General features: G+C 69.2%; 56 protein-coding genes and 1 pseudogene (2 of these 57 cut by a window edge). 30 read left to right on the top strand and 27 right to left on the bottom strand.

Annotated elements, in window-relative coordinates; genetic code table 11:
- The 10 genes from KZ829_RS31830 to KZ829_RS31785 all read left to right on the top strand — a co-directional run.
- Window positions 1-1132: the 3' portion of a DUF885 domain-containing protein gene (locus KZ829_RS31830; RefSeq protein ID WP_220147547.1), read on the top strand. The gene continues 539 nt to the left of window position 1, outside the view; 1132 of the gene's 1671 nt are visible here — the last part of the coding sequence; the start codon falls outside the window, past its left edge; its stop codon occupies window positions 1130-1132.
- Between the two features lie 514 nt (window positions 1133-1646).
- A complete protein-coding gene (locus tag KZ829_RS31825; RefSeq protein WP_308285743.1) occupies window positions 1647-2711 on the top strand; it encodes a hypothetical protein in 1065 nt (354 codons plus the stop codon).
- Entirely contained in the window at window positions 2698-5649 is a 2952-nt protein-coding gene (locus tag KZ829_RS31820; RefSeq protein ID WP_220147545.1) for an ATP-binding protein, read from the top strand. The genes KZ829_RS31825 and KZ829_RS31820 overlap by 14 nt, the downstream gene beginning before the upstream one ends.
- A complete protein-coding gene (locus KZ829_RS31815; RefSeq protein ID WP_183224225.1) occupies window positions 5646-6092 on the top strand; it encodes a roadblock/LC7 domain-containing protein in 447 nt (148 codons plus the stop codon). The genes KZ829_RS31820 and KZ829_RS31815 overlap by 4 nt, the downstream gene beginning before the upstream one ends.
- Window positions 6089-6550: a DUF742 domain-containing protein gene (locus KZ829_RS31810; RefSeq protein ID WP_220147544.1), complete on the top strand. Its 462-nt coding sequence runs from the start codon at window positions 6089-6091 to the stop codon at window positions 6548-6550. Before KZ829_RS31815 ends, KZ829_RS31810 begins: the two co-directional genes overlap by 4 nt.
- Window positions 6528-7154 carry a GTP-binding protein gene (locus tag KZ829_RS31805; RefSeq protein ID WP_220147543.1) on the top strand — a complete coding sequence of 209 codons (627 nt, stop codon included), beginning with the start codon at window positions 6528-6530 and terminating at the stop codon, window positions 7152-7154. The genes KZ829_RS31810 and KZ829_RS31805 overlap by 23 nt, the downstream gene beginning before the upstream one ends.
- Before the next feature lie 122 nt (window positions 7155-7276).
- A complete protein-coding gene (locus KZ829_RS31800) occupies window positions 7277-8050 on the top strand; it encodes a hypothetical protein (protein ID WP_220147542.1) in 774 nt (257 codons plus the stop codon).
- Between the two features lie 291 nt (window positions 8051-8341).
- On the top strand, window positions 8342-9505 hold the full coding sequence (wecB, locus tag KZ829_RS31795; RefSeq protein WP_220147541.1) for a non-hydrolyzing UDP-N-acetylglucosamine 2-epimerase: 1164 nt from the start codon (window positions 8342-8344) through the stop codon (window positions 9503-9505).
- A gap of 5 nt (window positions 9506-9510) precedes the next feature.
- Window positions 9511-9861: a hypothetical protein gene (locus KZ829_RS31790; RefSeq protein WP_220147540.1), complete on the top strand. Its 351-nt coding sequence runs from the start codon at window positions 9511-9513 to the stop codon at window positions 9859-9861.
- A gap of 38 nt (window positions 9862-9899) precedes the next feature.
- Window positions 9900-10322 carry a VOC family protein gene (locus KZ829_RS31785; protein ID WP_220147539.1) on the top strand — a complete coding sequence of 141 codons (423 nt, stop codon included), beginning with the start codon at window positions 9900-9902 and terminating at the stop codon, window positions 10320-10322.
- On the opposite strand, the gene KZ829_RS31780 is transcribed toward KZ829_RS31785, so the two are convergent.
- Window positions 10315-11070, bottom strand: a complete 756-nt coding sequence (locus KZ829_RS31780) for a dienelactone hydrolase family protein (RefSeq protein ID WP_220147538.1) — start codon at window positions 11068-11070, stop codon at window positions 10315-10317. The two genes, KZ829_RS31785 and KZ829_RS31780, sit on opposite strands and share 8 nt — an antisense overlap.
- Before the next feature lie 58 nt (window positions 11071-11128).
- Here KZ829_RS31780 and KZ829_RS31775 point away from each other — a divergent pair, with 58 nt between their 5' ends.
- The gene (locus KZ829_RS31775; RefSeq protein ID WP_220147537.1) at window positions 11129-11692 is read left to right on the top strand and encodes a TetR/AcrR family transcriptional regulator; all 564 of its coding nucleotides are present in this window, start codon (window positions 11129-11131) and stop codon (window positions 11690-11692) included.
- A 5-nt stretch (window positions 11693-11697) separates the two neighbouring features.
- On the opposite strand, the gene KZ829_RS31770 is transcribed toward KZ829_RS31775, so the two are convergent.
- Window positions 11698-12297, bottom strand: coding sequence for a TetR/AcrR family transcriptional regulator (locus KZ829_RS31770; protein WP_220147536.1), 600 nt, complete (start codon window positions 12295-12297; stop codon window positions 11698-11700).
- Between the two features lie 110 nt (window positions 12298-12407).
- Here KZ829_RS31770 and KZ829_RS31765 point away from each other — a divergent pair, with 110 nt between their 5' ends.
- The 3 genes from KZ829_RS31765 to KZ829_RS31755 all read left to right on the top strand — a co-directional run bounded on the left by KZ829_RS31765 (window position 12408) and on the right by KZ829_RS31755 (window position 16582).
- Window positions 12408-13979 carry an MDR family MFS transporter gene (locus tag KZ829_RS31765; RefSeq protein WP_220147535.1) on the top strand — a complete coding sequence of 524 codons (1572 nt, stop codon included), beginning with the start codon at window positions 12408-12410 and terminating at the stop codon, window positions 13977-13979.
- A gap of 116 nt (window positions 13980-14095) precedes the next feature.
- Window positions 14096-15670, top strand: coding sequence for a GGDEF domain-containing protein (locus KZ829_RS31760; RefSeq protein ID WP_220147534.1), 1575 nt, complete (start codon window positions 14096-14098; stop codon window positions 15668-15670).
- Window positions 15671-15760: 90 nt separating this feature from the next.
- The gene (locus KZ829_RS31755) at window positions 15761-16582 is read left to right on the top strand and encodes an SAM-dependent methyltransferase (RefSeq protein WP_220147533.1); all 822 of its coding nucleotides are present in this window, start codon (window positions 15761-15763) and stop codon (window positions 16580-16582) included.
- A 475-nt stretch (window positions 16583-17057) separates the two neighbouring features.
- Here the strand turns inward: KZ829_RS31755 and KZ829_RS31750 are convergent, their stop codons facing one another.
- Together KZ829_RS31750 and KZ829_RS31745 are read right to left on the bottom strand one after the other, a co-directional pair.
- Window positions 17058-17417 (bottom strand): hypothetical protein, encoded by a 360-nt coding sequence (locus KZ829_RS31750; protein ID WP_308285742.1) that lies wholly within the window; start codon window positions 17415-17417, stop codon window positions 17058-17060.
- Window positions 17410-17643: a hypothetical protein gene (locus KZ829_RS31745; RefSeq protein ID WP_220147532.1), complete on the bottom strand. Its 234-nt coding sequence runs from the start codon at window positions 17641-17643 to the stop codon at window positions 17410-17412. Before KZ829_RS31745 ends, KZ829_RS31750 begins: the two co-directional genes overlap by 8 nt.
- A gap of 261 nt (window positions 17644-17904) precedes the next feature.
- Between KZ829_RS31745 and KZ829_RS31740 the strand changes: the two genes are divergently transcribed.
- Complete coding sequence (locus KZ829_RS31740; RefSeq protein WP_183224197.1) at window positions 17905-18141, top strand: DUF397 domain-containing protein; 237 nt, start codon at window positions 17905-17907, stop codon at window positions 18139-18141.
- A gap of 59 nt (window positions 18142-18200) precedes the next feature.
- On the opposite strand, the pseudogene KZ829_RS31735 reads toward KZ829_RS31740, so the two are convergent.
- Window positions 18201-19036, bottom strand: a pseudogene (locus KZ829_RS31735) (Sco1979 family transcriptional regulator).
- A 335-nt stretch (window positions 19037-19371) separates the two neighbouring features.
- Between KZ829_RS31735 and KZ829_RS31730 the strand changes: the two are divergent.
- From KZ829_RS31730 to KZ829_RS31715, 4 genes are all read left to right on the top strand, one after another.
- On the top strand, window positions 19372-19674 hold the full coding sequence (locus KZ829_RS31730; RefSeq protein WP_220147531.1) for a hypothetical protein: 303 nt from the start codon (window positions 19372-19374) through the stop codon (window positions 19672-19674).
- Complete coding sequence (locus tag KZ829_RS31725; protein WP_220147530.1) at window positions 19671-19865, top strand: hypothetical protein; 195 nt, start codon at window positions 19671-19673, stop codon at window positions 19863-19865. The genes KZ829_RS31730 and KZ829_RS31725 overlap by 4 nt, the downstream gene beginning before the upstream one ends.
- A gap of 10 nt (window positions 19866-19875) precedes the next feature.
- Complete coding sequence (locus KZ829_RS31720) at window positions 19876-20214, top strand: winged helix-turn-helix transcriptional regulator (protein WP_220147529.1); 339 nt, start codon at window positions 19876-19878, stop codon at window positions 20212-20214.
- Between the two features lie 197 nt (window positions 20215-20411).
- A complete protein-coding gene (locus KZ829_RS31715; RefSeq protein WP_220147528.1) occupies window positions 20412-21017 on the top strand; it encodes a malonic semialdehyde reductase in 606 nt (201 codons plus the stop codon).
- A gap of 44 nt (window positions 21018-21061) precedes the next feature.
- Here KZ829_RS31715 and KZ829_RS31710 read toward each other — a convergent pair whose 3' ends face one another.
- The 4 genes from KZ829_RS31710 to KZ829_RS31695 all read right to left on the bottom strand — a co-directional run bounded on the left by KZ829_RS31710 (window position 21062) and on the right by KZ829_RS31695 (window position 25930).
- On the bottom strand, window positions 21062-21898 hold the full coding sequence (locus KZ829_RS31710) for a phosphoribosylaminoimidazolesuccinocarboxamide synthase (protein ID WP_220147527.1): 837 nt from the start codon (window positions 21896-21898) through the stop codon (window positions 21062-21064).
- Between the two features lie 85 nt (window positions 21899-21983).
- The gene (locus KZ829_RS31705; RefSeq protein WP_220147526.1) at window positions 21984-23810 is read right to left on the bottom strand and encodes a DEAD/DEAH box helicase; all 1827 of its coding nucleotides are present in this window, start codon (window positions 23808-23810) and stop codon (window positions 21984-21986) included.
- Entirely contained in the window at window positions 23807-25210 is a 1404-nt protein-coding gene (locus KZ829_RS31700; protein WP_246636592.1) for a ParB N-terminal domain-containing protein, read from the bottom strand. Before KZ829_RS31700 ends, KZ829_RS31705 begins: the two co-directional genes overlap by 4 nt.
- Window positions 25211-25261: 51 nt before the next feature.
- Window positions 25262-25930 carry a KpnI family restriction enzyme N-terminal domain-containing protein gene (locus KZ829_RS31695; protein ID WP_504739925.1) on the bottom strand — a complete coding sequence of 223 codons (669 nt, stop codon included), beginning with the start codon at window positions 25928-25930 and terminating at the stop codon, window positions 25262-25264.
- Between the two features lie 244 nt (window positions 25931-26174).
- On the opposite strand from KZ829_RS31695, the gene KZ829_RS31690 reads away from it, so the two are divergent.
- On the top strand, window positions 26175-26921 hold the full coding sequence (locus KZ829_RS31690; RefSeq protein WP_220147524.1) for a helix-turn-helix domain-containing protein: 747 nt from the start codon (window positions 26175-26177) through the stop codon (window positions 26919-26921).
- A complete protein-coding gene (locus tag KZ829_RS31685) occupies window positions 26918-27829 on the top strand; it encodes a NaeI family type II restriction endonuclease (RefSeq protein ID WP_220147523.1) in 912 nt (303 codons plus the stop codon). The genes KZ829_RS31690 and KZ829_RS31685 overlap by 4 nt, the downstream gene beginning before the upstream one ends.
- Here the strand turns inward: KZ829_RS31685 and KZ829_RS31680 are convergent.
- From KZ829_RS31680 to KZ829_RS31670, 3 genes are all read right to left on the bottom strand, one after another.
- The gene (locus KZ829_RS31680) at window positions 27809-28264 is read right to left on the bottom strand and encodes a very short patch repair endonuclease (RefSeq protein ID WP_220147522.1); all 456 of its coding nucleotides are present in this window, start codon (window positions 28262-28264) and stop codon (window positions 27809-27811) included. The two genes, KZ829_RS31685 and KZ829_RS31680, sit on opposite strands and share 21 nt — an antisense overlap.
- Before the next feature lie 120 nt (window positions 28265-28384).
- A complete protein-coding gene (locus KZ829_RS31675; RefSeq protein ID WP_220147521.1) occupies window positions 28385-29686 on the bottom strand; it encodes a DNA cytosine methyltransferase in 1302 nt (433 codons plus the stop codon).
- Between the two features lie 685 nt (window positions 29687-30371).
- On the bottom strand, window positions 30372-31619 hold the full coding sequence (locus tag KZ829_RS31670; RefSeq protein ID WP_220147520.1) for an MFS transporter: 1248 nt from the start codon (window positions 31617-31619) through the stop codon (window positions 30372-30374).
- A gap of 190 nt (window positions 31620-31809) precedes the next feature.
- Here KZ829_RS31670 and KZ829_RS31665 point away from each other — a divergent pair, with 190 nt between their 5' ends.
- Window positions 31810-32223 (top strand): hypothetical protein, encoded by a 414-nt coding sequence (locus KZ829_RS31665; RefSeq protein ID WP_246636591.1) that lies wholly within the window; start codon window positions 31810-31812, stop codon window positions 32221-32223.
- Here KZ829_RS31665 and KZ829_RS31660 read toward each other — a convergent pair.
- The 5 genes from KZ829_RS31660 to KZ829_RS31640 all read right to left on the bottom strand — a co-directional run bounded on the left by KZ829_RS31660 (window position 32204) and on the right by KZ829_RS31640 (window position 36930).
- The gene (locus KZ829_RS31660; protein ID WP_220147519.1) at window positions 32204-33337 is read right to left on the bottom strand and encodes an outer membrane protein assembly factor BamB family protein; all 1134 of its coding nucleotides are present in this window, start codon (window positions 33335-33337) and stop codon (window positions 32204-32206) included. The two genes, KZ829_RS31665 and KZ829_RS31660, sit on opposite strands and share 20 nt — an antisense overlap.
- An 83-nt stretch (window positions 33338-33420) precedes the next feature.
- Window positions 33421-34038 carry a DUF305 domain-containing protein gene (locus tag KZ829_RS31655; protein WP_308285741.1) on the bottom strand — a complete coding sequence of 206 codons (618 nt, stop codon included), beginning with the start codon at window positions 34036-34038 and terminating at the stop codon, window positions 33421-33423.
- Window positions 34035-34838 (bottom strand): lytic polysaccharide monooxygenase, encoded by an 804-nt coding sequence (locus KZ829_RS31650; protein WP_220147518.1) that lies wholly within the window; start codon window positions 34836-34838, stop codon window positions 34035-34037. The genes KZ829_RS31655 and KZ829_RS31650 overlap by 4 nt, the downstream gene beginning before the upstream one ends.
- A gap of 104 nt (window positions 34839-34942) precedes the next feature.
- A complete protein-coding gene (locus tag KZ829_RS31645) occupies window positions 34943-36247 on the bottom strand; it encodes an ATP-binding protein (RefSeq protein ID WP_220147517.1) in 1305 nt (434 codons plus the stop codon).
- Entirely contained in the window at window positions 36244-36930 is a 687-nt protein-coding gene (locus KZ829_RS31640) for a response regulator transcription factor (protein ID WP_183224159.1), read from the bottom strand. Before KZ829_RS31640 ends, KZ829_RS31645 begins: the two co-directional genes overlap by 4 nt.
- 36 nt (window positions 36931-36966) lie before the next feature.
- Here KZ829_RS31640 and KZ829_RS31635 point away from each other — a divergent pair, with 36 nt between their 5' ends.
- The 3 genes from KZ829_RS31635 to KZ829_RS31625 all read left to right on the top strand — a co-directional run bounded on the left by KZ829_RS31635 (window position 36967) and on the right by KZ829_RS31625 (window position 40404).
- Window positions 36967-37557, top strand: a complete 591-nt coding sequence (locus KZ829_RS31635) for a DNA mismatch repair protein MutL (protein ID WP_220147516.1) — start codon at window positions 36967-36969, stop codon at window positions 37555-37557.
- A 138-nt stretch (window positions 37558-37695) separates the two neighbouring features.
- Entirely contained in the window at window positions 37696-39654 is a 1959-nt protein-coding gene (locus tag KZ829_RS31630) for a M4 family metallopeptidase (protein ID WP_220147515.1), read from the top strand.
- Window positions 39655-39813: 159 nt separating this feature from the next.
- A complete protein-coding gene (locus KZ829_RS31625; RefSeq protein WP_220147621.1) occupies window positions 39814-40404 on the top strand; it encodes a biotin transporter BioY in 591 nt (196 codons plus the stop codon).
- Between the two features lie 64 nt (window positions 40405-40468).
- Here the strand turns inward: KZ829_RS31625 and KZ829_RS31620 are convergent, their stop codons facing one another.
- Window positions 40469-41188: a YqjF family protein gene (locus tag KZ829_RS31620; RefSeq protein WP_220147514.1), complete on the bottom strand. Its 720-nt coding sequence runs from the start codon at window positions 41186-41188 to the stop codon at window positions 40469-40471.
- Window positions 41189-41249: 61 nt separating this feature from the next.
- Window positions 41250-41621, bottom strand: coding sequence for a hypothetical protein (locus KZ829_RS31615; protein ID WP_183224151.1), 372 nt, complete (start codon window positions 41619-41621; stop codon window positions 41250-41252).
- A 286-nt stretch (window positions 41622-41907) separates the two neighbouring features.
- On the opposite strand from KZ829_RS31615, the gene KZ829_RS31610 reads away from it, so the two are divergent.
- Window positions 41908-42246, top strand: a complete 339-nt coding sequence (locus KZ829_RS31610; protein ID WP_183224422.1) for an ArsR/SmtB family transcription factor — start codon at window positions 41908-41910, stop codon at window positions 42244-42246.
- Between the two features lie 176 nt (window positions 42247-42422).
- Here KZ829_RS31610 and KZ829_RS31605 read toward each other — a convergent pair whose 3' ends face one another.
- Together KZ829_RS31605 and KZ829_RS31600 are read right to left on the bottom strand one after the other, a co-directional pair.
- The gene (locus KZ829_RS31605) at window positions 42423-43358 is read right to left on the bottom strand and encodes a protein kinase family protein (RefSeq protein ID WP_220147513.1); all 936 of its coding nucleotides are present in this window, start codon (window positions 43356-43358) and stop codon (window positions 42423-42425) included.
- A 243-nt stretch (window positions 43359-43601) separates the two neighbouring features.
- Window positions 43602-44525 (bottom strand): putative endonuclease domain-containing protein, encoded by a 924-nt coding sequence (locus KZ829_RS31600; RefSeq protein ID WP_220147512.1) that lies wholly within the window; start codon window positions 44523-44525, stop codon window positions 43602-43604.
- A 429-nt stretch (window positions 44526-44954) separates the two neighbouring features.
- On the opposite strand from KZ829_RS31600, the gene KZ829_RS31595 reads away from it, so the two are divergent.
- Complete coding sequence (locus KZ829_RS31595; RefSeq protein ID WP_246636590.1) at window positions 44955-45308, top strand: TfoX/Sxy family protein; 354 nt, start codon at window positions 44955-44957, stop codon at window positions 45306-45308.
- Window positions 45309-45533: 225 nt separating this feature from the next.
- Here the strand turns inward: KZ829_RS31595 and KZ829_RS31590 are convergent, their stop codons facing one another.
- The 3 genes from KZ829_RS31590 to KZ829_RS31580 are packed head-to-tail and all read right to left on the bottom strand — an operon-like array spanning window position 45534 to window position 48600.
- Entirely contained in the window at window positions 45534-46325 is a 792-nt protein-coding gene (locus tag KZ829_RS31590; protein ID WP_220147511.1) for a sugar phosphate isomerase/epimerase family protein, read from the bottom strand.
- On the bottom strand, window positions 46322-47461 hold the full coding sequence (locus KZ829_RS31585; RefSeq protein WP_220147510.1) for a dihydrodipicolinate synthase family protein: 1140 nt from the start codon (window positions 47459-47461) through the stop codon (window positions 46322-46324). The genes KZ829_RS31590 and KZ829_RS31585 overlap by 4 nt, the downstream gene beginning before the upstream one ends.
- A complete protein-coding gene (locus KZ829_RS31580) occupies window positions 47458-48600 on the bottom strand; it encodes a Gfo/Idh/MocA family protein (protein WP_220147509.1) in 1143 nt (380 codons plus the stop codon). Before KZ829_RS31580 ends, KZ829_RS31585 begins: the two co-directional genes overlap by 4 nt.
- A 263-nt stretch (window positions 48601-48863) precedes the next feature.
- Here KZ829_RS31580 and KZ829_RS31575 point away from each other — a divergent pair, with 263 nt between their 5' ends.
- Together KZ829_RS31575 and KZ829_RS31570 are read left to right on the top strand one after the other, a co-directional pair.
- Window positions 48864-49430, top strand: coding sequence for a hypothetical protein (locus KZ829_RS31575; RefSeq protein ID WP_220147508.1), 567 nt, complete (start codon window positions 48864-48866; stop codon window positions 49428-49430).
- Window positions 49427-50179: an Lcl C-terminal domain-containing protein gene (locus KZ829_RS31570; RefSeq protein ID WP_220147507.1), complete on the top strand. Its 753-nt coding sequence runs from the start codon at window positions 49427-49429 to the stop codon at window positions 50177-50179. Before KZ829_RS31575 ends, KZ829_RS31570 begins: the two co-directional genes overlap by 4 nt.
- On the opposite strand, the gene KZ829_RS31565 is transcribed toward KZ829_RS31570, so the two are convergent.
- Window positions 50158-51189 (bottom strand): threonine aldolase family protein, encoded by a 1032-nt coding sequence (locus KZ829_RS31565; protein ID WP_246636589.1) that lies wholly within the window; start codon window positions 51187-51189, stop codon window positions 50158-50160. The two genes, KZ829_RS31570 and KZ829_RS31565, sit on opposite strands and share 22 nt — an antisense overlap.
- A gap of 137 nt (window positions 51190-51326) precedes the next feature.
- Between KZ829_RS31565 and KZ829_RS31560 the strand changes: the two genes are divergently transcribed.
- On the top strand, window positions 51327-54659 hold the full coding sequence (locus tag KZ829_RS31560; RefSeq protein ID WP_220147505.1) for a DUF4132 domain-containing protein: 3333 nt from the start codon (window positions 51327-51329) through the stop codon (window positions 54657-54659).
- Between the two features lie 114 nt (window positions 54660-54773).
- Here the strand turns inward: KZ829_RS31560 and KZ829_RS31555 are convergent, their stop codons facing one another.
- The gene (locus KZ829_RS31555) at window positions 54774-55457 is read right to left on the bottom strand and encodes a biliverdin-producing heme oxygenase (protein ID WP_220147504.1); all 684 of its coding nucleotides are present in this window, start codon (window positions 55455-55457) and stop codon (window positions 54774-54776) included.
- Window positions 55458-55819: 362 nt separating this feature from the next.
- Window positions 55820-56192 carry the 3' end of a DEAD/DEAH box helicase family protein gene (locus KZ829_RS44675; RefSeq protein ID WP_220147503.1) on the bottom strand. It continues 1913 nt past the right edge of the window, so only the last 373 of its 2286 coding nucleotides appear in the window; the start codon falls outside the window, past its right edge; it ends in the stop codon at window positions 55820-55822.

The raw sequence follows: 56192 nt of genomic DNA, 5'->3' as shown, positions 1-56192 counted from the left end.
GCTGGGCGCGTCCGGCGCGCTCGCCAAGGAGCTGGAGCGGGGCGCGGCGGCGGCCACCGCGGCGACCGCCTCCTTCGGTGGCTTCCTCCGCGACGAGCTGGCCCCGCGCGGCCGGGAGAAGGAGGCGGCCGGCCCCGAGCGGTACGCGCTGGCCTCGCAGTACTTCCTCGGCGCCAAGGTGGACCAGCTGGAGACGTACCAGTGGGGTTTCGCCGAGCTGGACCGGCTGGAGCGGGAGATGCGCGCCGTGTCGGCGGCGATCGCCGGCGCCGGGGCGACGGTGGACGAGGCGGTCGCCGTGCTCGACGCCGACCCGGCCCGCAACATCCGCGGCAAGGAGGCCTTCCGGGACTGGATGCAGGCCCTCTCCGACCGGGCGATCACCGAGCTGAACGGTGTCCACTTCGACATCGAGGGCCCGGCCCAGAAGCTGGAGTGCTGTCTCACGCCGACCAGCGACGGCGGCATCTACTACACCGGCCCGAGCGAGGACTTCTCCCGGCCCGGCCGGATGTGGTGGGCGGTGCCGGAGGGCCAGGAGGTCTTCTCCACCTGGCGCGAGGTCACCACCGTCTACCACGAGGGTGTGCCCGGCCATCACCTCCAGGTCAGCCAGACGCTGCTGCGCGCCGACCGGCTCAACCGGTACCAGCGGCTGCTCTGCTGGTGCTCCGGCCACGGTGAGGGCTGGGCCCTGTACGCCGAGCGGCTGATGGACGAGCTGGGCTATCTCACCGATCCGGGCGACCGGCTCGGCATGCTCGACGGCCAGGCGCTGCGTGCGGCCCGGGTGATCGTCGACATCGGCATGCACCTGGAGCTGCCGATCCCGCGGGACAACCCGTTCGGCTTCCACCCGGGGGAACGATGGACGCCGGAACTCGGCTGGGAGTTCCTGCGGGCGCACACCCGGATGCCGGAGGAGGTCCTCCGGTTCGAGTGGAAGCGCTATCTGGGGTGGCCGGGGCAGGCGCCTTCGTACAAGGTCGGCGAGCGGATCTGGTTCGAGGCCCGCGACGAGGCGAAGCGCCGCAAAGGCAGTGATTTCGACCTCAAGAGGTTCCACCGGGACGCGCTCGACCTCGGTTCGCTGGGGCTCGACCCGCTCCGTAAGGCACTGGCCAGGATTTGAGTCATTCGGGTCCCTCCGTGCCGAAAACGGGACGGAGGGACCCGTCATTACGTATTTGATCAATTACTCTGCGCACAATTTTTCCGCTGAGCGATCGTTCAACCACGTTCCGTGAATGCATCGCTACCCAGATGTAACAAATCCGAAGTAGAACTCATATTCACGTCCCGCCTGGGGTGCGGATACGATCTCCCGCGGCGCTCCGCACTTGTTCCGGAAGCAGCGTGGACTGGGCCTTTCTCGATCCGGCCCCAGCCCGGGCGTTCGTACAACCAAGTCGGCAGCGCCGCGTATCCCCCGATCAGCCGAGCGAACTCTGACCCTTGGAAAGGGGTTTTCTGAGGATTTCTCGGATAGATTGACCCGGATCGGCGCGCCCGCATGGCTACTCTCCGTAGCCCCCCATCGGCCCATCGCGTGTGCATGGCGGAGGACTAAAGCAATGTCAGTCTCGGTGAACAGCCGGCGAACGCGTTTACGCTCCGCCCTCGCGGTGGTGCTGACGGTTCTCGTCGTGTTGCCGACCGCAGCCCTGTTCCTGCGTGTCCTGGACGAGATCAACACTCAGCGGGACGAGACGCAGCTCAAGCAGCACGGTGTCGAGTACCTGGCGACCCTGGCGCCGCTGGTCAGCGCCCTCGCCGAGTCGCAGTCGCAGGCTCTGCAGGGTGTCTCCACCGAGCCCCAGTCGCTGACCGCCGCCGTCGCCCGGGTGCAGGCGGCGGACGCACGTCTCGGCGAGGAGCTGGACACCTCCAGCCGCTGGGCCGGCCTGAAGGAGAAGATCGGCCGCCTGCCCGGCATCGCCGGCTCCGCGCAGACCGTCTACGACTCCCACGTCGAGGTCGGCGAGCTGGCCCTCGCGCTGTACAGCGAGGTCCGCGAGAACTCCAAGCTCAACATGGACCAGCAGTCCGACATCTGGTTCATCCAGGAGACCATCACGGTGGACATGCCCGAGGCGGTCACCAACGTGAGCCGGATGAGCGACTCGGCCAACATGCTGGCCGCCGCCGGCCAGCGGCAGCGGGCCGTCCTCCAGGTGCAGCTCGGCGTCGCCGTCGAGGCCGTCGAGGAGAGCGTCGAAAAGCTGACCGACCACCTCCAGGCCGCCGCCGAGGACACCGAGAGCTCCACGCTCGCCGGCAACCTGGTGAGCAACCTCGACTCGTTCCGTCGTGGCGTCGAGTCCGCCAACCGTGGCACCAACTACGGTGGTGACCCGAACGTGTCGACCCTGGTGACCGCGCAGAGCACGCTGTCCACCGCGCTGAACGCGCTGACCACGGTGACCCTCAAGGAGCTGTCGACGCTCCTCGAGGAGCGCGACGACGATCTCCAGATCCGCCAGATCGAGGCGTGGGCGCTGCTCGGCGTCTCCATCGCGCTGCTGCTGGTCGCCGCCTTCTGGACCCGGAGCCGGGCCGCCCAGGTCCGCGACTCGCTCGACAGCAGCCGGGACGTCTCGGTGCGTGCCGACAGCGACGGCCCAGGGCCGTCCGCGGTCAGCCCGTACGACCAGGCCCCCGGCTACGGCGGCAGTGCTACTGGGCGGGAGCGTTCCGGTGCTCTTCGGTAAGTTCCGCATCCTGGGCAAACTCGCCCTGCTGATCCTCGTACCGCTACTCGGCGTCCTCGGCCTGAGTGTTCCGGTCATCTACGAACGCATCGACGCGGCTCGCGTCGCCGGTGAAATCTCGGACACCATCCAGCGGGCCACCCAGGTCAGTTCGGCGCTTATCGAGATCCAGGAAGAGCGCCTGCTGTCGGTCGGCTATCTACTCGGTCTGATCGACCGCACGACCCTGGTGGTGCAGAGCGCGGAGGCCGCCGACGCGGTGGCCGGGCTCGCCGATGATGACGCCCCGGTGGCCCTGCGCCGTGCCGTCGCTGCCGCCACCCGGCTCAGCAGCACTCGACAGAACGTGCTGAACCAAGCGATCGACGTCTCCCAGGTCGTCGCGGATTTCACCGGCGCGGTCGACCCGCTGATCGACGGTCTGGGCCTGTCCAGCAAGGCTGACCTGACCACCGGCCTCGGCCGACAGATCTTCGCGCTGGACCGCTCCATGCGCTCGGACGACCTGATCAACCAAGCGGCCTGCTGGATGGCCTCGGCGGCGGTCGCGGCCGGCAGCAACCCGCGGGACGCCGCGTTCCTGCTGAGCCAGTTCAACGCGACCTTTGCCCAGGTCGAATCGATCATCCGCTCGTCGCGGATCTACTTCACCGACCCGCAGTACAAGCTCTACCTCGCCAACCAGCAGGCGTTCGCCGGCCGTATGGGCTCCACCTTCGTCAAGAACCTTCAGACGAACCCGACGGGGGCGCTGCAGAAACTGAACATCAGGACGGTCTTCCCGTCCCTCCAGACGGTGGTCGTTCTGGGTAGTTTCGTCGAGAAGCGCGTGGCCCAGGACGTGGACACCACGGCGACCGACAACCGGGAAAGCGCCATCCGCCAGTCGGTGCTCCTCGGTGGCGGCACCTTCCTGCTGCTGATCCTGGTCGCCACACTGTCGATCATCATGGCCCGCGCGGTCGCCCGGCCGCTGCGCCGTCTGACCGTCTCGGCCGACCGGATCGCCCGCGCCGCCGAGTCCGAGCTGGAGCGCGTGGCCGACGACGAGGCCGAGGCCCAGGTCCGCCCGATTCGACTCGACCCGGTCGACGTCGAGGCCCAGGACGAGATCGGTGACCTGGCCCGCGCGTTCGACCGCGTGCAGACCACCGCCGCCCGGCTGGTGGAGCGCCAGGTTCTCGGTCGCCGTAACGTCGCCCAGATGTTCGGCCACGTCGGCCGTCGTACCCAGAACCTGGTCGGCCGTCAGCTGAGCCTGATCGACTCCCTGGAGCGCAAGGAGACCGACAGCGACCGGCTCCGTGAGCTGTACCGCCTGGACCACATGTCCAGCCGTCTGCGCCGGAACGCGTCCGCGCTGGTCGTGCTCTCCGGTGGCGCCGGCGCGAACGAGCACATGGCCCCGCTGGCCCTCTCCGACGTGGTCCGTCTCGCCCTCGGTGAGATCGAGGACTACACCCGTGTCGAGGTGGACATCCCCGAGGACATCGTCGTGGTCCCGGCCATCCTGGCCGACCTGACGCTGCTCCTGGCCGAGCTGCTGGAGAACTCGACCTCGTTCTCCCCGCCGCACACCAACGTCACGGTCACCGCCGACGAACTGCGCGGCGGCGCCCGCCTCGCGATCATCGACCACGGCCTGGGCCTCGCGCCCGAGCGTCTGGCCGAGGAGAACGCGCGACTGACCCGCCGTGAGCGGCTCGACCTGGCCCCCACCGAGGTGCTCGGTCTCTTCGTGGTCGGCCGGCTCGCCCGCCGGCACGGCATCGAGGTGACCCTCACCGACACCCCGGACGGCGGTCTGACCGCCTGGATCGACCTGAACCCGTCGCACCTGGTCACCCGGGTGGAGAACCTCACCCCGATCGCGGCGCCGAGCTACCCGTCGGCCTTCCCGGCCGCACCGGTGCCGCCGCAGATCCGGGCCCCCGAGCCGGTCGCCGCGGCGCCCGCCTACTCGCCCGCCCTGCGGGGCAACACCACCGAGGTCGCGATCGCCAGCGGCGCGGTCCGTTCGGTGCCGGGCAGCCAGCAGCCGTTCGACCCGGTGGTGCTGGGCCGGGCCACCGAGATCGTCGAGGCCGGCCGGTCCTGGAACGCGTTCGGTCCGGCGTCCGCGCCCGCCCTCGAATCGGCCCCGGCCGCTGACCCGTACGCGGGCCAGCCGGTCTACGACGCCGAGCCGGTGTATTCGCCGCGCCCGGCGTACCAGGAGCCGGCGCCCGCCTACGACATGGGCACCCCGGTGGCCGGCCGCGTCCCGAACTCGCGGCCGGAACTGCCCGCCGGGCAGGGTGGCTGGCACACCCCGATGCCGCAGGAGACCGCCTGGGCCCCGGCCGCCATCCCGGCGCCGGTCAGCCCCGCACCGGTCAGCCCCGCGCCGTACACCCCGGAGCCGGTCGCCGCTCCGTCGGTGCACCGCGAGGAGCCCGCCGCCGCCCCGCTGCGCCGCCGGGTTCCCGGCAGCCAGCTCCCGGCTGCGGAGGACACCACCGTGCAGCGGATGGCCGTACCCACCACACAGGACGACGCGCTGGCCGCCCGGGCCATGTTCGACGCCTTCGAAGCCGGTGTCAGCCGGGCCCACGGCGACATCAGCGACACCAGCGTCTCGATGCAGGCTCCCGACCTCAGCGCTCCGGTGTGGGACACCCCCGCCCCGGCCTGGGAGGAACCCGCGCCCGCCGCTTGGGAACCGCCCCCCGCGCCGGTCGCTCCGCCGGCCCCGCCGTCGTCCAACGGTGGCCCACAGCTGACCCGTCGCGTGCCGGGCGCCACCCTGCCGCTCGACGAGATGCGTCAACCGATCACCCCGCCGGCCCCGACCACGCTCGACCCCGAGGCCGCCCGAGCCCTGATGGATCAGTTCGAGTACGGGGTCGCACTCGCACTGAATGAAAGTCAGCCACAACACGAGGGACAACCGCGATGACTTCCCCCTACTCCACCGCGTCAAGTCAGCTCAGCGCCGAAGCCAAAACCTTCAACTGGCTGCTGGACTCGTTCACCTCCGGCACCGCGGGCGTGATCGAGGCCATCGCGGTCTCCTCGGACGGCCTCCTGATGGCCATGTCCGCGATCAAGGACCGGCCCAACGCCGAGCGCCTCGCGGCCGTGGTCTCCGGGCTCACCAGCCTCGCCGGTGGTGCGGCGAGCTGGTACCGGCTGGGCGCCCTGAACCGGGTCATCATCGACATGGCCGACGGCTACCTGCTGGTGACCGCGATCAGCGCCGGCTCGGTGCTGGGCGTCATCGCCGACCGGTCCGCGAACCTCGGCACCCTGGCGTACGAGATGACGCTCTTCGCGACCCGTGCCGGTGGCGCCCTGAGCCCGCGTCTCATCGCCGAGCTGAAGAACGCAGTCCAGCAGTGACCCCCCCGGATTCCGACGACCCGGTACCTCCGGCGCGGCCCGGAGTCCGGCCCTTCCTGCAATCCGGTAACCAGCACTCGACCGGCGGCTACACCCCCACCGGGGAGCACCCGCCGGTCGAGGCATCGACCAATACGCTGCGCCCGTTCGTCATCACGTCCGGGCGGACCGATGGAGGCGATCCCGACATCGGTATGGAGACTCAGGTGACGCTGGTGCCGGGTGCGCCGGCGTCCCGGTTCTCTCCGGAAACCAGGGCGATCGTGGCTCTCTGCGAGGAGAGCCCGATCTCGGTAGCCGAGATCTCCGCACGACTCCACCTGCACCTGGGCGTGACCCGAATCCTGGTCGGCGACCTGCGTGCCACCGGCCAGCTCGACGTCCACGTGCTGGACAACGACACACCTGACCCCGAGACCATCATGCGAGTGATCCGTGGACTTCGATCCATCAGCTAACCGCGTCGTCGGTACCGCGCGCATACCCGGCGCGCCGGAGCCCAAGAAGGCGCCGGTTCCGGTCAAGATCATCGTGGCCGGCGGCTTCGGGGTCGGCAAGACGACCACCGTCGGCGCCATCTCCGAGATCTCGCCGCTCACCACCGAGGCCGAGATGACCTCGGAGTCCGTCGGCATCGACGACCCCGGTCAGGCGACCATGAAGACCGGCACCACGGTCGCGATGGACTTCGGCGTCCTCACCATCGACCAGACGCTCAAGCTCTACATCTTCGGCACGCCCGGCCAGACCCGGTTCGCCTTCATGTGGGACGACCTGGTCCGAGGTGCCCTTGGTGCACTGGTTGTGGTAGATACCAACCGAATAGACGACTGTTATCCGGCAGTCGACTACTTCGAGCGCCAGGGCCTCCCGTTCGTTGTCGGCATCAACACCTTCAACGGGCAGATGTCCTACAGCATCGACGAGGTTCGGTGGGCCCTCGCGGTTCGCGAGGACGTGCCAGTCATATCCTTTGACGCACGGTTCCGCGCATCCGTGCGGGATGCCCTCCTCGTTGTGCTGGACCAGGCACTCGACAAGGCGATCCGGATGAAGTCATAGGGTTGTGACCGGTTGCCCGGTCACGGATTCCGCAGCGATCCCAGGACGGGACGGTTCCCAAACCGGCCCGTCGAGGAGCAGAGTGGAAACCGGGCGACCGCGCAGCGAAAGAGGACGGTGACGTGCGAGGCGGACTGGACGACGCGCTCGACAAGCTCGCCCGGCGGGATGAGCTGAGGCGCCGCGCCGCCGGCGAGGCCAACGGCACCCCGCCGGCGGTGACCGAGCTGGTCGAGGCGATCGCGGCCGTGGTGGCCCGGAATCCCCAGTTGGGCGTCACGGTCGGCGTCGAGGGCGCGGGCGACCCGATGCTGCTCCAATTCTCGTTCGCCGACGGCACGGTCCAGGTGAGCGCCGACAATCGAGTCGCGGTTCGCGCCACCGACCCCGCCCCGCGGCACGCCGATTTCGAGATCGACGTCGAGGAGCCGGTCGAGGAGCCGCCGCCCGTCCCCCGGGCCAGCCGCGACGACCAGGACCGCTTCGGCCCGACCGACTTCGAGTACCCGGAGCCCGTCTACCAGGAGCCGGCCGCCTACGCCGAGCACGCGGCCTACGACGAGCCGACCACGGCCGAGCAGCCCTTCGTCACCAACCGCCACGAGCACGCTTTCGGCCACGATCCGGCCGGCTACGCCGACCTGGGCAACACCACGCCGCATCCGTTCGCTCCGACGCCGCCTCCGCATGTGCCATCCCAGGCGACCCCGCATTCGTACGTGCCCGCGCCGGCCGCACACGCCTACCCGGAGCCGTCACACCCCGAGCCACAGCCGGGTTTCCCGGAGCCGCTTCCCGAGCCGATCCCGCTACAGGTGGAGCGCCCCGAGGAGACGGAGCTGGCGGCCCGCCGTCTGGCCGCCATGCTGCGCGACAACCCGAGCCTCCTCGACTGACCGCGGCAGTTCCACTATCCCTGGTAGCCGACCTCACGCGGGCCGCAGGATCACTCTCCGAAGTCGCCTGATCACTCTTCCGGCCTGTCGGGAAACGCCTGGTTTCCGGTGATCAGCACGGTATGAGATGTCTGAGTTCGCCGGTTTGGCCGATCTTCTCCTCCGTTCCGCTCACCGCCCTTGAGTCACGCTCGGTAGCGACATAATGTCCAACTACCTCGGCTGACGACACAGACAGTGATCATTGCGGAGGAGATCCCCGCCTGAGATCCCCTCGAGAAGAGGCTCCGCATGTCTCGTCGTGAAGCCCACCTGGTCGGCGGCACCCACCCCGAGGCCGTCCGGCTCGCCCCGGTCGCTCTCGCCATACGTGAGGCCGGTCTGCTCGAGCCGGTACTGCTGGCCGCCGGTCCGCACTCCAGGATGGTCACCGAGGCGCTCGCCGCGTTCGATCTCGAACCGGACATCACGCTCCAGGTCGAACCGTCCACCGACGGCCGGACCGAGTCGCTCACCGCGATGATCCGCGAGCTGGACGAGCTGTGGTCGGTACGCACCCCGGCCGCCGTGATCGTGCAGGGCGACACCACCACCAGCCTGGCCGGCGCGCTGGCCGCGTTCTGGCGCCGCATCCCGGTCGTCCACCTGGGGGCCGGCCGGCGCTCGGGTGACCCGGGGTCGCCGTTCCCGGAGGAGGGCGACCGCCGCCTGGCCGCCCAGGTCGCCGCCCTGCACCTGGCGCCCACCCCGCTGGCCGCCATGAATCTGCTGGACGAGAGGATCCCGGCCCGCGACGTGCTGATCACCGGCGACACCGTGGTGGACGCGACGCTCGCGGTGGCCGGCCGGAAACCGCCGTTCGAGAACCCGGACGTCGCCGCGGCCCGGGCCGCCGGCGGCAACCGCCTGATCCTGGTGACCGCGGATCGCCACGACCGGATCCTCGCCGCGGTCCGCGAGCTGATCGACCGCTACCCGGACATCGACGTGATCCTGCCGGGCCACCCGGACCCGGCGGTCCGGTCCCGGGTGGACACCGCGCTGGCCGGGGTGGAGCGGGTGACGGTCACCGGCCCGCTGTCCTACCCGGACCTGTCCCGGCTGCTGTCCGAGGCGTACCTGCTGCTGACCGACTCGGGCGGCCCCCTGGAGGAGGCGCCGTCGTTCGGGGTGCCGGCCCTGGTGCTGCGTGACGTCACCGAGCGGGTCGAGTCGCTGCACGCCGGCTGCGCCGAGCCGGTCGGGCCGGACACCGCGCTGATCGTGTCGGAGGCGTCCGCGTTGCTGGACAGCCGGGTCCGCCGCGACGCCATGACGGCCGGCGGGAACCCGTACGGTGATGGTCTGGCCGCCCGGCGCACCGCGCAGGCCACCGCCGCCCTCCTGGGTCTCGCACCCGCCCCCGAGGCCATGCCCGTCACCCCGCACATCGCCGACGCGATCCTGAACGGCTGAGGAACATGGACGTAGTGGATTTCTGGATCCGTTCGTGGACCAGTGACGACCTGCCCGGGGCACGGAAGCTGCTCGCCCCGGACGTCGAGGCGGAGTGGAACCTCGACGCCCCGGTCGACGACGAGGAGATGCTCCAGGTCCTGCACCGGATCGCCGCCTTCGCGGACGGTGTCTCGGTGGTCGCCCGGACCGACGCGGTGGACGGGTCCGCGCTGATCTACGACCTGGCGGCGCCGTTCGGCACGGCCCGCCTGGTCGAGTTCCTCAGCGTCCAGGATCAGCGCATCAACGAGGTCCGGCATGTGTACGACGTGACGGCGATCGATCGTTTCTTCCCCGGCCTGTACGCCAATTAGGCCGTTTTTCGTCCTGTTCCGTGGGTAGCGTGCGGTCCATGGCATACGACTTCCAGATCGTCGTGGACTGCACCGAACCCCACACGCTCGCCGACTGGTGGGCCGAGACCATGGGCTGGAACGTGGAGCCCCAGGACGAGGCGTTCATCAAGGAGATGGTCGCCAAGGGCTTCGCCACCGACGAGGAGACGACCCACCACCGCGGGAGACTCGTGTGGCGGGCCGGCGCGGCGATCCGTCACCCGGAGACCGATCAGCGGGTCCTCTTCCAGTTCGACGCCGCCGCCAAGACCGTGAAGAACCGGGTACACCTCGACGTCTTCGTCGGCGCGGACCAGCGGGACGCGGTCCGCGACCGGCTGGTCGAGCGCGGCGCCACCTTCCTCTGGGCCGGCCGGCAGGGCCCGCACTCGTGGCTGACGATGGCCGACCCGGAGTCCAACGAGTTCTGCGTCACCTGACCGGCAGGGTGCGGCCCAGCAGGGCGAAGAGCGCCTCCCAATGCCGCCGTTCGCCCTCCTCGTGGTGCATCGAGGTGTCCGACATGGTGAAGCCGTGCGGCGCGCCCTCGTACAGTTCCGAGGTGTAGGTGACGCCCGCCGCGTCGAAGGCGGCCTCCAGCGTCTTGATCTGCTCGGGCGTCATCGAGCCGTCGTTGTCGGCGTGCGCGAAATAGACCTCGGCGGTGATCGCGGCGACACCCGTGTGCGGGCTGTCCGGCGCGTCGGTCACCACGGAGCCCGCGTGGAAGCTGCCCAGCGCCGCGATCCGGTCCGGCAGCGCCGCCGTCACGATCAACGCGTTGCGCCCGCCCATGCAGTAGCCGACCAGCCCGGCCGGACCGTCCGCCACCTGCTCCTGCCCGGTGAGGAAGTCCAGGTAGGCGGTGGCGTCGGCGACGATCCGCTCCGGCGTGAGGGCACGGATCATCGGCATCAGGCGACCGAACGCGGCGCCCCGCTTCGCGCCGTCGGTCAGCTCCTCCGGGGTGACCAGGGGCCCGCTCGCGTCGCGGTAGAAGAGATTGGGGACGAGAACCGCGTACCCCCGGGCGGCGATCCGCCGCGCCATCTCCATGAGCCGCGGCCGCAGGCCGAAGGCATCCATGAACACCAGGACCGCGGGGTACGGGCCGGGGCCGCCCGGCGTCACGAGGTACGCCTCGGCGACGCCGTCAGCAGCCGGGACATCGATCTCATTGGGTGACATAGCGGCACCGTAACATCGGATCTCCGTGATTCACGTCGCACGCCGTATCCTGTGGCCCATGGCCACCCGGCTGCGTGCGGACGCCCGCCGTAACCGTGCAGCCCTGCTCGCCGCGGCGCGCGAGGTCTTCGCCGAGCAGGGCCTAGACGCGTCGCTCGACGAGATCGCCCGGCGGGCCGGCGTCGGCAACGCCACCCTCTACCGGCGCTTCCCGAGCCGCCGCCATCTGATCGCCGAGGTCTTCGCGAGCCACATGACCGCGGCGGTCCAACTGGCCGAGCAGGCGCTCGAGCATCCGGACCCGTGGGCGGCGTTCGTCGGCTACCTGACCCGGGTCTGCGAGTTGCAGGCCACCGACCGGGGGCTCGCCGAACTGCTGGTCACCACGGCCTTCGACGACGACGAGCGACTGGCCGCGCTGCGGGTCGCCGCCCAGCGGCGGGCCGTCGACGTGCTGTCCCGGGCCCAGCGGGCGGGCCGGCTACGGTCCGATTTCACCCGGGACGACCTGGGGCTGCTGATGATGGCGAACGCCGGGGTGGCACAGCACTCGGCCGATCCGCACGCCTGGCGGCGGCAACTCACCCTCGTCATCGGCGGCCTCGGCACGCGGTCGGCCTGAGGACCCTATCGCTGGGTGTCGAATCCCCGGCCCGCGTCGGCCAGCGCCTCCCCGGCCAGCGCCCAGAACGACCTCGCCGCGGGATTCTCCAGCCACGCGTTCATCGAGATGCGCAGGGCGGCCAGGAAGGTGGCGGCGAGCAGCGTCGCCCGTACCCCTGAAGGGTCCGGGTCCTTGATCCGGACCGCGACCTCGGCGGCAAGCTCGCGCTCCAGCCCGGCGAAGGTCCGCACCTGAGCGGCCGCCAGCGACGGGTGCCGGCGGACCAGGCGGCTCCGGGAGATCCACTCCGGGTCGGGATCGCCCCGGTCGCCGTAGAACTCGCCGGCGGCGGCGGTCAGGGCGACCCACGGGGGTTCGTCGACGGGACGGGCCCGGACCAGCCCCACCAGCATCCGCATGCGGCGCTGATCGCCGTAGAAGAGCGCCTCCTCCTTGTTGGCGAAGTAGTTGGAGAAGGTCCGCCGGGAGACACCCGCCTCATCGGCGATCGCCTCGACCGTGATCCGATCCGGCCCGTGCTCCAGCGCCAGCCGCAGGGCCGCCTCGTACAGGGCCTGCCGGGTGGCCTCTTTCTTGCGCTCCCGTAGGCCCGCCTCACTCATGACCTGAGCCTACCGGCGTGTGATTCAGTTCCCAACGTGCAAACTTGCACACTAGGCAACCTTGGGCCGACAGTTGACTGCACAAGCATTCCGAGGAGGCCAGCCGCCCGATGAGCGCACCCACCATGGACCGGGTGGAGCAGCAGAGCCCGATGACGCACCGCGAGATCATGGAAGCCCTGTCCGGCCTCCTTCTCGTGCTCTTCGTCGCGATGGCCAGCTCCACCATCGTCTCCACCGCCCTACCGAAGATCATCGGCGACCTGAACGGCAGCCAGACCCAGTACACCTGGGTGGTCACCGCGACCCTGCTGACCGCCACGGCGACCACCCCGATCTGGGGCAAACTCTCCGACCTCTACAGCAAGAAGCTGCTGGTCCAGCTCTCCATCGTGCTGTTCGTGATCGGCTCACTGGCGGCCGGCTTCACCCAGACCACCGAACAGCTGATCGCCGCCCGGGCCTTCCAGGGCCTCGGCATGGGCGGCGTGCAGGCGCTGGTGCAGGTCGCCATCGCCGCGATGATCCCGCCGCGGGAGCGCGGCCGCTACAACGGCTACCTGGGCGGCGTCCTGGCCCTCTCCACCGTCGCCGGCCCGCTGCTGGGCGGCCTGATCGTGGACACCGAAGCCCTCGGCTGGCGCTGGTGCTTCTTCATCGGCGCGCCGTTCGCCGTGATCGCCCTGCTGGTCCTCCAGAAGACCCTGCACCTGCCGGTCCTCCGCCGGGAGAACGTGAAGGTGGACTACCTGGGCGCCACCCTGATCGCCGCCGGCGTCAGCGTCCTCCTGATCTGGGTGTCCTTCGTGGACAGCTCGTTCGGCTGGGTCTCCTGGCAGACCTTCGCCATGGTCGGCGGCGGCCTCGCCCTGCTCGGCATCGCCACCTGGGTCGAGTCGCGCGTCGCCGAGCCGGTGGTGCCGCTGCCGATCGTCCGCCAGCGCACCACCGCCCTCGCCATCCTCGGCAGCCTCGCGGTCGGCATGGCGATGTTCGGCGGCTCCGTCTTCCTCGGCCAGTACTTCCAGATCGGCCGCGGCTACAGCCCGACCGAGGCCGGCCTGCTGATGATCCCGATGATGTTCGGCATCATGCTGTCCTCGACCATCGCCGGCAAGGCCATGACCAAGAGCGGCAAGATCAAGCCGTACGTGGTGGCCGGCACGATCATCCTGGTCATCGGGTTCGCCGGGCTCTCCGTGCTCGACCACGAGACCCCGCTCTGGTACATCGGCTCGGCAATGGCCCTGGTCGGCGTCGGTGTTGGCATGTCCATGCAGAACCTGGTCCTGGCCGTGCAGAACACCGTCTCGCTCAAGGACATCGGCGCGGCCAGCTCGACCGTCGCGTTCTTCCGCTCACTGGGCGGCACGATCGGCGTCTCGGTCCTCGGCGCGGTCCTCGCCCGAAGGGTCACCGACTCGATCAACGAGCAGCTCACCGCGATGGGCGTACCGGCGGGCGGCGGCTCGGGCACCAGCTCGCTCAACCTGAGCAGCCTGCCGGAGTCGATCCAGCACGTGGTCCGGTCCGCGTACGGGGACGCCACCGGGCACATCTTCCTGATCTCCATGGGCGTCGCGGCGATCGGCGTGGTGGCCGCGGTCGCCATGAAACCGGCCAAGCTGCGCTCGACGGTCGACGTCTCCGTCCCGGCGAAGGTCCCCGCCGCTACGAAGTAGGGCAGATCACGCCGCACTCCTTGGAATGATCCGCTCACACAGCGCTAATCTCGGGTTTCCTCAGTCGTAACGTTCCCCGGCCGATGGTTCACGTCGGCAGAACAGAGGAGGCTCGGATGGTGCGGTCGGTCGACGCCGAGGTGCTCTCGGCCGCTCTGCTCACCATCGAAGACGAGCGTTCCTGGGACGCACAGGCCGAGTTGACCCGGGCGATCTCCATCGAGGAGGCCGCCCGGGTCCTCGGCGATCCACTCCTGATCGCCCGGGCCCGGCTCTGCCAGGCCAACATGCGGATGCGCTCGGGCGACATCGCCGGGGCCGCCGAGCAGATCTGGCAGGTCCACGAGTGGGCGGTCGGCAACGACGCCCGTCTCCTGCTCGCCCGCACCCATCTGATCTGGGCCTGCGTCCACCAGCATCTCGGCGACTCCGAGCAGGCCCTGGAGCACGCGCTGCTCTCGGTCGAGCTGCTCGACGACGAGTCCACCACCCACATGCACATCTGGCACCGCACCAAACTCGCCGACGCGCTGTGGGCGGCCGGCTCGATGGACGCCGCCCGGATCCGCTACGCGCAGGCCGAGGAGCTCGCCGTCCTCACCGGGTCACCGGTCCTGCTCAGCCTGTTGAACAACCACGCCTACGCGGAATACGACACCGGCCACCAGCAGCGCGCCGAAGAGGTCGCGAAACGCCTCCAGCGACTGGCCGGCGAACGCGGCATCCCCCTCGAACCGGCCTTCCTCGACACGATCGGGGCCATCCAGATCGGCAACGGACGGTTCGCCGAGGCCGAGACCACCATGCGGCTGTGCATCGAGCGGCACGCCGAGGGCCGGCACGAGGACGCCGACGCCCTCCCGGAGTACCTGTTGACCCTCGCCCAGGCGCAGCGCGGCCTACAGGCGTATTCACGAGCCCAGGAGAGCCTCGACGAGTGCCGGGCCATGTGCGCCGACCGGGACCTCGTCGAGGTCCTCGTCCGGGTGCACCAGGAGCAGGCCGAGCTGCACGCCGTCCGGGGCGAGTTCGCCGAGGCGTTCGCGGTGCACAAGACGTTCTTCACGGCGTACCAGAATCTGCACTCGCTCCAGCGGGAAGCGCGTACCCGTACCCGGCAGGCGATGTTCGAGACGGTCGAGGCCCGGCAGGAGGCCGAGCGGTTCCGCGAGCAGGCCCGCCGCGACCCGCTCACCGGGCTGCACAACCGCCGCCACGTCGACGAGGTGCTGCCCGTTCTGATCGAGTCGGACCCGTCGCTCACCATCGCGCTGGTCGACCTCGACCACTTCAAACAGGTCAACGACCGGCTCTCGCACAGCGTCGGCGACCAGGTGCTGATCAAGGTGGCCGCCCTGATCGCGGACGGGGTGGCGGCCGCCTGCCCGGAGGGTTTCACCGCGCGGATCGGTGGCGAGGAGTTCCTCGTCGTGCTGCCCGGCACCCTTCCGGCCCGGGCGTTCGCCCTGCTCGACGGCATCCGCCGGACGATCCGGGAGCACGACTGGCGCGACCTCACGCACGGCCTTCCGGTCACCGTGAGCATCGGTGTCGCCGCCGCCGCGGATGCCGCGGCGCCCACCCAGCCGGCCCTTCTGTCCACTGCGGACGGTCACCTGTACTCTGCCAAGCACGCCGGACGTGATCGTGTCGTCTCGGCCGCCTCCCGGGGATACGCCTCGGCCGCCTGAAATCCCCGATCGCGGGGGTGAAGTCGGTCGATCGTTCGGGCTAGGCTGTTTGCGCTTGAGCTCGACAGGTTGTGTCGCAAGGAGGCGGTCGTGACAGAGGGCAGTTCCGCACCCACCGAGGTGGCCCCGCCCGGGGTCAACATCAACGTGCCGCACTCCGCCCGCATCTACGACTACTGGCTCGGCGGCAAGGACAACTTCGCCGTCGACCGCGCCGTCGGAGAGGCGATCATCCAGGCCATTCCCGCCATGAAGTACATGGCCGGCGAGAACCGGAAGTTCGTCCACCGGGCGGCCCGTGACCTGGTCGCCAAGGAGGGCATCCGCCAGTTCCTGGACATCGGCACCGGCATCCCGACCCGGCCCAACCTGCACGAGGTCGCCCAGCGGATCGCCCCGGAGACCCGCGTCGTCTACGTCGACAACGACCCGATCGTGCTGGTCCACGCCCGCGCCCTGATGCTCAGCGACCCCGCCGGCCGCAGTGAGTACATCGCCGCCGACATCCGCGAGCCGCGCTCCATCCTCGACGACCCGGCCCTGCGCGACACCCTCGACCTGACCCAGCCGGTCGGCCTCACCCTGATCGCCATCCTGATGCTGCTCGCCGACACCGACGACCCATGGTCCAAGGTCGCCGAGCTGCGCGACGCCCTGCCCTCCGGCAGCTGCCTCGCCATCACGCACCCGACCGCCGACTTCAACCCGGCCGAGGTCGACGCCGCGGTCGCCGCCGCCACAGGCGCCGGCATGACCCTGGTGGCCCGCAGCCGCGAGGCGGTCGAGCGCTTCTTCGGCGACTGGGAGCTCCTCGAGCCCGGCCTGGTCCCGGTCTCGGCCTGGCGCCCGGACGGCAATGTCGAAAACCCGGAGGCCGCCTACTACTGGTCAGGCGTGGCCCGCAAGCCTTAGGCCCCTAACCCGGGCACGTCCGCTTGCCCCCTTCTCCGGTACGGGGCCGAACCGCCCCGCCGACCCCTGCCCGTCCCGCCCGCTCCACGCGATCACCCGCCCATTCACGCCCATGCCGCACCGCCGGGCCGAGCCTGCCCGAGCGACTGGCGCCGCACGGGCCACCGGGCCAGGCTGGCCGTGAGGGCTGTTTCGACTGCCCCGAAACAACCCCGACAGCCCAGCCGCAAAGATCCACTGCTCCCGGCCACGGAACGGTCACCCTGAGCGGTACGGCGGTGCACTCGACGTCCCCCGCAAAACGCCGCCGGTGTCGAGGCAAGTGATTTGCCGACGCCAGCGGGTTTTGCTGGCGGCGGGAAATCACCTGCCTCGACACCGGTTACAAGGCGTTTTGCCGCGGAGCGAAGCGAAGCAAAGCTGGCACAGCCGGGTGGGCGGCCCAGCACGGGGAACCGCGCCGCCCACCCGGTGATCAGACGGGCGTGCTGCGCAACACCCGTAACCGGGGGCGCTTGCACGCCGGGGGCACCGGCACGCTGTCGGCGCGGACGAGCATCTCGCGAACGGCGCCTTCGCGGCCGAAGCGGTCGATGACGATGGCGTGGACGCCGAGCCAGAGGTCTCCCTCGTGTGGGATGGGCTGGGCCCAGTTCACCCGGACCAGGCGGATCCGGATCGGGCCGATGCCGTAGCAGTAGTCCGATTCGGCGAACTCGTACACCGGCCAGGCCGGGCCGCTCGGCCGCAGCCGGTGGTTACGGACGCGCGGCGCCCGGGGTCGCGGCTGCCCGGCGGATCGTTGCTGGCGGTGGCAACGGACGAGCTCAGTCACGCGCGTCGGACTCACCCTCCTCAGCAGGCGGCCGCCGCAGGATGGTCCCGCCGGGCCGGCTCAATCCGAAACGGTGGGTGACCGCGCTGGCCCGGGTCGACGCCGCGAACACATCGTCCGCGAACGGCTCGTCCCGATAGACCAACGGGTTCGCCCGGCGCGAGTTGTCGGTTGCGCCGGGCTCACTCGAATCGGGGTGCTCGGGGCCGATGTTGGGTATCGACATGCTCGTCACCTCTCGCTCGGACGCCCCCGCCAGGGAGCCTCGCGCCGAGGCCGCAGACGTCGCTCCGCAGCCGACCCGTCACCTAAAGATGTCACCCTGAGTGACACCCCTAGGAACCAGTACGTGCGTTATCATGCTCAGAATCTCGTGACTACGCAAGGCCAGATGCACGTGCATTTGCATCAGCGCCCAGTTTAGGCACGCGGAGACCACCGATTCCCGGATCGATGGGCGATCCGGGGCAAATCTAGGGAGCTTGGAATGACCTATGTGGTCAACGGCATGCCTGCCGGCGAACTGCAGGGCGTGACCTGGCAGAAGAGCCGGCGCAGCAACCCAAGTGGCAACTGCGTGGAATGCGCCGTCCTGCCGAGTGGTGATGTTGCCGTGCGTAACTCCCGCGATCCCGAGGGTGCGGCACTGATCTACACCCGGGCCGAGATCGAGGCGTTCCTCGGCGGCGTCCGCGACGGAGACTTCGACAACCTGATCGCCTGACCCTCAGGCATTCGTACGGGGTCCGGCCGCGCGACGTCGCGGCCGGCCCTTCGTGCTGATCAGGCCGGGCGGCCGACCTCGTTCAACAGCTTGCCGAGGATGTCCGGCGTGTGGTTCGGCGGTTCCGCGTCGATGCAGACGCGCTCCATCGCCATGGCGTAGTGGTCGACGTCCTCGCGCTTGTCCAGGTAGATGGCGCTGGTCAGCTGTTCCACGTAGACCACGTCGGGCAGCTCCGGCTCGGGGAACCGCGGATCGCGAACGGTCCGCCGGCGGCCGCGTGGCCGCCCGCCTGGAACGGGATGATCTGCAACCGGACGCTCGGCAGTTTCGACGCCTCGATGAGCGCCTCGATCTGGGCGCGCATCACCTCGACGCCGCCGATCGGGCGCCGCAGCACCGCCTCGTCGATCACCGCCCACAGTTGCGGGCCACCCGAACGGGTGAGGATCTGCTGCCGCTGGAGACGAACGTCGACCCGCCGGTTGATCTCGTCGGCGCTGGCGCCGGCGTGACCCAACATGATCACGGCACGGGCGTAGTCGGGCGTCTGGAGCAGGCCCGGAACGAACTGGATCTCGTACGTCCGGATCAGCGAGGCCGCGGCCTCGAGACCGAGGTACGCCTGGAACCAGCCCGGAAGGACATCGCTGAAATGCTGCCACCAGCCGGGGTTGTTGGCCTGGCGGGCAAGGTTGATCAACGCGTCGCGCTCGGCCGAGTCGCTCACGCCGTACATCGTCAGCAGGTCCGCGACGTCACGTTCCTTGAAACTGACGCGGCCCAGCTCCATGCGGCTGATCTTCGATCCGGACGCGCGGATCTCGTAACCCGCGGCCTCCCGGGTGATCCCCCTCGACTCCCGCAGCTTCCGAAGCTGGGAGCCGAGCAGGATGCGCAGCACGGTCGGGCCGCCTCCCGGCGCCTCCTCCAGCGAACCCGCGCTCACCTGACTCCTTGTCGCTGCTCTGTGACTGCCGGCGCAGCCTTACGCATCCTAGAGCGGAGATCCTTCTCGCGAAACCGGCGGGATCGCGGCCTCACAACCGTTCGTTCTTTGCGGATGCACGTGCATCCGGCCTTGCGAACGCACTTGATGACGAGCATGATAGCTGACAGACACGTACCAACCGCTGACGGAGCGTGCCGAAATCTTCGGCTGCTCAGCCGGTTGTGGGTGTTGCTCATGAACACCGGAGCACCGCCTCGACACCTTGGAGGCAATCCCTCATGCCGAACCTGATGGCGTCCACCACGCCTACCGTCACCCCGCCCTACCGTGACCCGGCAGAGGTGGCACCGGCCGAGAGCTACCGGCCAGCGGATCCGGTGTGGGTCTATCGGGACGGCTGGCGGGCGGGCGTCATCGAGGCGGCCTCTCCCCGCGCGGTCACGGTCACCTACCGGCCGGAGAATCATCGGGGCACCGGTGTGGACACCTTCACGGCGCCCTACGTGACGTCGCGGGCCGACGCCGACCCGGCCCTCGACCAGCGCGCTCTACGCCTGGTTCGCCGGAATCCGCTGCGATGACCGGCGCGGTCACGGTGTCGGCGGTGGTCGGGTTGCTCAGCCTCTTCGCCGGGGTCGCCCTGGGGTGGTATTTACGTCGCACCAACGACTGGTGCCCAACGTGCGGCGAGCAGCTCTCGTGCGGCGCCTGCAAGATGCCGATCAACTGGTCGGAGCAGCAATCGAGCACCGTGCAGCGGTCGCCCGTGTAGCTTTACCAGCATGACAGCGGTGAATGGGGAGCAGCAGCTGTCGTGCCGCGTCCGGGATGCCGCACTGTCCCGGGCCTTCGAGTTCCTCGGCCGCCGGTGGAATGCCGCGGTGCTGGGCAAGCTTCACGACGGCCCGGTCGGTTTCCGGGAGTTGTCCCGCGGCATCGACGGCATCAGTGACTCGGTGCTCTCCAACCGCCTGTCCAGTCTGGTGTCGGCCGGCCTGATCATCCGGGCCGTCAACGAGGGCCCACCGGTCTCCGTCTCCTACGCACTCACCGAGGCCGGGCGCGCCCTGATGCCGGCCCTGGATCAGATCGCGCTCTGGGCCGACGAGCACCTGCCCTGAGGGTTTCGGAGCGCAACCGCTCACGCACGTCGCCCGGTGGGGCTCGCGTTCTGGACGCGCCAGCGGCCAGCGAGACGCGCCGGGCCCTCGGCGGGAGCAGCGGTCTGTACCCACCACTTCGCTACGACAGGGATTTTCGGTTCTTAGTGATCATCTTCACGGGGGCTTTCTGATGGTAAGCCACTAGTTTTTTAGAAGTGGATACTTTTTCAAGAGCTGGTCTGACCGCGGACGCTCGGGCCCTGCTGTTCACCGAGGCGCGCACGGCGTCCGCGTTCGCGGCGACACCGGTGACCGACGAGGAGCTCGCGGAACTCTGGGATCTCGCCAAATGGCCGCCGACCGCGGCGAACACGCAGCCGCTGCGGGTGCTGTTCGTGCGCAGCGCGGAGGGCCGGGCGCGCCTCATCCCGCATCTCGCCGAGGGCAACCGGCCCAAGTCGCAGAGCGCCCCGGCGGTGGCCGTGCTGGCGCTGGACACTTCGTTCCACGAGTTCGCACCAGAGGTGTTTCCGCACAATCCGGGGCTGAAGGACGTCTACGAGGCGAACGAGGCCCTGCGTCTGGCCGCCGGCAACCTGAGCGCCGGGCTCCAGATCGGCTACTTCATCCTCGCGGCGCGGGCGATCGGCCTGGTCGCCGGGCCGATGACCGGTTTCGACAAGGCCGGTGTGGACGCCGAGTTCTTCCCCGGCGGCCGCTACCGGTCCCTGGTCGTCGTCAACCTGGGTCACCCGGGCGAGAACCCGTGGCGCGACCGGCTGCCCCGCCTGCCCCACGAGACCACGGTCCAGTGGGCGTGAATCCGTGAGAAGCGGCCCGGTGGCTCGCCGCCGGGCCGTTTCTGTCAGCTCCAGCGGTCGCCGGTGAGGCGCTCGTAGACCTCGACGTACCGGTTGCGGGTGGCCTCGACCACCTCGTCCGGGATCTCCGGGCCCGGCGCCGTCCGGTTCCAGTCGGTGAGCTGCCCCGACCAGTCACGCAGGAACTGCTTGTCGAGGTAGCGCGGCACGCTGCCCGGCTTCCACTCGTCGGCGCCCCAGAACCGGGACGAGTCCGGCGTGAGCACCTCGTCGCCGAGCTTCAACGTCCCGTTCGCGTACCCGACCTCGATCTTGGTGTCGGCGATGACGATGCCCTTGGCGGCGGCGATCTCCGACCCGCGGCGGTACACCTCGAGCGTGACCCGGCGCAGTTCCTCGGCCAGTTCCTTACCCACCCGGTCGACCGTCTGGTCGAAGGTGAGCGGCTCGTCGTGACCGCCGCCGACCGGCTCCTTCGTGCTGGGCGTGAAGATCGGCTCCGGCAGCCGGGAGGACTCCACCAGGCCCTCCGGCAGCACGTTGCCGGAGATCGTCCGGTTGCGCTCGTAGTCCCTGAGCCCCGACCCGGCCAGGTAGCCACGCGCGATGCACTCGACCATGACCATTTCCAGGCGCTCGCACCGGATGGCCCGTCCACTCCACTCCGCCGGCACGTCGGTGGCCGAGATGACGTGGTTCGGGATGACGTCGGAGAGCTGGTCGAACCACCAGAGCGAAAGCTGGGTGAGGATCTTGCCCTTGTCCGGGATCGGCGTGGGCAGGATGACGTCGTAGATCGAGATCCGGTCAGAGGTGACCAGGATCAGGTCGTCGCCGTCGGCGTAGACGTCCCGGACCTTGCCGGAGTGCAGGAGCTCCACTTGTTCCCCTCTGGGCATTGAGTCGATGTGCGGCTTCACGCTATCGAACCGGCCGCGTGCTGGTGGAAAGCCACAAAACCAGTGATCAGGTCCCGTTCAGGTGAGCGAGCAAGGCACGCACATCGGCAGCGTCCATGCCGCCTACCCCAGGATCGGCTTCTTCCTGCAGGTCACCGAGCTGACGAACGGCCGGATCGTCCAAGATGCTGCCCATAAACTCCAGCTTTTCTTCGAGCCGGTAAGCTACAACCTCGTCGACTGTCCCCCGAGCGGCCAGCACTGTTACGCGGGTCTCGGTCTCGGGGGGAAGACCAAGCCGGTGAATCCGGTCGAGGCTCTGCAGGAACCGGCCGGCCATAAAGTCCCGGTCCACAAAGAGGGCGTCGTGGCACTCGTGATGCAGGCTGATCCCCTCGCCAAGAGTCGCGGGGTTGGAGATCAGCACCAGACAGTTGGGATCCTCCCGGAAACGCGTTATCTGCTCATCGCGGTTCGGGGTACCCCCATGCACGACTGCAGGCTGAAACGGCGCGAGAAGGCGCTCCAGCGTGGTGATGCTGCGCACGAAGGTGGTCCAAACCAGGGTCTTCCGCTTCTGCCCGGCATTCTCCGCCACGATTCTGACGGCTTCCTCGTACTTGGGGGACAGCTCATAGCGCGGGAGGTTCGCAAGCAACGTCCCAAGAGAATCATTCGGCGCTGCTTCCAGAGCCGGGACCTGATAGGCCAGAGGTTCGTAGCGGGTCGTACCCTCCACAAGCAAGGCAGGACTGGTCGCCGCCATCAGCATTCTCAGCATGGCCTTTCCCAATGCCTCGAGGTCCCCCGCCCGCGCCGACGGATTGCCCTTGAGTGCCTCGTAAATCTCCCGGTGAAGCGGCGGAAGGTCGACATATCGGATTCTCGTAGTAACCGGCGGCAGCCCAAGTTCACCTTTGGTGGTACGGGTAAAGAGCGGGCGCAGAACCGAACTCGCGTAGGCGAGGTCTCCACCTCCGACTGCGTCCGCGACGACTCGCTTCCCGTGCCCCGGCCAAACGAAGGACAGCAGGCTTTCCAGGTCGCGTGCACCGTTGGGCGCTGGAGTACCCGTAAGAATCAGTCTTCGATTGGCTAGTGGGCCCAGGGCCAGGCAAGCGGACCCATATGCGCCGCTCGCCCCCAGCTTCATACGGTGCGCCTCATCCAGGACCACCATGGCGGGAGACGCACGCAGCCATGCGGACAGGCCGGGAACCGCACGCCCCAACCGCTCGTAGTTGACGATCAGTACCTCGGCCGCCACATCTGGGCTAGAACCCATGATCGAGGTCCGCAGCGGTTCCTTGAAGCAAACCGAACTCTCAGACTCCCATGCCTCGTACGCCGACTTCGGGCCAATCACCAGCAATCGATGAGCCTCGCCCAGCTCCCGCATCGCCGCGAACACTGCCAGCGCCACCCGTGTCTTCCCTGCCCCAGGAACGCTGAAGTTGGCGCCGTGGCGCAGGGCGAGCAGGCTCGCGATGTCTCTGCGCTGAAACGAGGTAAGCTCGCCGACCCAAGCCCCGCCGAGGCGAGTATCCACCTCGCCAGGCGCAATCCCGCCAGGTGCGAGCGCTAGCTCCGCGTGTGACAGGCGTTCCTGCGCGGTATCCGCGTCATCAAGGACGTCGGTCACCAAGTTGGCGAGCGCCTCGTCCCACTGCACCCGCTGGTCGGGCCAGGTGGCGAGCTCACCCACACCGGCAAGGAAGTCGTCCAGGCCGATCTCTGCGGTCAGTGGCCCGGTCTGGTCTCCCGCAGAGATGAGCCCTACCAGCCTGGCAAACTCGTCACGAAACGCCCCGCTGGAACGCAGCACAACCCGGGTACGGGTGACATCGAACGACAACTGCAGGGAGATCTCAGCGGACTCCGGGACCAAGGTCATTTCTGAGCAGCCGCCTCACTGAGCCAGACCAATCCTTCGCCTGGAAGCTCGATCGATTTGGACGCCTCGACGGCTACCCGGCTTAGGATGCTGCGCAGTTTGACCAGAGCGTCATCGAACGCTTCTGGGTCCAGGCTGCCGTTGCTCCTGGACATGACGAGATCCGCGACACACCGCTCAAGGTCCGCACAGGCATCAGCCACCCGTTCAGGGGCCGCCTGCCGCTTCTTACGCAACCGAAAGTCTTTGCCAGCGGAGAAAAGAGCGTTGTCGAATGCTTCGAAAAGGCGCTGCCTGGCTTTCGATGCGTCAGCCAACTGAGCGGGCTCGGCCTTCTCCCCCGCGACCTCGACAGCCCTCAACTGGAGGACCTTGTCTGTCAATGCCCTGGCTGCTGCCACCTCCGGCACAACCGTCGGGGCTGGCCGGTTCAGCCCAGGAATCACCCTTGGGGCGGCTGCTGCCACCGTAGGCTTCAGCTCGCCCGGCAGCCGCTCCTCAAGGAACCGGGTCTGGAAGTCTGCGCCGATGTAGCGAACGTCCGTCTTCGCGAAGTCCAGCGTGATCGCGGCAAGGCGGGCCTCCTTGAGGAGATCTGCCTTCTCCTTGCTGCGCTCGCCCTTGACGGTCCGGTACAGCTCGAAGAGCTTCTCCTTTGCATTCTCGAAGTCCATGAGGCGCAGGCTGAATCCGCCGTTGGCACTACGCCGGACAAGGTCACGGAGGTTGTTCAGGATCCAGACGTCGCGCTCCAACGCCGGCGTCGTGGTGTGGAAGGTTCGGGCGATGTCCGACAACTCGGCGCCAAGCGCCATTTGCTCTTCAAGAGCGAGCAAGTGGTTAATGTACGAGTAGTCACGGCGATGATCCTGCCGCAACTGCAGAGTGAGTTCGACGGCATGAATGTCGTCCCAGGCGCAGGAGGCCGGCAGTACCCCTACCCGGATGGTGGAGGCTCCTAGCTCTTTCAGAGCTGCGCGACGAGTATTGCCGTTAACGAGGATGCCATCATGGGTGATCAAACCGGGTTCGAGCTGCTTGTAGTCCCGGAGACTTTCCTTAAGCTCATCAAAGCGGGGGTCACGCCGTGACGGGTCGGCCGGCTGCGTGGTGAGCAGGTAGTGCAGGTACTCCTGGCTCTCGGCACTCCACGGATCAACGCCCAGCACCGCGTCCTTACCGGGGTCGTGGCTGCGTTGAGCCCGGATGCGATGCGTTCCAGGGTTATAGAACAGCCGACCGACCGGCATATCGATCACCTGCACGTTCACCGGCTGGCCGCGGAACTCCACCTTGGTCGTCTCCGGAACACCGCCTGCACCGCTAGCTTCCGCCAGCCGCTGGCTCACCAGGTCGCGAATCGCGGCCGCACCAGGCGGGACACCAAAGTCCGTCGTCATCAAGTCCCCTCATTCTGTTGCCTCAGCGGGCGAAGGGCCCGCCGGAACGGATCAGGCCAGCGCTTCGCGGATAAGATCGCGCGACTCGGCCGGCAGCGTAAGGTAGTCGGCCCAGATTTGCTCCACCTCGCTAAACGGCCGATGGTCCTGCGCCATCCAGCTTGCGAGCATCTTCTTCTCGATCGCCGAAAGCTTTCCGGCCCTCGCCAGTACCTGCTGCGGGTCCGCGACCAGGTCCTTCGCTCCGATCCGGCACCGATTGCATTCGATGAGCAGCTGAATCTTCTGCCGACCATCCGCCATCCGGACCTGCCGCCGCGCTACATCGAGCTGCGAGGTGATCTCCGTGCCCGCGTACTTCTCGCCTGGCCCGATGCCGCAGCTCCGGCACCGATATCCGTCACGTGCCAGGATCTCACGGCGCTGGTACGAGGTGATGGTGACGGTGTCACGCCGGGTGGCTTTGCCGGGCTCCCAGACGGGGACACCACGCTCGCTGAAGCGCTGCTCATTGGCATCGAGGCTGACATCCTCGCGATTAGTATCAATCTTCCACCCGAAGTCGCGCAGGTCGCGCATACGCCGGTCGATTTGAGCCACGTCCGGAAAAGCCTCACGAAGGCTGACCTTCGTAAAGGTGTTGCCGACGGTGACTTCCTGAACAAGCCAAAGAGCCACCCGCTTCATCGTGCCAAGGCTCTCATCTCTCCAGTCCGGCATCTCCAAGGCGTCCTCATTTCATCGTCCCTGCCAGACCCCTCCGGTCTGGCCCAGCCGTCTTCCGCCATGAATCTCCCGTCCCACAGCTAGGAATGGAAGCCCTAACGTGTCCCGTTCTACGCGCTCTAGAAGGGGACAGACCGGGACCGGCAACGAAGTCTGGTAGGCGGCAGAATGTGCGGGCCAACGTGTCCACTGCTCCGGCACGAGAGGACGGCTGACGCCGTCGAAGGAGAGCGGCAAATTGCCCAAATTAGGAGAACTCAAAGATATCGACCTTCCGTCCGGACCATTGCGCCAGCTCACCGAAGCGGTCCGGGCCTGTCTCGGCATCCTCAGTGATGCCGGGTTCTCCCTTCGGCAAGCTGCCGAGAAGTGCTTCGTCACAAAAAACGTCATGTCCGCCATCGCAAACGGCCAGCGGAAGCGTCCCGATCTCGGCCTCTTGCAGCGGATACACGAGCTGGCGGAGGAACACTCGGACGGAGACCAGCGGCCGCCCTCTCTACGGGTGATGGAACGCCTGCATCAGGAGGTCATCGATGGCTGTCAGCGCACACCTGCCTGCCCACGCTGCGGCAGGCCATGGGAGAGCAAGGAAAGGCCGCATCAGACTCCGGACAAGCCGGCTGACAGCACCTCTGTCCTGCAAGTAGAACGGGACACGACATTGCCGGTCCCCCCTGTACTGGGGGACCGGCAACTCGCCTCGGATGGTGGAGCAGATTTCAAGAGGCTGCTTGCTGCCGACCGGCTAACCGATCTTGCCGGCATCCTGCGTCACATCGGGCGGTATGGCGACCCCGCCGAAACCGCCGCGACTATCGTCGGCTGCCATCAGGACGGCCTGGCCGAGGCAGCCACCACCATCATGCTCCACGCGGCCCAGCGCCCCAGTAAGGAGATCATGCGAATAGTAGGTGCTCTGCTCGCTATCCATGCCATCGCCGCTGCCAGCGAATTGGCTGAACTTGCACAGGAGGAACAGTGAAGGCGCTCCTACCAGGCCCAGGGAACTCGTGCACGAATGTGCGCGGGACAACACACATCATCCAGCATCCCGGAGCAGATGCCGACCTGCGGAAGGTGCTGGCGGACCTGCGGCAGCAGACATCGCTGGCAGAGCTATTTGGGGGCGCCGTCCAGTCTTCGATCGACTATGTGCTCGATGGCGCCCGGACAGGGCGTTTTGACCTGCGCTCGCCTCTCGTGGACAGCGATGAGCGCCGGACAGTCGGGACGAAGCTCCAGTACCACTTGCTCGACGCATTGGGCCTCCCCAAGCTCAGGAGCCCCGACACAGTCATCGCCGGCGTCCCAGTCGACATCAAAGGGACAGTTGGTTCAAACTGGAGCATTCCCCGCGAGGCCCAGTGTGAGCTATGCATTCTGGTGCAGATCGATGCGAAAGCGGATACGCACGCTGCCTGGCTGATGAGGACTCACAGGGCATGGCTCTACAACGGGCAAGGAAACGGCGACCAGAAACGGGGCGTTGTCATGGACGCGCTGAAACACTACGCCGTACCGCTCTACCCACAGGCCGCCCTGGACCGGAACCCGTTGCGCCTGCTGGACAGCAAGGGGCTTATAGCTGTCTTCAACCCTGATGCTGGTCTCGTAAATCGGCTTACCGAACTCTTCACACGCTTACCCAATGTCATCTTTCGCCGGCAGGTCATCGAGACCGTCGGATTTCAGCTAGACGACCCGCTTCGGCGCGCACGGCAGGCCAAGGAACGTGTAAAGGAGGCGGGCTTCGATCTACTGGTCGAAACATGGGTACGCGATCGCGAGCAAGCCGAGGCTCTCGGCATCGAGTTGCCGCAGGGAGCGTGGGTGGCGGTACCCAGCATCCAAAGCAACAGCGGTCGCGCCTTACCTCTCCCGGAGGACTGAGGCGATCCGGTCAGCCGCCTCGTCAACTGGCTCGTGCTCCCATACACGCACGACAATCCAGTCAGCAGCCTCAAGCGCCTGATTGGCTGTCTTGTCCCGCTCGATGGTCCGTTGCAGCTTAGGCCCCCAATACCAGTCGTTGATCTTCGGCTGGCGACCGTGGTCAGGACAAAGATGCCAGAAGCAGCCGTCAACAAAGATGGCTACCCGTTTGCGGGTGAACGCTATGTCAGGACGTACACGCACGGAGTCAAGGTCGATACGCAAGTCTTTCCGAAACCTCAACCCCCGGCTGTGCAACAACGCTCGCAGCCGGATCTCGGGTTTGGTGTCGGATCGCCGAATTGCCTGCATATTCCGCGAGCGGCCCTCATTGAGCGCCTTGGGGTGACGGACTGGCGTCTTGGCCGGCTCTCCGGATTCCTGCAGAACCATGCACATACTGTGCCCTAACCCGGATTCGGCATGCACTTCAGGCCGGCCGTTTGAGCGGTCAGCGGGCAGCCGTGACTGTACGTACGGCTCCGAGCCGGGCGGCCGCCCGCTGACCTCCCTTTAGCTCACCTTGGCTCGCATCTTTGCCTGGGCAAAGGCCGCATGGCGCCCATGATCTTCCTGCCCACGGAAGGCCTTCCACTCACCAAGCTGGTAGCTCGTCCGGCCACCACGCCTCTGCTCATCAACCGTGAAGTCCCGCCGAAGCACATCGATGCGCGACTCGATCTCCGGCATCGTCAGGGAATCACCCAGCATCCGCTGGATGCGCTCAGTGGTGAGGAATCCGGCATGATCCCGGAGAAGCCGATAGACCTCGTCATGAACCTTGAGCGGGGCGGGGATCTCCCCTGGCACCTGCGTCTTGCGGAGTGCCTGCACGATTGACTCTCCAACCGCCTTGGCAACCGGAGGCGGGAAGGCATTGCCGATCTGACGGTAACGACTCGTCTTGCGGCCTTCGAAGATCCAGTCCTCGTACTCCGCCCCGTACCAACCCTGAATGCGGGCGACCATGTCCACGGTCAACTTAGGGCCACGGGGATGCTCCTCGATGTCCCAGTCGGGACCTGGAGCCTCGTTAGCCAGCCCATGAGCATCAGTCCAGAGCTCTTCCCACGCCCGCTTGGCCCGGGTTGGCCCAAGATCGGCCCCTCCATGCTTCTTACTTCCGCCCACGATGGTGGGGGCAATCCTGTCAGCAGCCTTGAGCCACCTCTGCAGATACTTCTTAGGCCATCCACGGGCAGCGATCTGATCGCCGATTACATCTTTGACCGTGGGAGTAACGGATTGCTTCTTCGGCCAGCCAAAGTAGGGAACATACTCAGGCCTCAACGCCACAAGGACCATCCGGGGACGCAACTGAGCAACCCCGAAGTCCTTCGCCTCGAGCAGCTCCCAGAACGCCGTGTAGCCAAGTGCCGCAAATCGGTCGACAACAGCCTGCCGGTAACCAGCAAATCGTGCGTCGTTCAGACCCCGAACGTTTTCCAGCAGCACCGCCTTGGGCTCTAGGCGTCCAGCAGCCTCGACAGCCCAGGCGAAGAGATCTCGCTCATCTTCAGAACCAAGCTGCTTACCAGCCACTGAGAACGGCGGACATGGAACGCCTCCCGCCAGCAGATCAATGCTGCCCCGATACTCTTCGGGCTTCCAGATCTCCTCGTCCGCAACATCCCCGACCTTGACAAGGGCATCGATATTTTCGCCTGGATGAAGTCTTCTCAGGTTAGTAGCTAGCGAAGTAGCTGCCGTTGGGTCCAGCTCAACAGCAAGTTGGTGCCTGAAACCGGCGAGATGCAAGCCCAGCGACTGGCCACCTGCGCCGGCACAAATCTCTACGACACTTAGGTCAGTCACTGCTCTCCTCGAATGTCTCGCTCTGCACCCGGCGGCACGCCGTCGACCGGTGCATCCTCCAGCACTCGCGCCTGTACTGCCGCCACCGGGAGCGAAGATCTGAATTGTGCCGCATGGGCAGATGGTTTGGCGAAATCCGGAGCTGCGGCCACGCAGACCTTCTGGTGCTGATCACACGACATGCAGGGCACACCGTGCCGACCGCGGACCGATCCGGCCCACGAGGGTTGCGGTTGCTCGTTCCACCACAAGGACGCCATAACAACCCCAGACGTGATCTTCAGCGACGCGCCTGTCATCGGACGATCCGGGAATCGGAGAAGAAGGTCAAGCTTGCTCGGGCCGTCGCCGGGCCGCGACGGAGGCGTTTCACCTTGCTGAGTGTCACGCCTGGCCGGTGGGACCGGCCACGGCCACCGCGCCGCCAAGCCCAGGCCTCTCGCCCAGCAACACCCCGACAGGAACCCAAACGCAGCCACAAATTCATGGCTCCTCCCATCAAACCAAGGTATCGAACATTTGTACCAATACAGATACTGGCCTGCAGCCTCGTGCGCAAGCTCTCGATCATTTGGTTGAGGTAAAACCGTCAGCCCATCCGTGGAGTACTCATCTCAACGAGTCAACAGTTGACACAAACGCCAATGCCGCCCGGCCGGGGAGGCTGGGCGGCATTGGCGTTAGATCAGGCTGGCTGTTCGGCGGGGCGACCCAGCAGGAACGCCAGACTGAGCGACCGCCTCTTCAGGCGCACCAGCGCAACCCCACCCGCCACCGCCGCGGCCGTGGTGACCGCGCCGGCCAGGAGGAGGGCGCCGCGGGGGCCCATCGAGTCGCAGAGCCAGCCGATGGCGGGGGCGCCGACGATGCCGGAGAGGGACGAGACGATGCCGACGGTCGCCAGGACGCGGCCGCGCATCTCCTCGCGGGTGTCGAGCTGGATGCGGGTGGAGACGACGGTGTCGAAGATGACGGCGCCGGCGGCGATGGGCAGGATCAGGGCGGCGAAGCCGAGGAGGTTCGGGGCCAGGCCGGAGCAGAATTGCAGGGCACTCATCAGGAAGCCGGCGCCGAGCAGGACGCGCAGGGTGGAGCGGCCGCTGCCGGCCAGCAGGAGGCCGCCGGCGACCGCGCCGACCGCGAAGACCGTCGACAGCAGACCGTACGATCCGGACGAACCGCCCAGCGGCCCGGAGACCATGGCGGCCATCGAGACCTGGTAGTTGCGGCCGAGGGAGCCGAGCACGAACGACAGCGCCAGGATGATCAGGATGACCGGCTGGCCGAGCAGGTAACGGAAGCCGGCCAGCACACCGCCCTGGCCGGCGGGGGCGGAGGCGAGGGTGCGCATGTCGCCGAGGCGCATGGCGACCAGGGCGAGGATCACGCCGAGGTACGAGACGGCGTTGATCAGGAAGAGTGCGGACGGGCCGGTGATGCCGATCAGCACGCCGCCGAGGGCCATGCCGCCGATGCGGCCGGCCGAGCCGAGGACCGAGCCGAGCGCCAGGGCGGAGGCGAGGACGTCCTTGGGCACGAGCGCCGAGCCGAACCGGCCGAGCACCGGGCCTTCGAAGGAGCCGATCACGCCGGAGGCCAGCGCGACGCCGTAGATCAGCCAGTTGCCGCTGGTGAAACCGGCCGGGAGGAGGGAGGGGAGCACCAGGGCGAGGGCGAGCAGCGCACGGAGCGCCTGAAAGGTGATCAGCAGCGGCCGGGCCGGGAGGCGGTCGGCGAGCGCGCCGCCCCAGCTGCCGAGCAGCAGCACCGGCAGCGATTGCAGCATGATGACCGCGCCCATGGCGGTGGCCGAGCCGGTCGCCGTCAGGATCAGCCAGTTCAGCGCCAGCACCTGCATCCACGTGCCGCTGACCGAGACCAGGTCGGCGGCCGCCCACAGGCGGTAGTTGCGCTCTCGGAGCGGCGCGAACATCGGAGCCAAGGCGGCGGCACCCCCACAAGGAAAGTGGCACCGCCTCTCGGTGCCACCTCCTTCTTCGGGCCGGCCTCGCGTTCCGCTTCGGCTTGTGCCTCCGGAACACCGCAACCGCAACCTGCATGGTTGCGGTCCTCAAGAAGACCTTTCCCGGTACGGGGAAAGCACCCGGATTACGCTCCCTGCCATGACCGAGGTTCCCGCGCAGTCCACCAGGGCTCGCTCCATGTTTCAGACGGCCGGCGCCCTGGCTGTGGCCGTCCTCTCCGCGCTCACCTGGTTCGGCTGGCTGGGCTGGGACCACGAGTACCAGGCCGACGGCAGTGGCCCGTACCAGGCGTGGCAGGTGGCGGGCTGTGTCCTGACCCTGTTCGTGATCATGTTCGGCGCCGTGCAGCTGGGTGTGCTGCCGCTGTCCGCGGCGGCGGCCATGACGCTGGCGTTCACCGCGGCGTTCAGCGTGACGGCCTCGGCGGACGAGACCGGCCTGTGGGCGGTCGGCGCGCTGATGATCTTCATTTCGCTGGCGTCGGCGTCGGTGCTGGTCGGGTTCCTCTCCCTGCACCTGCGGCATCGGCGGCTCAGGGGGCGTACGCGCTGAGCGTCCCGTCGAGCACCTGATGGATCCGCCCGCCGGCGACGATGACGGCTCCGTCGTAGGCGGGCCCGGCCACCGCCCCGTCGGCGGCTTTCCGCACCTGCCCGGCGCTGTAGAGCAGCCCGCCGGCCCGGACCGGCTGGGCCATGTCGGCGGCCGCCCGTACGCTCCAGAGCCGTTTCCCGTCGGTCACCCGGAGCGCGTCGATGCCCTGGTCGAACACCCGGTAGAGCCGGTTCCCGTCGATCGCGATCATGGACCGGAGCAGCGGCGGCGCCGTCCACGCGGGCTGCCCGTCGGTGGCCCGGACGGCGCTGAGCCGGCTGGCCTGCCTGTCCCGGACGTAGAACCGGGTGCCGGCCGGGTCGGCGGCCTCGGCGGTCCAGTCGGCCTTGCGGGTCCATCGCACCCGCCCGCTGACGATGTCCACGGCGGCGCTCTCGCCCTCGGCGACGTCGCTGCCGTCGGTCCGGCGCAGCAGGATCGTCCCGTTCGCGGACACCCCGGAGGACAGGTGTTTCGTCCTGGTCCAGAGGGTCCGCCCGTCCCGGGCCGAGAACGCCATGACCTTGTCCTCGTCCGAGGGCGATCCACCGGACACCACGATGACGCCCTTGTCGACGGCGGTGTCGTTCACCGGGATGTCCGTGCCCTGGCGCCATCGGGGCAGCCCGCTGCGCAGGTCGAGGGCGATGAGCTGCCCGTCCGGGTCGCTCTGTGAGTTGCAGCCGTTGTTGGCGAGGATCACGAGCCCGTCGGCGATGCCCAGCCGTGGCGTCCCGTTGTCGCCGGGGTCGTCCCAGTCGTAACGCCACAGCAGCCGCCCGGTGTCCGCCGCGTAGGCGGAGACGCCGAGCTGGTCGCTGGTGACGACGCGCCCTCCGGACAGCAGCGGGGCCGAGTAGCTGGAGCAGCTGGTGTCGCTGGACCGGAGCTTGACCTGCCACTTCTTGCCGACCCGGCGGATGCTGCCGGCGTTGATCACGTCTTCCGCCGGGTTGTAGTAGCTGTTCTCGGCGTCGTAGCCGGGGTGGTCCCAGACCGGGGCGGCGGCCGCGGCGGCTGGGTTCACGGCCGCGCCGGCGGCAAGGGTGACGGTGAGGAACCAGGCAAGCATGCACATAAGGTATGCGGACTAACCTGCCTAAAGAGCAAGAATGGGACGACCCGGGTGGGCCGCCCCATTCTGATCCCGCTGATTCAGCCGGCGAGCAGCTTGAGCATCTGCTGGACCTGGTCGCTGCGGGACTGCTTGACCCGCTCGGCGAAGGCCTTGGCCTGCTCGTTGCCGCCCTTGGAGAGTTCGAGTTGGGCGAACTCGACGGCATTGTGCTGATGACCCAGGAAGAGGTTGAGGAAGGCCGTCTCGAACTGCGCCTTCTTCATCGTCTTCAGCGCCGCGATCTCCTTCTCGCTGGTGGCCGGCAGACCACCGTGATCGGCATGCAGGCTGGTCCGCTCGTCGAGGGTGGCGGGTTTGCCCCACTCGGTGAGCCAGTTCGTCATCATCCTGATCTCGTCGGCCTGGGTGACCTGTACGGCCTTGGCCAGCTCGACGACCTCGGGGCGGCCGGCCCGCTTGGCGGCGATCTGCGCCATCTGCTGCCCCTGCTGCTGGTTGTCGATCAGCATCTGGAGGAACATCACGTCGGTGTCGTTGAAGGTCGACCCGGCGGTGATCTCGGAGACGTTCTTGACGTTCTGCGCCTCGGCCGTGGCGGCCGGCGTGGCCTCCTTGTTGTCGACCGCGGTGCCGCACGCCCCGAGCAGGAACGGCGCGGCCGCGACGACCAGGGCGGCTACGTGGCGGGCCTTCACAGCGGCAGCCAGAGGGCGAGCGTCCAGATGCCGGGCTCCCAGCTGCGGATCGACGTGTGCGCCTGGCGGCACTGGTAGGAGACGCCCTCGTAGCTGACCACGTCACCGGTCCGGTACGACACTCCCGGAGCCCATGCGGCCCCCTTCCCCGGAGCGGTCGTGCTGGTCGGCGCCGTCGTGGCCGGGGCGGTCGTCGGTGCGGTGGTGGGCGCCTTGGTGGGAGCGGTGGTGGGCGCCTTGGTGGGAGCGGTGGTGGTCGGCGCCGTGGTCGGCGTCGTCGAGCCGGAACCGCCGATGTTGACGTCCACGCAGTTGTAGAAGGCGTTGACGGTATCCCCGATGTTCCACACCGCGAGGACCGTCTTCCGGCCCGAGAACCGGCTCAGGTCGATGGTGTGCGAGACGGTGGCCGAGGGGATGGCGTTGTTGTCGTCGAACGTGGCGACCGCGGCGCCGTCCACGTAGTACACCCAGGTGGCGGTCCGGTGCCGGGCGGTCAGCACCCAGTTGAACGTCGCCGACCTACCGACGGTGGTGGCCGGCCAGTTCCTGGACTCGTCGTTCAGGACCGTGAAGGCGGCGTTTCCGCCGTTGCACTGCTTGGACCCCTTCGGGGCCTCCACGCTCTGCGGCTCGAACTGGATGGCGCCACAGTTCGCGACCGTGCCGGCCGCGCAGAGCGCCTGCCGGCTCGGGGGCGAGGAGACGTAGCCGTGCGCCAGGGCGGGCGACGACGCGACCGCCAGGGTGGAGGCGACCATCCCGAGGGTGGCCAGCGGGTAGGCGATCTTCCTGCGCATGTCAGCTCTCCATCGGTTCGGCCTGGCAGTTACCGGCCGAACATTAGGAGCGGCTGCCATAACGGAGCCTTAACGGAACCGTCAAACCCCTTTAAAAGCGTGAACTAACGACGTCTGCGCTGGTCAGCAGGCTCAAGAACGGGTGCGTGGAGGAGGAATCCGATGCGTGCGCCACCCAGTGGGCTACGGTCGATGACCAATTGACCACGGACCGTCTCCGCGGTCCGGCGCACGATGTCCAGGCCCAGACCGGTGGAGCCGGCGCCGCTCACGCCACGCTGCACGGCGGTCTCCGGGTCCGGGATGCCGGGGCCGGCGTCGTCGACGAGCAGGCCGCTGGCCGAGACGCTGACCCGGAACGCGGTGCCGTCCGGGGTGTGCGAGAAGACGTTGCCGAGCAGCGCGTCCACCACCAGGATCACATCGCCGGCCGGCATCGGGATCATCACCGGCTCGTTGCCGCCGACCACCTCCCACGGGCGCTCCTGGTCCTCGGCCAGCACCGACCAGAAGGCCAGCCGGTCGGCGAGCACCTCGACCAGGTCGCACTGCTGGGAGCCGCGCTTCTCGATGCTGCCCAGCCGGGCGCCGGTGATGATCGCCTCCAGCTCCTCGTCGAGCAGGTCGCACGCCTGCCGCATCCGCTCCGCGATCGGGCCGGGTGGCATCGCCTCCACGTCGAGACGAAGACCCGTCAGCGGCGTACGCAATCGGTGTGAGAGATCCGCGGCGAGCTCGCGCTCCCGGTCGAGCAGGCGCCGCAGATCGTCGGCCATGCCGTTGAAGGCGGTGGCGGCGTCGCGCAGCTCGCGCGGGCCGATCGGGGTGATCCGCTCGTTGAGTTCGCCGCCGCCGAGCCGGCGGCTGGCCGCCGCGAGCCCGCGGGTGGCCCGGACCAGCTGGCTGCCGAGCCGGTCGGCGAAGAGGATCGAGCCGCCGACCAGGACGACGGCGAGCGCGCCCAGGTAGAGCCAGGCCGTGCCGACGCCACGCCGGGTGTCCGCCTCGGGAATGAACACCTCGACGACCACGGTCCGGCCGTCGGTCAGCACGGTCGGCTGGAGGTAGGCGACGCCGCCGGCACTGTCCGCGGTGGCGGCCCGGCGCTCCTGCGCGGCCCGCCGCACGGTGGCGTCGCTGAGGTGGCTGGCGCCGATCGGCTCGATGCCGGGCAGGTGGACCGCCAGGTTCCCGGCGCTGCCCGCGGCCGTGCTGGCCACCGCGTTGGTGAGGGACACCAGGTCGCTGTCGACACCGAGCACGGTGACCATCGAGGTGGCCTGTTGCCGCGCGTCCGAGATGGCCCGGTCGTACGCGATCTGCCGGGTGGCCACCGCGAGCGGCACCAGGAAGGCCAGGGCCACCATCGAGGTGATGGCCAGCGCCAGCCGGTTGAGCGCCCACCTCATTGCGGATCGACCATCATGACGCCCACTCCTCGGACGGTGTGCAGGAAGCGCGGTCTCGCGGCGGTCTCGCCGAGTTTGCGGCGCAGCCACGAGATGTGGACGTCGATGGTCTGCTCCTCGCCGATCCGGGCCTGCTGCCACACCTGGTTCATCAGCTCGCGCCGGCTGATCACCTGGCCGACCCGCTCGGCAAGATACGCGAGGACGTCGAACTCGCGCCGGGTCAGCTGCAACGGCTCGCCGCGAAGCTCCACCCGGCGCTGCCTCGGCTTGATCACCAGTTCACCCACGGTGATGGTGTTGGGCTGCTGCTCGATGGTGGTCCGGGCACGGCGCAGCACCGCCGAGATGCGGGCCAGGATGTGCCCGCCGGAGAACGGCTTGGTCACGTAGTCGTCGGCGCCGGCCGAGAGGAGCGCGATGATGTCCGCCTCCGACCGCCGGGCAGTGGCGACGATCACCGGTACGTCGGACACGGTCCGCATCATCCGCAGCGCGTCGGTGCCGTCGATGTCGGGCAGTCCAAGGTCGAGAATCACCAGGTCCGGCCGCTCCTGGGTAACGATCTTCAGCGCCTGGGCAGCCTGACCGACCGGGCGCACCACGTGCCCGGCCTCGGTCAGCGCACGGGTCAGCGCGGCCGTGATGATGCGGTCGTCCTCGACCAACAGGATCATCGCCATGGCGACAACCATAAGACCGGGTGAGAAGATGGCCGCGTGCGATCTTCCAGGTGGGTGCCGATAGCGGGCTGGTGCCTGGCCACCGCGACCAGCATCGTGCTCGGCTCGGTGGCGCTGTCCCCGGTGCTGACCGCGGCCCGCGCCGACAACGGGGCGCTGCCGGACATCGATCAGCTTCCGGCGCCTGCCGCGGTCTCCGAGACCAGCGACGCGCCGCCGCCGGCCGAGACGACCGCACCGGCCCGGACCACCCGGCCCCCCACGTCCGCGAAGCCCGGCCGGCCCCGGCCCTCGTCGGCCCGGCCCACCGGCGCCACGACCACGCCGGCCGCCACGACGAAGCCGGCGACCACCACCGAGGACGGATGGACCGTCACCACCAGTGACGGTGTGAAGACCTACGTCCGGTCCTTCACCACCGAGGGCGGCACGGCGGTCATCAGGATGACCAGCGAGGGCATCGTCTCCCTGGTCACCGCCACTCCGGCGGACGGTTACCGGGTGGAGAAGACCGGCTCCGACGTCAACCTGGCGGTCTACTTCAACGAGACGAACCACAGTTTCATCGTTCACGCGCAGTGGTTCAACGGCGCGCCGTTCGTCGAGGTCAGCGAAGTAGGCGAGTGATCGCAAGGGTTTTCCCCGATTCGCTGACGCCAGTCGATATCTAACGTCTCACCTCAAGTCACCTCGGTGTGACCCGCCGTCCCTCCCCGGGATGGTCGAGGCCCGCCCGCCATCCCCCCGGGCGGGAGAGGAGAAGGCGTGAAATCCCGTACCCCCGTCGTCATCGCGTTGACCGCCGCCACCGCGGCGGCCTCCGCGATGGTGGCGGTCGCCGGACCGGCGACCGCCCTGCCGCCCACCGATCCGGCCGCCGTCGCGGCCCGGGCCGCGGGCACCGCGTCGGCCCTCGTCGCCGATCGCCCATCAGTGCTGCAGGCCAGCGTGGATGAGGCGTTCGTGCAGCACCAGGTGATCACCACGGACAATCTGCAGTACGTGCCCTTCGACCGCACCTACAAGGGACTGCCGGTCATCGGCGGTGACTTCGTCGTGGTCACCGACGCGGCCGGGCAGACGAAGTACACGTCGGTCGCACAGACCCGGCCGATCGGTGAGCTCTCGGTCACCCCGAAGCTCTCCCCGGCCGAGTCGGTGACCGTCGCCAAGGGCGAGCTCAAGACGGTGGCGAACGTCGAGAGCACCCGCCTGGTCGTGGTCAACACCACCGGCGCCCCGGCGCTGGCCTGGGAGTCCACCATCAACGGCACCCGGGTCGACGATCACGGCGAGCTGGGTGTCAGCCGCCTCACCGTGGACGTGGACGCGAACTCCGGAGCGGTCCTGCGCACCCACGAGCACGTCACCGGGGTGAGCGGCACCGGGACCGGCTGGATCACCGGCTCGGTCACCCTGGACACCACGCTGTCCGGTTCGACGTACAGCCTGCGTGACCCGTCGCTGACCACGCTGACCTGCCAGGACTCGTCGACCAACACGGTGTTCAGCGGCACCGACAACGTGTGGGGCAACGGCACCGGCAGCAACAAGGAGACCGGCTGCGTGGACGCGTTCTACGCGGCGCAGAAGCAGAAGGCGATGCTCTCCAGCTGGCTGGGCCGCACCGGCTTCACCAGCAGCGGCGGCGCCTGGCCGATCCGCGTCGGCCTGAACCAGACGAACGCCTACTACGACGGCACCCAGGTCCAGATCGGCAAGAACAGCGCCGGCCAGTGGATCTCGTCGCTCGACGTGGTGGGCCACGAGATCGGCCACGGCATCGACGACAACACCCCGGGCGGCATCTCCGGCAACGGCACGCAGGAGTTCGTCGGCGACGTCTTCGGCGCGGCCACCGAGGCCTACGCCGCCAACGCCAACGACCCGGCCGACTACCAGGTCGGCGAGGAGGTCAACCTGGTCGGCAGCGGCCCGATCCGGTACATGTACAACCCGTCGCTCGCCGGTGACGACAACTGCTACTCCAGCAGCACCCCGAGCCAGGAGGTGCACGCCGCGGCCGGTCCCGGCAACCACTGGTTCTACCTGCTCGCCGAGGGCACCAACCCGACCAACGGGCAGCCGGCCAGCACCCGGTGCAGCGGCACCGGCGCCCTGACCGGCGTCGGCATCCAGACCGCCACCAAGATCTTCTACAACGCGATGCTGATGAAGACCTCCAGCTCGTCGTACCTGAAGTACCGCACCTGGACGCTGACCTCGGCCAAGGCCCTGGACAGCACCTGTGGCCTGTTCAACAAGACCAAGGCCGCCTGGGACGCGGTCAGCGTGCCGGCGCAGACCGCCGACCCGACCTGCACCACCGGCACGCCCACCACGTCGCCCACCACCTCGCCGACGACCGCGCCGGCGAGCTGCACCGGGACCAACGCCACCGATGTCTCGATCCCGGACGCCGGTTCGGCGATCTACAGCGACATCGCGATCAGCGGCTGTGCCCGCAACGCGTCGTCCACCTCGAAGATCGCGGTGAACGTCGTCCACACGTACCGGGGTGACGTGAAGCTCGACCTGGTCGCGCCGGACGGCTCCACCTACGCCCTGAAGGCGACGTCCAGCTCCGACAGCACCGACAACATCAGCGCCACCTACACCGCGAACCTGTCGGGCGAGGCGGCGAACGGCACCTGGCGTCTCAAGGCGCAGGACGTGTACTCGTCGGACACCGGTTACATCAACACCTGGACTCTCACACTCTGAGAGCCCCGTTCCGCCGGCGCCGCACACGCGGCGCCGGCGGAAACGATCACCAGCTGATCACGTTCGTCACTCAGATCTGCCGCTCGGGCCGGGAGGACCATAAGGTGCCTCCTAGATGTACGGACAGGAGGGCCCCCGGTGACTTACAGCGTGTATGGAATGGCGGCCGGGCGACCCACCGGCGTCCTCGCCGACGTGTGGGGCCGTTCGCTGGTCCGGGACGTTGCACTCACCGTCGGAGCGGCCGCCGCGGTCGGCCTGGCCGCGCAGATCTCCCTACCGGTTCCCGGTTCCCCGGTCCCGATCACCGGGCAGACCTTCGCCGTCCTGCTCGCGGGCGCCACCCTGGGCGCGACCCGCGGCGCCGCCGGCATGCTGCTGTACGTGGTGGCCGGCGCTCTGGGCGTCCCGTGGTTCGCGGACGGCGCCTCCGGCTGGCCCTCGGCCACCGCCGGCTACCTGATCGGGTTCGTCCTGGCGGCCGCCCTGGCCGGCCAGCTCGCGGCCCTCGGCGGGGACCGCCGCCCGGTCCACACGATCGGGTTGATGGCCGCCGGCAACGCGCTGATCTACCTGGTCGGGGTGCCGTGGCTGGCGTTCTCCACGGGCATCGGCCTGACCACCGCGCTGAGCCTGGGCCTCACGCCGTACCTGCTGGGTGACGTGCTGAAGATGGTGCTGGCGGCGACTCTGCTGCCGGGCGTCTGGGCGCTGATCCACCGGCACGTCGACACCGGCGATCGCTACTGACCGAGCGATACACACAGGCTGTGCACACAGCCTGTGGATAACTCGAACAGATGTGCGAATCCGGTCAGCGGATCACCCTGGGTAGCCCGATCCGGGTTCGCACACCCGGCGACGAATGCACCAGCGGGGCGCCCTGCGGCATCGGCAGACCGGCCGCCGTGGTCAGGTCCTGTTCCAGTTCGAGCACCCGCGCCCGGTGCAGCACCCACGGCGGATGCCACACATCGACGCTGGTCAGGCGGCCGGCGACCACGGTGTAGAGGCGGTACTGGGTGGTCAGGAAATGGTCGGTCCGGCCCAGTTCAGCGTCCGGGATCAGCTCCCCGGCCCGGACCCGGAGCCGGTACCCGGCACCGCGCGGCTCGTAGCGACGGCTGCCGCGATACACGGTCACGTCACCGGCGGTGCACAGTGTCATCCGGGACCACCGGTACGGCAGATTGAGACCGGCCCGGGCGGTCACCACAGCCGGCAGCCGGGCGGCGTCGAGCGAGAAGAAGTAGATCCCGGCGCCGCCGTCCGGACCGCGTACGTACGTGCGCAGGTTGGTCTCCGGGAAAGTGGAGAGCCAGGGCAGGGCGGGCAGCCAGGGTGGGCGGATCTCGTCCATCAGGAACGGGAGCATGCCCACCCAGACCAGGCCGTCCTCGGCGTCCGGCGTGAGCCCGGCCGGGAGCAGCGGGCCCACCACCTCGGCCGGGTAACGCCAGTGCAGGAACGTCATCCGGCGCCACCACTGGATCATCATGGCGGTGCGGACCTCGGTCATCGGCGGGGCGAGCACGATCGACCACCTCCCGCCTCGAGTGTCCCCGGTCCACCGCGCGGAACGGACCGGGAAACGCTCAGATGTCCAGAGCCTCCTCGATCCGCCGCAGCTGGTGCCGGGCCAGGGCCAGGTTGGCCCGATCCTTGTTCAGCGCCAGGTAGAGGAACAGGCCCTGCCCGGAACGGCCGGTCAACGGGCGGATCAGGTGGTACTGGGTGTCCAGCGAAATCAGGATGTCCTCGATCTTCTCGTGCAGGCTCAACATCTCCATGGTGCGCAGCTTCGCCCGTACCACCTCGGTGTTCGCGGCCGACGCCACCTGGAGATCGAAGTCCCTGCTCCCGCCGGCGATGCCCAGCGCCATACCGCTGGATCGGTCGACGAGGGCGACGCCGATGGCGCCGTCGATCTGCATCGCGTCCTTGAGGGCTACGTCCATGTCCGGCATCTCGGGTGTCCTCCCACTTCCTCGGGTCTGGGCCTGAGCGTGATGGACACCGGCGGTAACCGGTCGCACACGATGTGCGCCTCGGCCGCATCCGGTCATGGGATCTTTCAGGTGAACGGCGGCCGAGTTGCGGTTTTCTTCAAGTCAGAAACTGCTCATGACTTCACGTTGCGGTCCGTCGTGGTCACGCTCACGGATCGAAACCCTTGGGGGTACGCCGTAACCGCGCCCGATTCTCCGGAGTTGGGCGTCGGTAGAGCCGGGGTCTAGGCGGAGGGGACGCATGGTGTCAGTGCCGCTGTACCAGGCGAAGGCCGAGATGTTCCGGACTCTCGGCCACCCGGTCCGGATCCGGGTGCTGGAGCTCCTCCAGGACGGCCCGAAACCGGTCCGCGACCTGCTGGCCGAGATCGACGTGGAGGCGTCGAACCTCTCCCAGCAACTCGCGGTCCTGCGCCGGGCCGGCATCGTGACATCGTTCCGCGACGGCGCCCTGGTCATGTACATGCTCAGCACCCCGGACGTCGCCGACCTGCTCGCCGCGGGCCGGCGCATCCTGGGCGCGGTCCTCACCGACCGCGACGGCCTCCTGGTGGAACTCCGCGCCCAGGGCTCGACGAGCTGACGCTCGCAGTTCACCACCACATCCGGCGCCGCGTAGCCAGGGCGGATGCGGCGGTGAGTGCGATGAGAGGCAGCCAGGCAGAACGAACCATTGTGGATCGCCCCCACGGTTCCGGCGGTCAACTACCGCGGTAGCAAAGTCGTGAGTGTCATCGATGTTTCGCGCAGCCCTCGTTTTCAGTGGCTGCTCTCGACGGTCCCGGTGAACCCGGTCGGTGGCATGGTGAGCCGCCACGAGTCGGTCAGCTTTCCGTACAGCAGTACCGCGCCGATCGCCACGGGCAGGGCCGCCACCAGGGCTGTCGCTGCGATTCGGCGCTTCCAGACGTACGCCGGAGGGGTTGCCGGAAAGACCACCGGTGACGCCGGGGTGATCTCCCGGGCGGGCGCCGCGGGCAGCGGGATCGTCGCGCCGGAGGCGTGCCACACCTCGCGCAACCGGGCCGCGAAGCCCGCCATGCCGTCAACCGCCGGAACCGGCGTGAGCACCTCGTCGAAAAGCCGCGACAGACCGGGCCAGGCCGAGATGATCCGGTCGGCGCGGTCGGTGTCACCGGGCCAGTCGTCGCCGGTCAGCACCCGGAAGAGCAGCGCGCCGAGTGCCGTCACGTCGTCGCGGGGCGCCGGCATGGTCCGCCCGAGCGGAGCCGCGAAACCGGTGAGCATCGGTTCGCCGGCCGCGCCGATCAGGACGACCTCCGGGCGGATCCGGCCGTGCACCATCCGCGGGCGCATCGAATGCGTACGGGCCAGCGCGTCGGCCAGGACGATCGCGTGGTGCAGGGCCTCGGCCGGCGACGGGGGCCTGTCGCGCAGCACATCGTCGAGGGTGCGGCCGTCGATGAGGTCGAGCGCCAGCCAGGGCCGTCCGGTCGCGGTGATCCCGCCGGAGCGGACCGGGACGATCGCGGCGGTGACGCCCAGGCCGACCGAGGCGGCGACATGCGCGGCGAACGCGGACTCCTCGGCGCGGCCCCGGACGAAACGGTGGAAGAGCTGCAGCGCCACCCGGCGGCCGGCCCGTTCGTCCCAGGCCTGGTAGAGATCAGCCTCGGCGCCGGTGCTCATCCGCTGCAACCGGGTGTAGCCGGCCGGGGTGTCGATCCCCGCCACGTATCGCCCTCCCCTGACCGATCTTGAATGAGAATCTCACCCCACCGAACCGGCAGCGGCAACGACCCCCCGGCCAGCGAGATCATCCAACCCGCCATGGCGAACCCTTGATGTGAGCCGGGTCATTTCTTTGGTGCCGGCCGCCGCTGCGGACAGGTGCTGCGGGCGTCCGCGCGACCGGAGATCGCCGTCCTGCTCGGCCTCCATCCGGGCACGGAACGCGTACGCCTGCATCGGGTCCCATCACCACACCGGTCCCCCGATGGCGGCGCGAAGCTGGGCGGTCACCTCGGCCCGGCGATACCGGATCGCCCAGGACGGGAATCGGAGCAACCGGTCGCCGGGGATCCACAACGCGTTCTGTCGCCGCATGTCGGCCCACCACTGCCGGACATCCAGGTGGTAGCCGCCGTCGATCTCCACATGCACACGTTGATCAGGGAAATACGCGTCGAGGTAGTTGCGCCGGCCCGGTCCGGTGTCGCGTCGCCAGCGCATGCGAGGGCTGGGCAGGCCGGCGGCACGGCAGAGCTGGGCGAACTCGGCTTCCGGTAGCGACTCGGCACCACCCGACGCGTCCTGGATCGCGTCGCGGATCACCGCCCGGTGACGAATCCGCGGCATCGTCGCCAGAACCCGTCGCACCTCCTCGGCCCGGGCCAGCCTCTGCTGACAACCCGCCAGGACGATCGCGGCGGCCTGCTCTTGCGAATGCTGCCACTGGGCGGCGTCGATCAGCGAACGGGCCGCCGTGGTCCCCGGCGGGCGGGCGACGGGACACAGGTCTGCCCGCGACAGCAGGGTCGTCCGGTGCACGATCACGCCCTTCGGAGGGTTCTTCGCGGTGAGCCGGGCAGGCAGCAGGACGTGCACCGCCTCGGCGGGGAAGCCGCGGAAGCCCTGGGCCTCCAGCGCGGACAGGCCCCCGAGCCAGGCGGCGTGACCGCCGACCGTGCCGAGAACCGCGACCCAGCGGTGCACATCGGCCCCGGCCGGACCGGAATGCGCCAGGTAGACGCCATAGTGGACGAGACGCCAGCGCCGGGCGGCCAGCCGATGCCGGATCTGCGCGGCGGTGAGATGGCGTAGGGCCTGGGCACGGGTTATCACCGCGCTCTGCCTGTCGAGCAGATCACGGAGGGCGGGGTCGTCGGTTTCAGCCGGCACGAAAGCAGAGCCTCGCCGAACCACGAGCCCGCTGCCACACCGATACGACAGCCTGTGGATAACCCTGCGCTCACCGCCCAGATCTTGGGTACTCGTCACCACTGCCGCCCCGGATCTTGGGTACTCGTCACCGCCGCTGCCCCGGATCTTGGGTACTCGCCGCCACCGCCGCCCGGATCTCGGGTGCCCATTGCCGCCGCCCGGATCTTGGGTGTTCATTGCCCATCAGGGACGCATCAACGCCCAAGGTCAACTGCGGATCCGCGATCTTGGGGCCTTGTCGTCGACCGGACGCACATCAGCGCTCAAGATCGCGGCGGACGCGGGCGGCGGGAGGCAGGCGCGGCCGCGGACGCGGGCGCACGGGCGGTGGGCGCAGGCCACAGGCGCGGGTGCACGGGCGATGGGTGCGGGCGATGGGTGCGGGCGATGGGTGTGGAGTGGATAGATTGGGGGATGGCCTTTGATCAGGCGCTTGCGGATCGGATTCGGGACGGGCTTGAGGACCTCGACGGTGCCAGTGATCGCAAGATGTTCGGGGGGATCATCTTCATGGTGCACGGCAATATGGCCGTGGGTGTGATGGGCGACGACCTCATCGTGCGGCTCGGTGAGCAGGCGGCGGAGGTGGCTCTCAGTGAACCGGGCACCCGGGTCTTCGACATCACCCGGCGGCCCATGAGGAACTGGGTCGTCGTCGACGGTGAACGCCTCGACGACGACGCATTGGCGCGCTGGCTGCGGGCCGGCGTGGCGTTTGCGAGTGCACTGCCGCCGAAATGACTCCGGATGGGGGGCGACCTGACGATGGCGCTTCCTGACCGTCGCGCACAAGACTGAGCCGGTCCGCGAGCGTCGTTGACCGCGGACCGGCGGTTCAGTGAGCGCGGGCGGCAGAAGCGCCGACGCCGTGCTGGTGAAGCAGCCCGGTCCAGGGATGGGCCGGGACGGCCGAGGAGTCAAGCGGCCCGGACCAGGAGCGGGCCGGGGCAACTGCGGGTGGGGGCTTCAGATGGTCTGGTAGCCGGCGATGGTCGCGGCCAGGATGTCGGGGCCGGGGCGCTGCCACAGCTCCTCGTTCATGACCTCGACCTCGATCGGGCCGGTGTAGCCCGCCTTGGCCACGGCGTCGTGGAAGGCGCGCATGTCGACGCAGCCGTCGCCGGGTAGGCCGCGGCCGGTCAGGACGCCCGCGGGCAGCGGGGTGATCCAGTCGGCGAGCTGGTAGATGGCGATCCGGTCGCCGGCCGCCTCGATCTTCGGCAGCACGGTGTCGTCCCACCACAGGTGGTACGTGTCGACGGTGACGCCGACCTGGCCGACCGGGTGCTGCTCGGCGATCGACATGGCCTGGTCCCAGGTGTTGATGACGCAGCGGTCGGCCGCGTACATCGGGTGCAGCGGCTCGATCGCCAGGGTGACTCCGGCGGCGGCCGCGTGCGGCACCAGTGCGGCGATCGCGTCGGCGACGTGCGCGCGGGCGCCGGCGATGTCCTTCGAGCCCTCGGGCAGGCCACCGGAGACCAGGACCAGGACCGGCGCTCCAAGGGCAGCGGTCTCGTCGATGGCCCGGCGGTTGTCGTCGAACCAGCCGTCGAGTTGGAAGAAGCCGCTGCGGCAGAGCGTCGTGACGGTCAGGCCGACGTCGCGGACCAGGGCGGCGGAGCGCTCCAGGCCGTACTCGGCGACCGGCTCACGCCACAGCGCGACCTTGTCGACGCCCGCGTCCACACAGCCCTTGACCAGGTCGGTCAGCGCCCAGTGCTTCGCGGTGATCTGGTTGAAGGAGAAACGGTTCATCCCACTGTCACCTCGAAGAACCTGTTGGCCCGGCGTGCGGCCAGGTCCGGGTCGGGAAGCAGGCCGGCGGCGTCGGCGAGCTCGATCAGTTTGGCGAAGTGCGGCACCGAGCGGCCGGACTGGAGGCCGCCGACCATGGTGAAGTGGTCCTGGTGGCCGGCCAGCCAGGCGAGGAACACGATGCCGGTCTTGTAGTAGAAGGTCGGCTTCTCGAAGATGTGCCGGGACAGCGGCACCGTGGGCGCGAAGATCCGGTCGTACTCCTCCAGATCGCCCCGGTCCAGGGCCGCGAAGGCCGCGGCGGCCGCCGGTGCGATGGCCGCGAAGATGCCGAGGAGCGCGTCCGAGTAGCCCTGCTCGTCACCGCGGATCAGTTGCGGGTAGTTGAAGTCGTCGCCGGTGTAGAGGCGCACCCCGGAGGGCAGGCGGCGGCGCAGCCCGATCTCGTGGTCGGCGTCCAGCAGCGAGATCTTGATGCCGTCGACCTTCGCCGGGTTGCTGTTGATCAGCTCCAGCACGGTCTCGGTTGCCTTGTCCACGTCGGACGAGCCCCAGTAGCCCTCGAGCGCCGGGTCGAACGCCGTGCCCAGCCAGTGCAGGACCACCGGCTTGTCCGACTTATTCAATAGTTCGCGATAGACAATGAGGTAATCGTCGGCGTCCCGCGCGGTGGCGGCCATGTGGCGGCTGCACATCAGCACCGGCACGGCGCCGGCGGTGAGGACGTCGGCGAGCTGCTCCTCGTACGCCGAAAGCACTTGATCGAGAGACGCCGGACCCGGCGCCAGCTGATCGGTCGCGACCCCCGCGACGATATTGCCGCCGACCGAGGCCGCCTCCGCGGCACTGCGCCGGATCAGCTCCCTGGTCGCGGTGTAGTCGAGGCCCATGCCGCGCTGCGCGGTGTCCATGGCCTCGGCGACGCCCAGGCCGTGCGACCAGAGATGGTGGCGGAACGCCAGGGTCCGCTCCCAGTCCAGGACCGCGGGGGCGCCGGGCGCGTTCTCCGCGCGCGGGTCCGCGACGACGTGGGCGGCCGCGTACGCGATGCGGCTGCCCGGCGCGCCGGCCGGCTTCTCCCACGTCTTCGTGGAGAGCGTCAGCCGCCGCCCGCCGGGAAGGTCGACGATGCTCACAGCGTGATCCGCCGTCCCTCGCGGGCCGACTGGAGGCCGGCCTCGGCCAGCGCGACACCGCGGGCGCCGGAGGTGAAGTCCCAGTGGAACGTCTCGCCCGCGACGACGTGCCGCAGGAACGCCTCCCACTGCACCTTGAAGCCGTTGTCGAACTCCTCGTTGTCCGGCACCTCGGTCCACTCGTCGCGGAACGACTTCCCGGTCAGCGGCAGGTCCGGGTTCCACACCGGCTTCGGCGTGGTGGCCCGGTGCTGGATCTTGCAGCCGCGCAGGCCGGCGACCGCGCTGCCGTGGGTGCCGTCGACCTGGAACTCGACCAGCTCGTCCCGGTTGACCCGGACCGTCCACGAGGAGTTGAGCTGGGCGACGATGCCGCCCTCCAGTTCGAAGATCGCGTACGCCGCGTCGTCGGCGTCGGCCGTGTACGCCTCGCCACGCTCGTCGATCCGCTCGGTGATGTGGGTCGCGGTGGCGCACTGGACCGCCCGGACGTTCCCGAACAGCTCCTCGAGGACGTAGTTCCAGTGCGGGAACATGTCCATCACGATGCCACCGCCGTCGGCGAGCCGGTAGTTCCAGGACGGCCGCTGGGCCACCTGCCAGTCGCCTTCGAAGACCCAGTAGCCGAATTCTCCGCGCACCGACAGGATCCGGCCGAAGAAGCCGCCGTCGATGAGGCGCTTGAGCTTGCGCAGGCCGGGCAGGAACAGCTTGTCCTGCACCACGCCGTTCTTGATGCTCGCGGCGGTGGCCAGCTCGGCCAGCTCCAGCGACGCGGCGGAGCTCTCGGCCAGCGGCTTCTCGGTGTAGACGTGCTTGCCGGCGGCGATGGCCTGCCGGATCGCCTTCTCCCGCTGGGCGGTCACCTGGGCGTCGAAGTAGATCTCCACGTCCGGGCGGGCCAGGGCCGCGTCCAGGTCGGTGGTCCACTCGGTGAGGCCGTGCCGGGCGGCGATGGCGGCCAGCTTGTCGGGGTCGCGGCCGACCAGGATCGGCTCGGGCCAGATGTGCCCGCCACCGGCCAGCGGCACGCCACCCTGCTCGCGGATGGCGAGAAGCGAACGAACCAGGTGTTGCCGGTAGCCCATCCGCCCGGTGACCCCGTTGACGATGATGCCGATCGATCTGCGCGCTGCCATGTGGAACCCTCCGCCGGTGATGAGGAAAGCGCTTTCCTGCTGCTGGCAGCGTAGGCGGCCGAAGCCGTTCCGACAAGTCCGAGTTGATCACCCTGACCGGCGGCAAGGGCCCCTACCGGGCGGTTGCCCTACGAGAAACGGCAGGTGGATGACGGTTCGGCGAATTTCACTCGACGGGATTCACATGCTTTGACACCACACGTGGGGATACCTAATGTCGGCGCGGCATCACTCCGAACCCCCAGACCCGAGGGCGAAGCCGCATGAGCACGAGTGACGACTCCGGCAGCGTCGAGGAGCTGCGGCAGGTCGAACAGGCGGCCCGCTGGCTCGACGAGGCCGACCGCGGCGTCTTCGCGCTCTGGCGGGAGGAGGTGGGGGGAGGCATCGGCCGGGGGCGGGTGGCGGACCGGCTGGAGACCAGCCGGGCGGACGCCGACGTGCGGATTCAGCGAATGCGCACGTCGCTGGAGTGGTGCCGGGTGCTTGTCGCCGCACTGGAGGCGTCGCCGCAGTGCCGAGGGCTCGCGGTGCCGGTCAGCGCCTGGGACGGGGCGCCGAATCCACAGTGGCGGGGCGGTTCGGGCGGCATATCCGGGAATGCCGGACATGTCGGGGACGGCTGCGGGGTGAGGAGTCGATCGAGCGGCTTCTCGCCAGCGCCGTCACGGAGCCCACGAAGCCTGCGGAGCCTGCGAAATCTACGGAGCCCACGAAGCCTACGGAGCCCGACGCCACCGCGGCGCCGGACGTCGCTCCGGGAGGAGACCAGGGCGCGCCCGTCGCACGGAAGCCGCGGCGGGGACGGCGGACGCGCGTCGCCGGGTTGACGGCGATCGTGCTGGTGGGGGCGGGCGCTTCGGCGTACACCCTGCTCCCGAACCGGCCCGGACCGATCGCGGAGGCCGCCGATGTGGCGGCCAGCGCGACCACCGTTTCACCCGCGCCGTCCACGTCCACCGAATCGACCTCGCTCTCGGCGATCGACGCGCCGGGCACCTACACGTTCGCGGCGGCGAAGGCCTACTGCGCCGCCCTCGACCGGACCTTGCCGACCCGGGTCGAATCGCTGTCGTTCGCCACCCCGGGCCCGTTCTTCTGGACATCGACCCCCTACGCGACGACCGGGACCGCACGGAAGGCCTGGGCGGTCAGCGGATCCATCAGCCGGGGTGTGGCCCAGTCGGCCCGGCACCACGCCCGATGCACCCGATCGGCGACACCCACGGTGACCGACTTTCGGATCGCGGCCGGGCAGGTCACCGACCCGGAGACCGGTCTGACCTGGCAGCGGGGCTTCGCACCGGCGGCCGTGGCCGCCTCCGCGGCAACGAGCTACTGCGCGAAACTCACGCTGGGTGGCCGGTCCTGGCGCCTTCCGACGGTACGCGAGCTGGCCACCACCGTCGACGAGACCCGGACGGTTCCGGCCGTCGACACGAAGACCTTCCCCGGTACGCCGAGGAGCGGCTGGTTCTGGGCCGCCCCCGAGTCAGGCCGACGCTGGATGCTGACCTATCTGGACGGCTCCACCGATTCCGGCCGGGCGAGGACCGGTCACGTGCGCTGCGTCTCCTGATTCAAAAGATCAAACAGGCGTACGCCGATCGCACCGACATCCGCGGCCGTCCACTCCAGAGCGGGCCCGGCCGCCGTGACCTCGGTCATCGCGTAACCGGGCACGTCCGCGTCCGACCAGCCGCCGGCGAACCAGACGCCCTCCTTCTCGGCCATCGCCAGCACCGCCTCGTTGAGGACCGCCGCCGGGTAGGGCAGCCAGAGCCGGAACTGGTGGGTGTGCGGCGGCTCCGGGTACACCCGGGCTCCGGGCAGCGCGGCCAGTGCCCCGGCGATCACCCGGGCGTGTGCCACGTACTCGGGGATCCGGGGCAGCTCACGGTCCAGGCCGGCGAGCGCGGACAGGGCGACCGGCCACTGCTGGAAGAGGTGGCCGCCGTACCGGTGCCGCCAGGTGCGGGCGTACTCGGTCAGGTCGGCGGTGCCGGCCAGGACGGCGCCGCTGATCCCGCCGAGCGTCTTGTAGAACGACACGTAGACGCTGTCCGCCAGGGCCGCGATCTCCCGGATCGACCGGCCCAGGTAGGGGGCCGACTCCCAGATCCGGGCGCCGTCGAAGTGCACCCGGGCGCCGATGCCGCGGGCCGCCTTCGTCACCTCCACCAGTTCCGGCCAGGTGGGCAGCACGAAACCGGCGTCGCGCAACGGCAGTTCGATGACGACCGTACTGACCGGCTCGGCCAGGCTGACGATCTCGGCGGCGGTCGGGTTCCGTGGCGCGCTGGTCGAGCGGATCCCGCGCAGGCCGGTGAGCTCGGCGTACGCGTGCCGCTCGTGCACCTCCTGGTGGCCGAGCGGGTGCAGGGCGGCGGCCGGTACGCCGAGCCGTTCGGCGCCGTAGCGCAGCGCCACCTGCTGGGCCATCGTCCCGGTCGGGAAGAGCACGGCGTCCTGCGTGCCGAGCAGCCCGGCCACCCGCTTCTCCAGGACGGTCACCGGGCCGCCGCCGTAGAAGTCGGGCAGGCCGTCCAGGTCGGCGGCGGTCTCCAGGGCGACGACGTGCTCGCGCATGGTCTTCGGTCTGACCCCGGAGAGGATGCGGTCGCATGCTCGTATGGCGGTCTGGCGCCGTTGGATCAAGGAATCCGGCATCAGCGGATGATCGCATGCCACGCGTTTTGTCGGACCCGGTCGCTACTGTTCGCGCCATGCGGAGCACCTTCGTCTTCCCGTCAGGTTGGTATCGACACCGGTCCGCGCGCCGGGGCAGCGCCGGAGTGGCCGCCTTCGTGCCATCCCCGAAGGCGCGTGCCGCGGTGGACGGCGACACCTCCCACCACCGGGAGCGGCTCCGGCAGTGGCTCAACTCGCCAACGACCCCGGAGCCGATCCGGGCCGGCGCACTCGCGTGGCTGGCCGGTTCGCCGGAGACCACCCCACTCGGCGCCGCGGCGGTCCCGGCGATCGCCCAGCTCAACCGTTGGGACAGCACCGACTGGGCGCACCTCTACGCCGATGTGTGGATCGGCGAGCGTGGGCTGCGTTTCGCCGCCGAGGCCGCGGTCGGCCTGCTGGGCCTGGCGGTCAAGGACGCCTTCGTCCCACGCGGCGCCGCGAACGGCGACAAGATGGGCGTGTGCCCGAAGGCGCCCGGCGACGTGAACCACACCGGGGTGGCGGACGCGCCGATGCTGATCCTGCTGCGGGTCCGGCAGGCGCTCGCGGCCGCCTCCGAGGCGGAATACGGCGAGGTGAAGGCCGCGGTGGAGCCGTTCCGGCAGGGCCATCTCTATGAGCGGGTGGCGGCCGCCGTCCTCTTCCCCGAGGAGCGCGCCTGGATCGAGGAGGATGCGGCCGCGGCGGCCGGCGCTCACGACGGATATCTGGCGGCGCTCCTCTTCACCGCCGCGAGCACCCCGGAGGACGTGACGGTCCTGCTGCCGGTGGCGAGCGATTACACCATGTCGAGCTCGCTGCACATGCTGTCCACTCTGGTCGAGGGCGTCGGCCCGGCCGCCGTCCCGGCCCTGTTCCACTGGTTCGACACCGGCTACAACGACGCCGAGACGCGCCGGCGGCTGCTCGCCGTGCTCGCCGTGCTCCCCGGCGACGAGGTGTCCCGCGGGCTGATCGAGCGCATCGACACGAAATACGTTTCCACGGCCCTGCTGGAGCACGCCGACCGCTACCCAGGGCCCGCCCTGCGCCTGCTCGCCGAGGCCGCCGGCAAGCGGGAGATCGCCGAGCTGCTCCGCGCCCACCTGCTGAAACACCGGGATCTGGCCGCCGGGGTCGCTGCTGAGCTGAGCCCCGAGGCGGCCGACCGGGTCGAGCGGATCCTCGCCGACGAGGCGATCGCTGCCCCGCCCGCGCCACTGTCCGCGGTGCCGCCGGTGCTCGCCGACCCGCCGTGGAAACGCGACGCCAAGGCCGTCAAGCCGGTCGTCATCGCCGGGCTGACCTGCGATGACCCGGCCGTCCTCGACTGGCCGGAGGGGGAGCGGGAGCGTTGGGCCGAGACCCGCGTCCATCAGTACGGTGGAGATCGCGAGTGGGAGAGCTACGCGAGCCAAGTCGACACCGCGCACCTGGGTGCGCGGGAGGGGGCACTGCTGTTCCTTGGCGCGCCGGAGGAGACCGCCCGGCGGGTGATGGCCGACTGGGATCCGAGCGACACCTGGTCCATCGGGAAGTACATGCGGCCGGTCGCCGTCCGGCACGGGCTCGGCGCCCTGCCCCTGCTGCTGCGGCTGGCCCGGCGGGCGCCGAGCGAGATGGCGCCGGTGCTGCTGCCGTTCGCCGCGCCGGAGGTCGCCGTGCTGGTGGCGAACTGGCTGGCCCGGCTCAAGAGCATGCGGCCGGAGGCACTGGCGTGGCTGCTGCGGCACCCGTCCACGGCCGCCCGCGCGCTCGTCCCACCGGCCCTCGGCAAGCCCGGCAGGGCCCGGCAGCAGGCGGAGAACGCGCTGGTCACCCTGCACACCAACGGCCTTTCCGAGGCGGTGCGCACGGCCGCACAGGAGAACGGTCCGGAGGCCGCGGCCGCGATCGAGACCCTGCTCGCCACTGATCCGCTCAGCCTCGTCCCCACCAAGGTCCCGCCGGCGCCGGCCTGGGCCGATCCCAGCCTGCTCAAGCCGGTGCTGCTGCGCGACGGCTCCGGGGCGCTTCCCGCCGAACCGGTGACGAACCTGGTCACCGTGCTGGCGATGTCCCGGCTCGGTGAGCCGTACCCGGCGCTGGACCGGATCGTCGAGGCGTGCGAGCCGGCGAGCCTGGCCGCGTTCGCCTGGAGCCTCTTCGAGCGGTGGCAGGCGTCCGGCGGCGTCTCGAAGGAGAACTGGGCACTCGACGCGCTCGGCCTGCTCGGTGACGACGAGACGGTTCGCCGGCTCACCCCGCTGATCCTGGTCTGGCCCGGCCAGGGCGGGCACGCCAAGGCGGTCACCGGATTGCAGGTGCTCGCCGCCATCGGCAGCGACGTGGCCCTCATGCACCTGCACCACATCGCCCAGCGCGCGAAGTTCACCGGGCTCAAGAACGCCGCCCGGCAGAAGATGGACGAGGTGGCGGCCGGGCTGGGGCTGACCGCCGAGCAGCTGGCCGACCGGCTCGTCCCCGGCCTGGGCCTGGAGGCGGACGGCAGCCTGCGCCTCGACTACGGTCCCCGGCAGTTCGTGGTGGGCTTCGACGAGCAGTTGCGGCCGTTCGTGGCGGACGCCGACGGCCGGCGGCTCAAGGCCCTGCCCAAGCCCGGGGCGCGCGACGACGCGGAGCTGGCGCCGGCGGCGTACCAGCGGTTCTCCGCGCTGAAGAAGGACGTCCGGACGATCGCCGCCGACCAGGTCCGCCGGCTGGAACGGGCCATGGTCACGAACCGGCGATGGAGCGGCGCCGACTTCCGGCGGCTCTTCGCCGAGCACCCGCTGGTCTGGCACATCGTGCGCCGCCTGGTCTGGGTCACGTTCGACGCCGACGGTGCGCCGGCCGGATCGTTCCGGGTCGCCGAGGACCGCTCGATCACCACGGTCGACGACGAGGAGACCATGCTGGCCGACGACGCCGTGGTCGGGCTGGCGCACCCGCTCCACCTCGGCGACGAGGTGGCGGCCTGGGGCGAGGTGTTCGCCGACTACCAGATCCTGCAACCGTTCCCGCAGCTCGGACGGCCGGTCTTCACCCTCGGTGAGGACGAGCGCACGGTCGCCCGGCTGGCCCGGTTCGAGGGCGTCAAGGTGCCGACCACCAAGGTGATCGGGCTGGAGCGGCGCGGCTGGCGCCGGGAGGCGCCCCAGGACGCGGGCATCCAGGGCCACATCGAGTTCGTCATCGCCCCCGGCCTGGAGATGGTCGTCGAGCTGGACCCGGGCATCGCGATCGGGGCGCTCGACATCCTCCCGGACCAGCAACTGGAGCGGGTCTACCTGCACGACGGCACGGGCAACCGGTGGCGCTCGGAGGGCCACCTCACCCTCGATCGGCTCGATCCGGTGACCGCCTCCGAGCTCCTCAAGGACCTTGAGGAGCTGGCCCGGCCATAAGGGCCGCCAGGCACTCGGCCGACCCGCACACCTGGCGGCGGCAACTCACCCTCGTCATCCGCGGCGCGGCGCGGGAGGACGCTTGGCGCCCGGTCGGGCGCCAAGCGCGGGGCGTCAGGCGGCGGGGGCCAGGTCTTCCGGGTTCTCCGGATAGTGGGCGCCGAGTTCGACGAAGATGTCGGCGTTGCAGCGGAAGGCGAGCCGGGCCTCGGCCAGCATGATCTCGGCCTGGTCCTCGGTCAGGTCGAGGGCGTCGAGTCGCGCCCGGTAGGCGATCTTGTAGGCGCGCGGGTCGGGGATCTGCTCGAAGCGGTAGAACGAGGTGCCGGCCTCACCCAGGCCGTAGAGATTGGCCAGGGTGCGGCCGATCATCTGGCCGCCGCTGAGGTCGCCCAGGTAACGGACGTAGTGGTGGGCGATGAAGTGGGTGGGCGAGGTGGCCGCCTGTTCACGGAGACGCTCGGCGTAGCGGCGGGTGGAGTCGAGGACGGTGATGACCGACTCGCAGTCCGGGCCGTAGAGGTGGGCCAGGTCGGCTTCCAGGGACGGCACCCGGGTCAGCGCCGGATCGGCGAAGCCCGCGACCAGCTCCCCGGCGGCACCGGCGACCGGACCGGTGCGCATGCGGGCGGCGGCGGACTCCAGCTCCCGGTAGATGGTCAGGTACTGGGCGGTGAGGGCGGCGTAACCGGCCATCGGCACCGAACCGGCCATCAGGCGGGAGATGAAGCTGCGGGTCTCGGCCTCACGGTGTTCAACCATGGTGGCGCGGCGGATGCGGGTGGAGAAGTCGGTCATCTCGGCTCGTCCTTCCTGATCATCGAGTTGGTGGCGCGGCAGGGGGTCACGGGGACGCGACACGACGTCGATGTCATCTCGATCATCCTCATTGAGCGGCCGCCGGGTCCAGACCCGTTGGGCGGTTCTTCAGCCGCCTGCGGGACAGCCCGCGGCGGACAAATCGGAAGGCGACGTACAAGATACCCGCCGCCAGCCGAACGGGCCGTTCACCCGTACCGAGCCGGTGCCGCCGAGACGGACGTTGCCGGTGTTGCCGACCAGGTAGCCGGCGGCGGCGTACGCGGATCGGGCCTACGTCCTGGCCGCCGGACGGGTCCGCGGTGCCGGGGCCGCCCCGGGAGGTGTTCACCGAGGGGTGCTCAGCGACGTGTACCAGCACGGGATCGAGGTGTTCGGCCATCCGCGGGCCGGGACACCGCTCGTGGTGCCGCGACGCTGAACGGGACGTCCAGGGCCGCGAAGAAGCGCTTGGCGCACTCGATCCGCGCCGGGTCGGTGCTCTTGTCGTCTGCGATCACCGTGCAGCCGTTGTCGAGGGCCACCAGCCAGCCGGGGTGGTAGTCGCCGAGTGGGGTGGGGATGACGTAGTCGCCGGGCAGTCGGGCGTAGACGACGACGTCCTCGCGGGTCTCCAGCTCGTGGATCAGGGCGAGGTCGGTGGTGGCGTGGTCGTAGATGTTCTTGGCGAGTCGCGGGCCGGCGCGGGTGAGGTCGATCCTGGGCCGGAGGTCG

The organism is Actinoplanes hulinensis (assembly GCF_019429605.1).
Taxonomy (GTDB): domain Bacteria; phylum Actinomycetota; class Actinomycetes; order Mycobacteriales; family Micromonosporaceae; genus Actinoplanes; species Actinoplanes campanulatus.
Note: the sequence above shows the minus strand (reverse complement) of the source record. Positions and strands in the feature narration are given on the sequence as shown.

Excerpts from the sequence above, each read along its gene's own strand:
- KZ829_RS31815 (WP_183224225.1), top strand. The coding sequence starts at position 5,646 with ATGACTTCCCCCTACTCCACCGCGTCAAGTCAGCTCAGCGCCGAAGCC.
- wecB (WP_220147541.1), top strand. The coding sequence starts at position 8,342 with ATGTCTCGTCGTGAAGCCCACCTGGTCGGCGGCACCCACCCCGAGGCC.
- KZ829_RS31790 (WP_220147540.1), top strand. The coding sequence starts at position 9,511 with ATGGACGTAGTGGATTTCTGGATCCGTTCGTGGACCAGTGACGACCTG.
- KZ829_RS31785 (WP_220147539.1), top strand. The coding sequence starts at position 9,900 with ATGGCATACGACTTCCAGATCGTCGTGGACTGCACCGAACCCCACACG.
- KZ829_RS31780 (WP_220147538.1), bottom strand. The coding sequence starts at position 11,070 with ATGTCACCCAATGAGATCGATGTCCCGGCTGCTGACGGCGTCGCCGAG.
- KZ829_RS31775 (WP_220147537.1), top strand. The coding sequence starts at position 11,129 with ATGGCCACCCGGCTGCGTGCGGACGCCCGCCGTAACCGTGCAGCCCTG.
- KZ829_RS31770 (WP_220147536.1), bottom strand. The coding sequence starts at position 12,297 with ATGAGTGAGGCGGGCCTACGGGAGCGCAAGAAAGAGGCCACCCGGCAG.
- KZ829_RS31765 (WP_220147535.1), top strand. The coding sequence starts at position 12,408 with ATGAGCGCACCCACCATGGACCGGGTGGAGCAGCAGAGCCCGATGACG.
- KZ829_RS31760 (WP_220147534.1), top strand. The coding sequence starts at position 14,096 with ATGGTGCGGTCGGTCGACGCCGAGGTGCTCTCGGCCGCTCTGCTCACC.
- KZ829_RS31745 (WP_220147532.1), bottom strand. The coding sequence starts at position 17,643 with ATGTCGATACCCAACATCGGCCCCGAGCACCCCGATTCGAGTGAGCCC.
- KZ829_RS31740 (WP_183224197.1), top strand. The coding sequence starts at position 17,905 with ATGACCTATGTGGTCAACGGCATGCCTGCCGGCGAACTGCAGGGCGTG.
- KZ829_RS31730 (WP_220147531.1), top strand. The coding sequence starts at position 19,372 with ATGCCGAACCTGATGGCGTCCACCACGCCTACCGTCACCCCGCCCTAC.
- KZ829_RS31725 (WP_220147530.1), top strand. The coding sequence starts at position 19,671 with ATGACCGGCGCGGTCACGGTGTCGGCGGTGGTCGGGTTGCTCAGCCTC.
- KZ829_RS31720 (WP_220147529.1), top strand. The coding sequence starts at position 19,876 with ATGACAGCGGTGAATGGGGAGCAGCAGCTGTCGTGCCGCGTCCGGGAT.
- KZ829_RS31705 (WP_220147526.1), bottom strand. The coding sequence starts at position 23,810 with ATGACCTTGGTCCCGGAGTCCGCTGAGATCTCCCTGCAGTTGTCGTTC.
- KZ829_RS31700 (WP_246636592.1), bottom strand. The coding sequence starts at position 25,210 with ATGACGACGGACTTTGGTGTCCCGCCTGGTGCGGCCGCGATTCGCGAC.
- KZ829_RS31695 (WP_504739925.1), bottom strand. The coding sequence starts at position 25,930 with ATGCCGGACTGGAGAGATGAGAGCCTTGGCACGATGAAGCGGGTGGCT.
- KZ829_RS31680 (WP_220147522.1), bottom strand. The coding sequence starts at position 28,264 with ATGGTTCTGCAGGAATCCGGAGAGCCGGCCAAGACGCCAGTCCGTCAC.
- KZ829_RS31670 (WP_220147520.1), bottom strand. The coding sequence starts at position 31,619 with ATGTTCGCGCCGCTCCGAGAGCGCAACTACCGCCTGTGGGCGGCCGCC.
- KZ829_RS31665 (WP_246636591.1), top strand. The coding sequence starts at position 31,810 with ATGACCGAGGTTCCCGCGCAGTCCACCAGGGCTCGCTCCATGTTTCAG.
- KZ829_RS31660 (WP_220147519.1), bottom strand. The coding sequence starts at position 33,337 with ATGCTTGCCTGGTTCCTCACCGTCACCCTTGCCGCCGGCGCGGCCGTG.
- KZ829_RS31650 (WP_220147518.1), bottom strand. The coding sequence starts at position 34,838 with ATGCGCAGGAAGATCGCCTACCCGCTGGCCACCCTCGGGATGGTCGCC.
- KZ829_RS31645 (WP_220147517.1), bottom strand. The coding sequence starts at position 36,247 with ATGAGGTGGGCGCTCAACCGGCTGGCGCTGGCCATCACCTCGATGGTG.
- KZ829_RS31640 (WP_183224159.1), bottom strand. The coding sequence starts at position 36,930 with ATGGCGATGATCCTGTTGGTCGAGGACGACCGCATCATCACGGCCGCG.
- KZ829_RS31625 (WP_220147621.1), top strand. The coding sequence starts at position 39,814 with ATGGCGGCCGGGCGACCCACCGGCGTCCTCGCCGACGTGTGGGGCCGT.
- KZ829_RS31615 (WP_183224151.1), bottom strand. The coding sequence starts at position 41,621 with ATGCCGGACATGGACGTAGCCCTCAAGGACGCGATGCAGATCGACGGC.
- KZ829_RS31595 (WP_246636590.1), top strand. The coding sequence starts at position 44,955 with ATGGGTGTGGAGTGGATAGATTGGGGGATGGCCTTTGATCAGGCGCTT.
- KZ829_RS31590 (WP_220147511.1), bottom strand. The coding sequence starts at position 46,325 with ATGAACCGTTTCTCCTTCAACCAGATCACCGCGAAGCACTGGGCGCTG.
- KZ829_RS31580 (WP_220147509.1), bottom strand. The coding sequence starts at position 48,600 with ATGGCAGCGCGCAGATCGATCGGCATCATCGTCAACGGGGTCACCGGG.
- KZ829_RS31575 (WP_220147508.1), top strand. The coding sequence starts at position 48,864 with ATGAGCACGAGTGACGACTCCGGCAGCGTCGAGGAGCTGCGGCAGGTC.
- KZ829_RS31565 (WP_246636589.1), bottom strand. The coding sequence starts at position 51,189 with ATGCGCGAGCACGTCGTCGCCCTGGAGACCGCCGCCGACCTGGACGGC.
- KZ829_RS31560 (WP_220147505.1), top strand. The coding sequence starts at position 51,327 with ATGCGGAGCACCTTCGTCTTCCCGTCAGGTTGGTATCGACACCGGTCC.
- KZ829_RS31555 (WP_220147504.1), bottom strand. The coding sequence starts at position 55,457 with ATGACCGACTTCTCCACCCGCATCCGCCGCGCCACCATGGTTGAACAC.